The organism is Thomasclavelia sp. (genome assembly GCF_047249845.1).
Classification (GTDB): Bacteria; Bacillota_I; Bacilli_A; order Erysipelotrichales; family Coprobacillaceae; genus Thomasclavelia.
The window spans coordinates 1-50,589 of the sequence record NZ_JBKTWO010000017.1; the positions used below are offsets into that span (position 1 = coordinate 1).

General features: G+C 28.7%; 46 protein-coding genes. 43 read left to right on the forward strand and 3 right to left on the reverse strand.

Annotated elements, in window-relative coordinates:
* The first annotated feature begins 516 nt into the window (after positions 1–516).
* The 11 genes from ACLR9T_RS06160 to ACLR9T_RS06210 all read left to right on the forward strand — a co-directional run bounded on the left by ACLR9T_RS06160 (position 517) and on the right by ACLR9T_RS06210 (position 7,073).
* The gene (locus ACLR9T_RS06160; RefSeq protein WP_413108658.1) at positions 517–897 is read left to right on the forward strand and encodes a hypothetical protein; all 381 of its coding nucleotides are present in this window, start codon (positions 517–519) and stop codon (positions 895–897) included.
* Between the two features lie 330 nt (positions 898–1,227).
* Positions 1,228–1,419 (forward strand): DUF4177 domain-containing protein, encoded by a 192-nt coding sequence (locus tag ACLR9T_RS06165; RefSeq protein ID WP_413108659.1) that lies wholly within the window; start codon positions 1,228–1,230, stop codon positions 1,417–1,419.
* Positions 1,420–1,421: 2 nt separating this feature from the next.
* The gene (locus tag ACLR9T_RS06170; protein ID WP_413108660.1) at positions 1,422–1,766 is read left to right on the forward strand and encodes a transporter; all 345 of its coding nucleotides are present in this window, start codon (positions 1,422–1,424) and stop codon (positions 1,764–1,766) included.
* Positions 1,767–2,283: 517 nt separating this feature from the next.
* Positions 2,284–3,003, forward strand: coding sequence for an ABC transporter ATP-binding protein (locus ACLR9T_RS06175; RefSeq protein WP_413108661.1), 720 nt, complete (start codon positions 2,284–2,286; stop codon positions 3,001–3,003).
* Positions 3,000–3,740: an ABC transporter permease gene (locus ACLR9T_RS06180; protein ID WP_413108662.1), complete on the forward strand. Its 741-nt coding sequence runs from the start codon at positions 3,000–3,002 to the stop codon at positions 3,738–3,740. The genes ACLR9T_RS06175 and ACLR9T_RS06180 overlap by 4 nt, the downstream gene beginning before the upstream one ends.
* Before the next feature lie 9 nt (positions 3,741–3,749).
* Positions 3,750–4,586, forward strand: a complete 837-nt coding sequence (locus ACLR9T_RS06185) for a MerR family transcriptional regulator (RefSeq protein WP_413108663.1) — start codon at positions 3,750–3,752, stop codon at positions 4,584–4,586.
* 234 nt (positions 4,587–4,820) lie between these two features.
* Positions 4,821–5,459, forward strand: a complete 639-nt coding sequence (locus tag ACLR9T_RS06190) for a TetR/AcrR family transcriptional regulator (protein ID WP_413108664.1) — start codon at positions 4,821–4,823, stop codon at positions 5,457–5,459.
* Between the two features lie 170 nt (positions 5,460–5,629).
* The gene (gene rsgA, locus ACLR9T_RS06195) at positions 5,630–5,869 is read left to right on the forward strand and encodes a GTPase RsgA (protein WP_413108665.1); all 240 of its coding nucleotides are present in this window, start codon (positions 5,630–5,632) and stop codon (positions 5,867–5,869) included.
* A 101-nt stretch (positions 5,870–5,970) separates the two neighbouring features.
* The gene (locus tag ACLR9T_RS06200; RefSeq protein WP_413108666.1) at positions 5,971–6,096 is read left to right on the forward strand and encodes a hypothetical protein; all 126 of its coding nucleotides are present in this window, start codon (positions 5,971–5,973) and stop codon (positions 6,094–6,096) included.
* Between the two features lie 173 nt (positions 6,097–6,269).
* The gene (locus tag ACLR9T_RS06205) at positions 6,270–6,413 is read left to right on the forward strand and encodes a hypothetical protein (protein ID WP_413108667.1); all 144 of its coding nucleotides are present in this window, start codon (positions 6,270–6,272) and stop codon (positions 6,411–6,413) included.
* A 15-nt stretch (positions 6,414–6,428) separates the two neighbouring features.
* Positions 6,429–7,073 (forward strand): GNAT family N-acetyltransferase, encoded by a 645-nt coding sequence (locus tag ACLR9T_RS06210; RefSeq protein ID WP_413108668.1) that lies wholly within the window; start codon positions 6,429–6,431, stop codon positions 7,071–7,073.
* 86 nt (positions 7,074–7,159) lie between these two features.
* On the opposite strand, the gene abc-f is transcribed toward ACLR9T_RS06210, so the two are convergent.
* Complete coding sequence (abc-f, locus tag ACLR9T_RS06215; protein WP_413108669.1) at positions 7,160–8,737, reverse strand: ribosomal protection-like ABC-F family protein; 1,578 nt, start codon at positions 8,735–8,737, stop codon at positions 7,160–7,162.
* A 315-nt stretch (positions 8,738–9,052) separates the two neighbouring features.
* Between abc-f and ACLR9T_RS06220 the strand changes: the two genes are divergently transcribed.
* The 6 genes from ACLR9T_RS06220 to ACLR9T_RS06245 all read left to right on the forward strand — a co-directional run bounded on the left by ACLR9T_RS06220 (position 9,053) and on the right by ACLR9T_RS06245 (position 13,621).
* Positions 9,053–9,490, forward strand: coding sequence for a DUF4624 family lipoprotein (locus tag ACLR9T_RS06220; RefSeq protein WP_413108670.1), 438 nt, complete (start codon positions 9,053–9,055; stop codon positions 9,488–9,490).
* 154 nt (positions 9,491–9,644) lie between these two features.
* Complete coding sequence (locus ACLR9T_RS06225) at positions 9,645–10,223, forward strand: YeeE/YedE thiosulfate transporter family protein (protein WP_413108671.1); 579 nt, start codon at positions 9,645–9,647, stop codon at positions 10,221–10,223.
* A gap of 1 nt (position 10,224) precedes the next feature.
* Positions 10,225–10,794: a DUF6691 family protein gene (locus ACLR9T_RS06230; RefSeq protein ID WP_413108672.1), complete on the forward strand. Its 570-nt coding sequence runs from the start codon at positions 10,225–10,227 to the stop codon at positions 10,792–10,794.
* Positions 10,795–11,125: 331 nt separating this feature from the next.
* Positions 11,126–11,833, forward strand: coding sequence for a CPBP family intramembrane glutamic endopeptidase (locus ACLR9T_RS06235; RefSeq protein WP_413108673.1), 708 nt, complete (start codon positions 11,126–11,128; stop codon positions 11,831–11,833).
* Between the two features lie 160 nt (positions 11,834–11,993).
* Positions 11,994–13,154 (forward strand): S8 family peptidase, encoded by a 1,161-nt coding sequence (locus tag ACLR9T_RS06240; RefSeq protein ID WP_413108674.1) that lies wholly within the window; start codon positions 11,994–11,996, stop codon positions 13,152–13,154.
* Between the two features lie 104 nt (positions 13,155–13,258).
* Positions 13,259–13,621, forward strand: a complete 363-nt coding sequence (locus tag ACLR9T_RS06245) for a molecular chaperone Hsp90 (RefSeq protein WP_413108675.1) — start codon at positions 13,259–13,261, stop codon at positions 13,619–13,621.
* 52 nt (positions 13,622–13,673) lie between these two features.
* Here ACLR9T_RS06245 and ytaF read toward each other — a convergent pair whose 3' ends face one another.
* Positions 13,674–14,303, reverse strand: a complete 630-nt coding sequence (gene ytaF, locus ACLR9T_RS06250) for a sporulation membrane protein YtaF (protein WP_413108676.1) — start codon at positions 14,301–14,303, stop codon at positions 13,674–13,676.
* Between the two features lie 132 nt (positions 14,304–14,435).
* Here ytaF and ACLR9T_RS06255 point away from each other — a divergent pair, with 132 nt between their 5' ends.
* From ACLR9T_RS06255 to ACLR9T_RS06350, 20 genes are all read left to right on the forward strand, one after another.
* The gene (locus tag ACLR9T_RS06255; RefSeq protein ID WP_413108677.1) at positions 14,436–16,817 is read left to right on the forward strand and encodes an ABC transporter permease; all 2,382 of its coding nucleotides are present in this window, start codon (positions 14,436–14,438) and stop codon (positions 16,815–16,817) included.
* Positions 16,818–16,827: 10 nt separating this feature from the next.
* The gene (locus ACLR9T_RS06260; RefSeq protein WP_413108678.1) at positions 16,828–17,586 is read left to right on the forward strand and encodes an ABC transporter ATP-binding protein; all 759 of its coding nucleotides are present in this window, start codon (positions 16,828–16,830) and stop codon (positions 17,584–17,586) included.
* A 2-nt stretch (positions 17,587–17,588) separates the two neighbouring features.
* The gene (locus ACLR9T_RS06265) at positions 17,589–18,269 is read left to right on the forward strand and encodes a response regulator transcription factor (RefSeq protein ID WP_413108679.1); all 681 of its coding nucleotides are present in this window, start codon (positions 17,589–17,591) and stop codon (positions 18,267–18,269) included.
* On the forward strand, positions 18,256–19,527 hold the full coding sequence (locus tag ACLR9T_RS06270) for a sensor histidine kinase (protein ID WP_413108680.1): 1,272 nt from the start codon (positions 18,256–18,258) through the stop codon (positions 19,525–19,527). Before ACLR9T_RS06265 ends, ACLR9T_RS06270 begins: the two co-directional genes overlap by 14 nt.
* Before the next feature lie 221 nt (positions 19,528–19,748).
* Positions 19,749–20,105: a hypothetical protein gene (locus ACLR9T_RS06275; RefSeq protein WP_413108681.1), complete on the forward strand. Its 357-nt coding sequence runs from the start codon at positions 19,749–19,751 to the stop codon at positions 20,103–20,105.
* A gap of 259 nt (positions 20,106–20,364) precedes the next feature.
* The gene (locus ACLR9T_RS06280; RefSeq protein ID WP_413108682.1) at positions 20,365–21,003 is read left to right on the forward strand and encodes an acetyltransferase; all 639 of its coding nucleotides are present in this window, start codon (positions 20,365–20,367) and stop codon (positions 21,001–21,003) included.
* Positions 21,004–21,091: 88 nt separating this feature from the next.
* Complete coding sequence (locus ACLR9T_RS06285) at positions 21,092–22,462, forward strand: sodium-dependent transporter (protein WP_413108683.1); 1,371 nt, start codon at positions 21,092–21,094, stop codon at positions 22,460–22,462.
* Between the two features lie 134 nt (positions 22,463–22,596).
* Positions 22,597–31,782 (forward strand): prepilin-type N-terminal cleavage/methylation domain-containing protein, encoded by a 9,186-nt coding sequence (locus tag ACLR9T_RS06290; RefSeq protein ID WP_413108684.1) that lies wholly within the window; start codon positions 22,597–22,599, stop codon positions 31,780–31,782.
* Complete coding sequence (locus tag ACLR9T_RS06295) at positions 31,769–32,344, forward strand: hypothetical protein (RefSeq protein ID WP_413108685.1); 576 nt, start codon at positions 31,769–31,771, stop codon at positions 32,342–32,344. Before ACLR9T_RS06290 ends, ACLR9T_RS06295 begins: the two co-directional genes overlap by 14 nt.
* On the forward strand, positions 32,341–32,649 hold the full coding sequence (locus ACLR9T_RS06300) for a type II secretion system protein J (protein ID WP_413108686.1): 309 nt from the start codon (positions 32,341–32,343) through the stop codon (positions 32,647–32,649). Before ACLR9T_RS06295 ends, ACLR9T_RS06300 begins: the two co-directional genes overlap by 4 nt.
* On the forward strand, positions 32,636–33,745 hold the full coding sequence (locus ACLR9T_RS06305; protein ID WP_413108687.1) for a PilW family protein: 1,110 nt from the start codon (positions 32,636–32,638) through the stop codon (positions 33,743–33,745). The genes ACLR9T_RS06300 and ACLR9T_RS06305 overlap by 14 nt, the downstream gene beginning before the upstream one ends.
* Position 33,746: 1 nt before the next feature.
* Positions 33,747–34,154 carry a hypothetical protein gene (locus tag ACLR9T_RS06310; protein ID WP_413108688.1) on the forward strand — a complete coding sequence of 136 codons (408 nt, stop codon included), beginning with the start codon at positions 33,747–33,749 and terminating at the stop codon, positions 34,152–34,154.
* A 236-nt stretch (positions 34,155–34,390) separates the two neighbouring features.
* On the forward strand, positions 34,391–34,855 hold the full coding sequence (locus tag ACLR9T_RS06315; RefSeq protein ID WP_413108689.1) for a prepilin-type N-terminal cleavage/methylation domain-containing protein: 465 nt from the start codon (positions 34,391–34,393) through the stop codon (positions 34,853–34,855).
* Positions 34,856–34,968: 113 nt separating this feature from the next.
* Positions 34,969–36,171, forward strand: a complete 1,203-nt coding sequence (locus tag ACLR9T_RS06320; RefSeq protein WP_413108690.1) for a type II secretion system F family protein — start codon at positions 34,969–34,971, stop codon at positions 36,169–36,171.
* 15 nt (positions 36,172–36,186) lie between these two features.
* Positions 36,187–37,080, forward strand: a complete 894-nt coding sequence (locus ACLR9T_RS06325) for a hypothetical protein (protein WP_413108691.1) — start codon at positions 36,187–36,189, stop codon at positions 37,078–37,080.
* A 12-nt stretch (positions 37,081–37,092) separates the two neighbouring features.
* On the forward strand, positions 37,093–37,698 hold the full coding sequence (locus tag ACLR9T_RS06330) for a hypothetical protein (RefSeq protein WP_413108692.1): 606 nt from the start codon (positions 37,093–37,095) through the stop codon (positions 37,696–37,698).
* Positions 37,691–38,323 (forward strand): hypothetical protein, encoded by a 633-nt coding sequence (locus tag ACLR9T_RS06335; RefSeq protein WP_413108693.1) that lies wholly within the window; start codon positions 37,691–37,693, stop codon positions 38,321–38,323. Before ACLR9T_RS06330 ends, ACLR9T_RS06335 begins: the two co-directional genes overlap by 8 nt.
* A 5-nt stretch (positions 38,324–38,328) precedes the next feature.
* Positions 38,329–39,990 carry a GspE/PulE family protein gene (locus ACLR9T_RS06340; RefSeq protein ID WP_413108694.1) on the forward strand — a complete coding sequence of 554 codons (1,662 nt, stop codon included), beginning with the start codon at positions 38,329–38,331 and terminating at the stop codon, positions 39,988–39,990.
* Positions 39,991–40,002: 12 nt separating this feature from the next.
* Positions 40,003–41,058 (forward strand): type IV pilus twitching motility protein PilT, encoded by a 1,056-nt coding sequence (locus ACLR9T_RS06345; RefSeq protein ID WP_413108695.1) that lies wholly within the window; start codon positions 40,003–40,005, stop codon positions 41,056–41,058.
* Complete coding sequence (locus ACLR9T_RS06350) at positions 41,058–41,822, forward strand: prepilin peptidase (RefSeq protein ID WP_413108696.1); 765 nt, start codon at positions 41,058–41,060, stop codon at positions 41,820–41,822. The genes ACLR9T_RS06345 and ACLR9T_RS06350 overlap by 1 nt, the downstream gene beginning before the upstream one ends.
* A gap of 70 nt (positions 41,823–41,892) precedes the next feature.
* Here the strand turns inward: ACLR9T_RS06350 and ACLR9T_RS06355 are convergent, their stop codons facing one another.
* The gene (locus tag ACLR9T_RS06355; protein WP_413108697.1) at positions 41,893–42,843 is read right to left on the reverse strand and encodes a magnesium transporter CorA family protein; all 951 of its coding nucleotides are present in this window, start codon (positions 42,841–42,843) and stop codon (positions 41,893–41,895) included.
* A gap of 298 nt (positions 42,844–43,141) precedes the next feature.
* Between ACLR9T_RS06355 and ACLR9T_RS06360 the strand changes: the two genes are divergently transcribed.
* The 6 genes from ACLR9T_RS06360 to ACLR9T_RS06385 form a co-directional block, all read left to right on the forward strand.
* The gene (locus tag ACLR9T_RS06360) at positions 43,142–44,074 is read left to right on the forward strand and encodes an AAA family ATPase (protein ID WP_413108698.1); all 933 of its coding nucleotides are present in this window, start codon (positions 43,142–43,144) and stop codon (positions 44,072–44,074) included.
* A gap of 1 nt (position 44,075) precedes the next feature.
* Positions 44,076–44,984, forward strand: coding sequence for a DUF58 domain-containing protein (locus ACLR9T_RS06365; RefSeq protein ID WP_413108699.1), 909 nt, complete (start codon positions 44,076–44,078; stop codon positions 44,982–44,984).
* Positions 44,981–47,017 carry a transglutaminase domain-containing protein gene (locus ACLR9T_RS06370; protein ID WP_413108700.1) on the forward strand — a complete coding sequence of 679 codons (2,037 nt, stop codon included), beginning with the start codon at positions 44,981–44,983 and terminating at the stop codon, positions 47,015–47,017. The genes ACLR9T_RS06365 and ACLR9T_RS06370 overlap by 4 nt, the downstream gene beginning before the upstream one ends.
* 15 nt (positions 47,018–47,032) lie before the next feature.
* A complete protein-coding gene (locus ACLR9T_RS06375; RefSeq protein ID WP_413108701.1) occupies positions 47,033–47,245 on the forward strand; it encodes a hypothetical protein in 213 nt (70 codons plus the stop codon).
* Positions 47,196–47,699: a pyridoxamine 5'-phosphate oxidase family protein gene (locus ACLR9T_RS06380; protein ID WP_413108702.1), complete on the forward strand. Its 504-nt coding sequence runs from the start codon at positions 47,196–47,198 to the stop codon at positions 47,697–47,699. Before ACLR9T_RS06375 ends, ACLR9T_RS06380 begins: the two co-directional genes overlap by 50 nt.
* A gap of 153 nt (positions 47,700–47,852) precedes the next feature.
* Positions 47,853–50,589: bacterial Ig-like domain-containing protein (locus tag ACLR9T_RS06385; RefSeq protein ID WP_413108703.1), on the forward strand; the 2,737-nt coding region annotated here is incomplete at its 3' end.

Sequence of the window (50,589 nt, forward strand, 5' to 3'; positions counted from 1 at the left end):
AAATAGAGCTAGCGGGCTTCATTTTCATTTTGACGGTATCCTTTTTTCTTTAACCGGTTAAGATATTTCTTAAAAAATTATAATACAGGAGACATCACTATTAGAAGCAAAATATAAAATAAGATGGATGGGAGAAACTTTTACGATGTGACTTATTAAAGGTTGATGCAAATGATATATATGCTTTTGTTTTGAATATAGTGAGGTTAAATTTAGAATTAAATAGGCAGTTATTCAAAATTGTTTAGCGGATGCTTTGTTGGACTTATTAATCAAGTGTGTAGAATTATATTTAACTGATAACAGTTTTAAAATGTTGTTTTATGATATTTTAACAGAATTTAGGGAGAAGGAGATGAATTTGTTGTTGTTTTGTTAAGCGTTAAAGTACAGATTATAAAATGATGATACAGTGTAAGGAGAATAGGATTTATGAAACAAATTATGAAATTATGTACCTTGATGATGGTGTTGATAACAATGTTTATGGTAAGTGCGTGTTCTGTGTCATCGAGCATGTCTTATACTTTTAATGTTGAAACAGGAGATAAGATTAAAGTGGAATTAGATACCTCTAGTGGATTGTCTCTAACACAAAAAGATGGACAATTTGTAGTTAAAAAAGACAATGAGACAATTTTAGAAGGGATGTTTGTACATGAAGATGGTTATAACAGCTATTTAGCAATAAAGGGAAATCAGGGTATGGAAGTACTTGAGGATACTAAAAAGGATGGTAATGTATATTACATGTATGAAATTGAAGGCCAGTCTGGTACTGAGGATAATTTTGTGGTGTGGATAAAGAATTCGAATACTGGAATGATTATGGCGAGTTTAGCAGGTCAGGATAAGGCACGTGAAGCATTTAAAAAGCTAACTATTACGAAAGAATAAGTACAATAATAAAGTATGGTTTGATTTTACAGAAATATATGGGGTTTCATATTTGAGGGAATGAGCGAACCTTTATTGTTAATTGAAAATATGAATGATTATTGAAGTTGGATGCGTAATTTTTAATGATAGTTCTATTACTTATTTTTTGAAATTAGCGATTTGTAGGTGTTGTAATCTTCTTAAAATTGATAGCTCGAGTGAAATGTAATCAGATAGAAATGGATGTATTTTTTGAATTTTGATTTAAATAATTCGAACAAGTATTTTGTTATTAAATATATTTTTGTTAGATAGTTTATTAAATGGATTTTATATAAGGAGGAAATTATGAAGAAATATGAATATGTAAATGTTGATTATAAAATGAAAGATGTGGTAATAGCTGTTATATCTGAACATAGAGAAATTATTGAGAAATATACTTGCCAGGGATATGATTATGTTGGTATGATTCCAACTGAAATTAGCGCTAATGGTTGTATTCGAAAAATTGATTTAATTTTTTCTAAAGAGGATTAGGAATGGAGGTATTCTTAAAAGTCTGTATATATTTGTCAGTGGGGATTATCTCTGGATTATTATTAGGAGGAATTAAAGCTAAATTTATGAAAAAATCCTATTCAGAAAAACAAATTGAATTTAACAAAAAAATAGTTAATAAAATATCTGTTTTACTCAAATATATTACTTTTTCTGTTCTTATAATAGGATTAATTTGGTGTGTCTGTTTTTTGACTTTAAGTATTGTCATGCCATCTCAATCAGATTATGCTAACAACATGGCAGAACTGATAATTTCTGTTTTAACAGTAATTTCTATAATCTTTGCTTTTGTTGAATTTTTAAGAAGAACAGATGATAAATAATAAATTAATATATTTATTATGTAAAAGAGGATTAGATCAACAAATAAAAATGAACAATAAAATTCTATCTAATATCATTTTTTTAATACTTACCTAAAGTTTAAGTGTTGATTATTACATGAGCAATAACCTTTGATAAGGTATTATTGCTATTATAAAGTAAAAAAATGATATAAAGTTACAGGGTTAAGAATAATTTTATTTAAAAGTAATGAAAAAATTGTTTTAGCCAGTCTGTATTTCAAGACTGGCTTTTTTATGCTTAACAAGTTTACAGATAAATTCTATTACTTAGGAAAAAATTATTGTAAAATTAATTTGTAAATGAATATTAGGTTAAGAAGACTTATAAGATTTTCTTATATAATGGAAGGGATGAAGGTGATAACATTCCTTTTTGATTATTTGGAAATATAAAAATTATTACCTTTTTTGTGATATATGAAAATTTATTTAATTTAGTATTGACTCTACCCTAACAGGAGAATGTATGCTCAAACTGTAAGGAGGAGAAACAATGAATTATTGTATTGAAGTCAATCATCTAACAAAGATTTATAATGGTAAAAAAGTTGTAAATGATTTATCTTTAAAAGTTCGAAGTGGTGAAGTATATGGGATATTAGGACATAATGGTGCTGGTAAGACAACCACGATTGAAAGTATATTAGGGCTTAATGTTCCTGAAGAAGGGTATGCAAAAATATGGGGTAAGGAAGCAAAAAAGGATAGAAAAACTTTATTTGAAACGATTGGAGTACAATTACAGGCTTCATTTTATCAAGATAATATTAAAGTTAAAGAAGTATGTCAAGAAACTGCAGCATTATATGCTCAACCTGCTGATTATCATCAATTATTAAAACAATTTCAGTTAGAAGAATTTGAAAATCAGTATGTAGAAAAATTATCTGGTGGCGAAAAACAAAAGTTATCTGTTGTCATTGCATTAATTCCCCAACCAAAAATTTTATTTTTAGATGAATTAACAACAGGGTTAGATGTTTTGGCTAGAAGAGAAGCCTGGGATATTTTAAAGACATTAAAGGATCAAGGAATGACTATTGTTTTAACAACACACTATATGGAAGAGGCAGAATACCTTTGTGACCATATTCTTTTGTTAAAGAGGGGAGAAAAGGTTATAGAGGGAACGGTTGAGGAAGTTATAAATAAAGGTCAATTTAAGAATTTAGAAGAAGCGTATCTTTCATATATGAAGGAGGGAAAAGTATGAAGAGGTTTATGACATTATTAAAAACTGAGGGAAAGTTATCATTAAGATGTCCTGATTCATTGATTTTTGGGGTTGGTATGCCTGTTGGGGTTCTTTTCCTTATTAGTATAATTGCAGGAAATCAAAATATAGCTGGTGAGCATTATACTTTTTTACAAGGTGCTTTTGCTTCATTGGTTACAGTAGGTATTTGTGCAACAGCATTTATGGGACTGCCAATCACATTTGCAAATTATCGTGATAAAAAGATTTTAAAACATTTCTTTGTGACTCCGGTTAGTCCAATGATGATGTTGATAGTACAAATGATTTTAGGAGCAATGATTGCTAGTTTATCTGCAATTATTATTACGATTTGTTCAGTTTTTATATTTAATTACCAGATGAATGGAAGCCTGTTATTATTTATTGGGGGATATTTTTTAGTTATGTTATCTATGTATAGTATTGGTATGATTATTGCTAGTTTGTGTCCAAGTGTTAAGATTGCAAATGTTGTTTGTACTTTTGTTTATTTTCCAATGTTATTTTTATCTGGTGCGACAATTCCTTTTGAAATATTCCCAGTATTTATCCAAAAAATAGCCAATATTTTGCCACTTACTCATGGAATTCAATTACTTAAAAATATATCATTAGGTATATATAATCAGGAAATGATTTTTTCTAGTATTTTCTTGTTTGTATTAGCGATTATAGGTTGTATAATTTCAATAAAAGTATTTAAATGGGAATAGGAGATAAAAATGGAAGAATATAAATGTGAAAAAACACCTCAAAGATTATATAAAATAGGAGTTTTCTCACAAATGAATAAAATAACAATCAAAACCTTAAGACATTATGATGAAATTGGATTATTAAAACCAGCATATATAGACAATAATAATGGATATCGTTATTATACATCACAACAGCTGCCACAGTTACATAGAATTATAGCTTTAAAAGAAATTGGATTCTCACTAGAAGAAATAAAGAAAGTCATTAAAGGATCTTCAGAAGAAAAGTTACTTTTAAAAAAGAAAGTAGAATTAATAAATGAGATAGCTGATTTGAGTAAAAAAGTTGCAAGTATCGAAAGTTACTTAGCTAGAGATACATTAGATAGTGAATATCATGTAATTATGAAACCATTACCCGAAGTTATTATTGCGTTTGAACGTTTACATATGGAAAGTTATGCGGCTCTATTTGAAAAAATGCCAGAAATGGGATTAGAAATGGAAAAAGCCGGTTGTCAATGTGCTGAACCAGAATATTGCTTTACAATTTATTATGATGAAGAATACCGGGAATCTGATATTCATGCAGAAATATGTGAAGCTGTTACAGAATTAAAAGAGAATCAAGGTAATCTAAAATTTCGAGTTCTCCCTAGAGTTGAAATGGCTGCATGTGTTTTACATAAAGGATCCTATGAAAAATTACCTGAAGCTTATAGCGCAATAGTACAATTTATCGAAGAAAGTGGTTATGAAATTATAGGGTATCAAAGAGAGTCATATATAGATGGGGTTTGGAATAAAGAATCGCCTAATGAATGGTTAACAGAGATACAGTTTCCAGTCAGGAAAGTGTAAAAGAGTTATCTAATAAATTTTCTTATATAAGTAAAAATATTTATTGTAAATAAGAGACTAATTTATAGTAACAAACTGAGTTATATAAAGTTTAATTTGATATTATTATAGAACAGTTAATTATAAATGATTAACTGTTTTTTTGCGAACATATATCTTATCTTGACAAGTAAACGATTGTTTACTATAATTTAAGGGTAAGTAAACGAATGTTTACGGTTGGGGATAAAAATAATGAGTACAAATACAAAAGAAAATATTTTAATAGTTGCCCTTCGATTATTTGCAAAGGATGGTTATGAAGCTGTTTCGGTTAGCCGGATTGCTAGTGAATTAGGTATGACAAAAGGGGCATTATATAAACATTATAAAAACAAGCGTGATATTTTTGATAGTATTTTTGAACATGTTTGTCAGTTAGATGTTGAGCGTTATAAAAAAGCAGGATTTTTAGAAATAGAGTTTTCAAAAATGCCACGATCTTTTAATAATATTTCTGTGGAAAATATGAAAAGATATATGGAAGCACAGTTTTATTATTGGACTGAAGATGAGATAGCTTGTAATTTTCGTAGGATGTTAACATTGGAGCAATATCGAGATTCTGAAATGACAGCTTTATATCAAAAGGTTTTAGCAAGCGGACCACTTAAATTTATAGAAGATTTAATGAATGAAATGATGAGACAGGGAATTTGGCTAAAAGGTGACTCTAAGCAAATGGCATTAGAATTTTATGCTCCATTTTATTTATTGTTAAATATTTCAGATGTAGTCAATAATGAGAAAAAGGAGACTGCTCAAATGTTTATGAAGCATATGGATAATTTCATTGAAAAATATGCAGTGAAAAGGACAAATAATAATGAGTAAATATGGTCTAACAAATCATTTTGAACATATTGCTGCAATTAATGATTTCTCGTATTATTGCACAGGAAAAAGGATTATATCGTATTATTACAGAACAAGGAGAAAAATTAGCTGAGATTTCTGGTAAGTTAGATTTAATACACTTTTTTTGCTAGATTGGGGATTTTGTAATGACAGATTGGGATGAAAATGGAGAGAATGCAGTCATTCATCGAGTTTTGCCTCATGTTAGTTACTTTGTTCGTAAGGTGGCTGGTAGTAATATCCAGGAGCAGATTGTAGCAGCTAATATTAATACAATATTTATTTGTATGGCTTTGAATAATGATTTTAATCTGCGACATTTAGAACGTTATCTTTCTATTGCCTGGCAAAGTAGTGTTATTCCTGTAATAGTCTTGACTAATTGATGACAAACTTTCAAAAGTATATTTAGTTGCTAATGGAGTAGATGTTGTTGTTACAACTACATTAGAGCAAGTTGGATTTGAGCAGCTGAGTATATTTATTAGTGGTTGGAAGATCTGCATTAATTAATTGCCTGATTAAAGAGAAGTATTTAGATGTAAATGAACTTCGTAATGATGACAAGAGTCGCCATACTACTACTCGTCGGGAATTAATTATGTTATCTTGATGGAGGAATGGTCATTGATACTCTAGGCATGCGTGAAATTGGTATGTGAGATAATAATGAGGGACTTAATAAAGCATTTGGAGAAATTGAGGAGATAGCTTTAAAATGTCGCTTTAGGGATTGTACACATTCTAAAGAACCTGGGTGTGCAGTTAAAAAATGGTGAATTACAATTGGAAAGATGGAAATCTTATCAAAAACTAAAATTAGAGAGTTCATATCTTGAAGATAAGGGAAATTATATGATGATAAAAGAAAAAAGAGAAAAAGAAATCTCAAAACTTATAAAAAAATTGCCACAAAGAGCAAATAAATAATTGGAGATAATATAAATGAATAAAAATATAATTATTAGAAATGAAACACAAGCAGATTATAAGACAGTTGAAAAAATTACTAGAGAGGCTTTTTATAATCTCTATGTTCCAGGTGGAGCTGAACATTATTTAGTTCATATTATGAGAGCGCATAGTGATTTTATATCAGAATTAGATTTTGTCATTGAACTTGATGGTCAAATAATTGGAAACATCATGTACACTAAAGCCAAGTTAGTTGATGAAAAGGGATTTGAAAAGGATATTATTACTTTTGGTCCAGTTTGTATTGTTCCTAAATACCAAAGGAAAGGTTATGGTAAACTTCTGATTGAACATTCTTTTAAAAAAGCAATTGAATTAGGATATGATGTCATTGTCATTTTTGGAAGTCCTGCTAATTATGTAAGCCTTGGTTTTAAAAGCAGTAAAAAATATAATGTATGTATAGAAAATGGAAAATATCCAGCTGCAATGATGGTTAAAGAACTTGTTTCTGGTACATTAGATGGAAGAAAATGGATATATTATGATAGTCCTGTAATGCAGGTAACTGAAGAAGAAGTACAAAAATATGATGATACACTAGAAAAAATGGAAAAGAAGTATCAAGCGAGTCAAGAAGAATTTTATATCTTGAGTAATTCTTATATCGAATAGCTCAACTACACAAAAAGAAGATATTAATTATATGTAATGTATTAATATCTTCTTTATTTATAAAGTAATATTGTGTTTTGATGTTATCATCTATAAGAACTTGTTATAGTATTGTTTTCTATTGCTAGGATTCGATTTGCTAACTTATCTATAAAATATCGATCATGAGATACAAATAATAAAGTTCCATGATATTCTAATAATGCATCTTCAAGAATTTCTCTAGTCTCGATATCAATATGATTAGTTGGTTCATCTAAAATTAAAAAATTAATTTTTCCTTGCATTAAAATAGCAAATTTTAATAGTACTTTTTCTCCACCGGATAAATTTCCCACTTGTTTATAGACTTGATCTTTATAGAAGCCATACTTAGCTAAAATTCCTCTTGCCTCTTCTTCTAAACAAGGAAACCCACTACGAAATACTTGTAGGATAGAGTCATTATTATTAAAGAATTTAATTTCTTGAGGAATATAGCCAATAGTTGTAGTTTCAGCTATCTTTATTTTACCCACATAAGATTTAAATTCGCCAAGTATAGCTTTAATCAAAGAAGTTTTTCCTGAACCATTATTTCCTAATAATGCAATTTTTTCTTGATAATATAATGTAAGATTTATATTAGAAAATAGTAATAAATCATCAAATGAAATCTCTAAATTTTCTATCTTAAGAGTTTCATTACTGCCTTGCATTCCTAAAAATTGAATTGGGATTTTTTTCTTTTCCAATTGGGGTTTATCCATTACTTCTATTTTATCTAAACGTTTTTCTAATTCCTTTGCTTTCTTAAAAAACTTTTCATTATCACCTTGATTACCCCAATCCCGATAACGTTTAATTGATGCTTTTATTGCATCAATTTTTCTTTGTTGGGTTTTATACTGTTCAAATTCTAATAATAATAGACGTTCTTGCTCTTTTAGACTGTATGAATAATTTCCATGAAATATGTGACTTTCACTAGCGTCTAATAGAATTGTTTTATCTGTCACTTTATCTAAAAAATAACGATCATGAGAAATAATAATAATAGTTCCCTGATATTTATTTAAATAATTTTCTAACCACTCTAACATCATAATATCAAGATGATTAGTTGGTTCATCTAATAATAAAATATCTGGTTCAGTTAATATTAGCTGGGCTAAATTTACTACAGTTTTTTGACCGCCACTTAAAATTGAAAATGGTTTATCAATAATATTCTGGAGTTTAAAACCAGTTATGATCTTATTAAGTTTTTCTTCAATTTCATATCCACCTTGTGATATGTACAAATCTTGGATTTTAGCATATTTATCTAATAGAGTAATATTTTCAGTATCAGACATCATTTTTAGTTCTAAAGTTCTCATTTGTTGTTCTGTATTTTGAATATCAAGAAAAGACATCATTAATTTATCTTTTACAGTAATATCTTCATTTTCAATAGTTGGTATTTGTTCCAAATATCCAATAGTAGCTTGTTTACGAATTGTTATATTACCAGAATCAGGAAATTCTTTTTTCATGATCATTTTAAATAAAGTAGATTTACCACTACCATTCTTTCCAACAATTCCAACATGATTTCCAGTTAAAATTTCAAAACTAACATTTTTTAATACTTGTTTATAACCAAAATTTTTACAAATTTTATTAATTCCTATTTCAATCATCTCTTTGCTCCTTTATTTTATAAATTTTGTAAAATAAACAGAGCCTAAGAAATAGGATTAGGCGATTGTTTCTAATCGCTTCGCACAGCTAGAGCATCAAACTCATATCGCCTAGCCTATTAATTAACAGACTCTGTACGAAGCTTAGCGCCTGCGATTCTACGGCAAATAAAACCTAGAATCATTTCAACCACCTCCTTAATATATTTTCTATTTTATAAATTTTATCATATCTTACATACAAAAACACTGAATAAATATTTTAATTATAAAAAGATACTATGATATAATTATTTTTATGAAAAGAGGAATGTTATGAAAAACTATATTGGGGGATTAATATGTTTAATGTTATTTTTAACTGGTTGTAATTATAATGATAGATTACTTGCGGATAAAAAATTAAATATTGAACTGGAGTTAACAGAAGATTATGATGACCATGAACCTTTTATTGATGAGAGGTTATTTTGTGTTAGTGAGGATATTAAGTCTTTAACTTTAAATGTTTCATTACAATTAGATGGAGAAAATGGTATTTTAGAAATAGCAGATAATCAAACTGGAGAAGTTTTATGGGATAATAGCTGGCAAGATGTTATCAATAATGCTAAATTTGATATATCATTAAATAAATTAAAAAAAGATAAGGAATATGTTATAAGGTTTACTGGAAGTATGATTAAATATGCTAGAATCGTAGTTACTTGTAATAGTGATATAATTAAAGAACGTGAAAGACCTATGAAATAAATTTATATTATATGATTTATGGTGATAAATATTTAAAAATTATTTAGTATAAGAAATTTAAGATAATACTAAAGGTATTTTATATAATAAAAACTATAAGATGAATAAAAATAAATAATAAGAGAATCCTATTTATGTAAATAGGAGGTAGAAAATGGGAGATGACTCATGGATTAAAAAAGCATCTGTATTAGGGATAGTGTTTTTTCTAGGCATTTTATTAGTAAAGCCAATTGGAGTATCAACACAATTTTCTGTATTATCAGGAATCTTTCATAGTGCATTGGATGATTCAGTTATTGTTAAAGATGAAAATCGTGAAACAGGATATCGAAGTACAAATGCATATTATGATAAAGGTGAAGGAAAACTTGCAAAATCTATACAAAATCCCTGGAACTATGATTTTGTATTTGTGTTAGCCATTCCAGCTGGAGGCTATTTTGCTTATATAGTAAATGATAAAAAACGTCGTAGTCAGATGAGTGATGTGGGACAAGAATTACCAGTAACTAAAAGTACTAATATTAAATCATACATACCCTCATTTTTAGGTGGTATGCTTATATTATTTGCTGCACGTATGGCTGATGGTTGTACAAGTGGACATATGATGAGTGGAATCATGCAGGGAAGTATTAGTGGTTATATTTTTGCAATATGTGTATTTATTGTGGCAATTCCAACTGTATTATTGGTAGGTTATAAAACAAGCAATAAGGAGAGAAAATAGTATGGAAGTTGTACTTGCAATAGTAATGGGATTTCTATTTGGCTATGCTCTTTATTGGGTAGGTGCATCTTCTCCTAAAAAATTAATTGCTATGCTACGAATGCAGGATTTGACATTAATGAAGATTATCGTATTTGCTATAGGACTTGCTAGCATATTATTATCAGTGTTTAGTTTGTTAGGGTTATTTAATATAGATCACCTTAGTATCAAATCAACAAATCTTGGGGTTATTATCGGAGGACTACTTTTTGGTATTGGATTTGGTACAGTAGGTACTTGTCCTGGAACTTGTGTCGCTGCTACTGGAAGTGGTGGTGCAAAAAAGGCTTTAAGTGCTGTGTTAGGTGGTTTATTAGGCGCATGGTTATTTTCTGTAACTTATCATTTTTGGATGAATCTTGGAATATTTAATTCTATGGATTTAGGTAAATTGACTTTGTTTCATATATCTGATAAATATCCATCTGTATTTTCGATTGGTTTTATTGGTTTATTATTTGTTGGTATCATTTTTATAGTTATTGCGTTTCTTATTCCAGCAAAAAGTACTGATACAACGACTAATTGAAATAAAAATTCTTAATGTAAAAGGTTGTATTTTAGTATCATTATTATAACTGATTCCATATAATAAACTTATATCCACTAGCTATTATTTTCTATATTATTAAATAATGGCTAGTGGATTTTTATAGTACATAATAATATTTTAACTTTTATAGCTGTTTATATAAGTAATTGGATTTGTTGATGTACAGTTATTGTGATAGAATCTTTATAAAGATAGTTAAAAATGTATTATTATTGTTATAATTTAAGAAATACTTGATGCCAGATATAGGAGTATTCTATTAAAAAAAGTTAATTAAATAAAAATAAATTTTATTGGGGGCAACAAAATGAAAGGATTATTAAAATCAAATAAGGGTTTTGGTAAGAATGTTAATAAGTATCAGCGTATAGATGCTTTATTTGCAATCGGACTTTTTTTTATAATTTGTGTACTATATGCAATAATTGCTGTCTTAGAAAATAAATATCCAGTTATAAAAGAAAGTTCAATATTTGTTGGGTGTGGATTAAATATCTTGATGGTTATTATTACAATTTTGTTTATTAAAATAAGAAAAGATAATTTTTCATCTATAGGGATTTATGGTGGGAAATGGAAACTGAGTTGTTTAATTGGTTTGATTCTGGCAGCAGTGTTTTTCTATACAAATTGTTTATCACATGTTATTGATGGTGCTGATTTTGTTGAATTAGGAAATATTATTAAATTTGTTGTATATTATTTAACGGTTGCATTATGTGAGGAAATTGTTTTTCGAGGATATATTACGACTAGATTATATGGTTTTATAAAAAATCAGTATTTTGTAATTATAGTGAGTGGTATTTTGTTTGTGGTAATGCATTTTCCATATAGAATGATTGTATATGGTATGACAATAAGTGATTTGACAATTTATAATATGGGATGGATTATTGATTTATTTATAACACATATAGTGTTATCGTTTATATATTTAAAAACTAATTCATTATATGGTTCAATTATTTCGCATTGGATGAGTAATTTAGCGTATAATTTAATTTTAAGATAGATTATGGTGTTTTGATTAAATTGAAGTGAAGATAATAGTTGATGACAATATACAAATCGTATGTTGTTTTTTTATTAAAAAAATAAGATAAAGAATCAATTCTTGCTTATAGTAATTAAATGTAAATATAAACATAAAATATAATTAAGGAGGAAATATAATGTATGATGGATATGAAACTGGAAAAGTAATCGTAGTTATAAATAACAATATTTCTTTTGCTGAAGTTGAGTACTATATCAGTCTTGCTTTAGAAGAAATTGAATATGAAAAGATAGAAATTATTTTTAGTTCCAGCATAATAACAGAAAAAAGTGATGCAGATAATATTATTTTAATTCATTTAAAAGATAAAAATAAAGAAACAGTAATTGAAGCTGTTACAAAACTATCAGCAAGTCCGTATATAAATTATGCAGAGCCTGATTATTTAGAAGAAATGCATCTAGTATCTAACGATCCGCTGTATCAGTATTTATGGGGAATTCAAAAAATCAATACGCCTTTAGCGTGGAATTATACGACTGGAAGCAGTGAAGTTGTTGTAGGAGTTATTGATACTGGGATTGATTATAATCATCAAGATATAGCACAGAATATGTGGATTTCACCTAATGGAAAATTATTAAATGGATGGAATTTTGCTGATAATGATGATAATTCTATTGATAATGATGGACATGGTAGTCATGTAGCAGGAACAATTGGAGCGGTTGGTAATAATGGTATAGGAATTACAGGGGTATGTTGGAATGTAAAGGTAGCATCTTTAAAATTTGGTCTTGATATTGCTTCAGCTATTGCAGCAATTGATTTTGCAAATAATTTTAATATTCAGATTCTTAATGCTAGTTGGGGTGGACGTGCTTATTCTTATTCTTTAAAGTATGCTATAGAGAATTATAATGGATTATTTATTGCATCTGCAGGAAATAATGGGACAAATAATGATATTGAACCTATTTATCCTGCTTCATATGATAGTGATAATATTATTTCAGTTGCAGCAACTGATCCATATGACACATTAGCACGTTTTTCAAATTATGGAATTGAAAGTGTTGATATTGCTGCTCCAGGAACAGATATCTTAAGTCTTGATTTAGATGGCGAATATAGTCCGTTAAATGGTACTTCTATGGCAGCACCACATGTAGCTGGTGTGGCAGCTTTATTGAAGTCTTATTTACCTAATATTTCTACTTCAAGTTTAAAAAATATTATTTTATCTAGTGTTAGTAGAAATATTAATCTTGAAGGTAAAATACTAACAGGTGGTCTGCTTGATGTAAATGCGATGTTTGAGTTATTAAATTATTGACAATAAAAATTAAACATTAATTGATATATGGGTATAGTAGTTGTAAAATAAAGGTAAAGAAATTATTTGTTAAATATTAGTAAAAGAAAGAAGGTAGATCATTTATGAAGAAAGAAGCACTGAACTATGTTATTGAAAAAACTAATGAACTGATAAATGCTTTTTCGTGTAGTGAAGAGGCAAAAGTGGCTGCTCAAGCTTGGCTAGATGCTTTAGGAACAGAAAATGAAGTAGAAGAAACGGAGAAATATCTAAATGAGTTAGAAGAAGATATTGTAACGGTTGATAATCTAATAAGTTTTGCAGAATCTAATGCGGGTAAAAAACATTTTGGAGAAGATGTTGCTAATAACATTGCTGAACATGGAAAAGAAATTAAAGCTGCTGGTGCAAAATATTGTGATTGTCCAGCATGTAAAGCTGCATTAGCAATAATTGAAAAAAAGGATATTTTGCTAAAAGGATAAAAAATATATAACAAAAAGTATGTAATTGAGTTATACATACTTTTTTGTTATTCTATAATTTTGAAAAAGCTAAAAAAATTAAGATTAATCCGCTGAGCCATGATAAATCAAATGATGTTTTTTTAGCAATTCTAATACCTATATAACATCCTAAATAGATAGCAATCATATCTGAAAATAATGAAAAAAATATTACTAAGAAATGATTAATACTTGTTAAACCCGCTCCAAAACCTACAGATAGTCCATCTACAGCAAGAGTCAGGGCTAACCAGATAGCTTCTTTATTTGAAAGAGACTTAGAAGTATCAAGATCAGCTTTTTCTGGATTAGTATATATATTCATAAAAAAATCGACTTTTAGCTGTTTAAAAAGACTAATTTGTTTGAGATAATTAAATAGTTTTTTTATTTTTTTATTAAAAAGTTTAATAATTCCTAAAGAAAATAATAGGAAAAAAGAAATAAGTTGAATTAAATTTTCAGATACATACGGTTCAAAAAACTCTCCGAGTAATATAGATACAGCCAAAAAAACACTACAAATTATATTAATAATCATTGCAGATGAAAAAGGAATCTTAATTTTGTTGGTTCCATATGCAAGACTAGAAATAAATGTATCAATTGATAGCGCAGTAACTAATAATAAAGCCTCAATAATAGTATAGACGGTTAACAATGTAATCGACCTCCTACTTATTAAGATATTCATTATTTTAAATTATGCTGCTAATATTAAATAATTATCTTATTTAAGGATTTTTTAATAATTGTTTATTTATAATGAAGTTGAATAAAAGGAGGAATTGAAATGCTATGGCAAATACTTAAAAAAGATATGATGAAGCGAAAAGGTGTCAATATTATTTTGCTTTTATTTATCACATTATCAACTATCTTTTTAGCGAGTAGTTTTAATAATATTATGATTATTGGCTCAGCGGTTGATTATTATATGGAGTATGCTCGTGTACCGGATTTAAATGTAATCATGAATTCGGAAAAGGATAAGGATAAAATTGATCAGTGGTTAAAGCAGCAAAAAGAAAAAGAGGAGATAGTAGATTTTGATTATAATCACTTTTTAGAAATTTCTCAAAAATCTATTAAGATTAATCGTAATGGCAAGAAAAGTGATTTAGAAAATAATGGGACAAACTTATATTTAACAACGATGGATGTTGATTATTGTAAAGTATTTAATAAAAATGGAAATATCCCAAAGTTAAAAGAAGGTGAAGTAGCACTATCTTTAACAATGATGGAATCAGCAAATCTTAATCTTGGTGATAAAGTTACGATAAAAAGCAATGATCTCAATAAAGAATTTATTATCAAAGAAGCAGTTAAAGATGCTGCTTTTGGTAGTGATATGGTAGGAATGAGCCGTTTTATTTTGAATGAAAATGATTTTAATGATTATAAAGCAAATACTTCTAAATTAGGAGTTTATTATATTACAACTACAGACTCAGCACATTTAACAAAAGAACTAAATAATCAGGGATTTAGTGGAGTTATGAATACAATTACGATAGATACTTATAAAATGGTATATTCGTTTGATATGATTGTTGCAGGATTACTTATAGTAATTGGTATATGTTTGATTTTAATTGCTTTATTAGTTCTTAGATTCACTTTAGTTTTTTCTATTGAAGAACAATATCAGGAAATAGGGATTCTTAAAGCAATTGGGTTACGTAATCTAGCGATAAAAAAACTTTATTTAATTAAATATCTTGCAATTGTTTTAATGGGAACTGCTTTAGGAACTATTATTAGTATTCCTGTAAGTCAAATGATGATTAAAAGTGTTAGTATGAATATGATCATGCAAAATGATAAATTAAATATTGGTATAAATATGGTTTGTGCATTATTTGTTATTGTTTTAGTTTTATCATTTTGTTATTTATGTACAAGAAAATTAAATAAGATTTCTGCTATTACGGCAATTAGAGGTGGTTATACAGGGGAAAGATTTCATGGACGATATGGAATAAAATTAACAAATTTTTCAAGAATTCCAATATCAAGTTATTTAGGAATGAATGATATTATGACACATCTTACTCGTTATATTGTGTTAATCATTACTTTTTGCCTTAGTTTTATTTTAATTACAATTCCTTTAAATACCCTTAATACGATGCGTAGTACAGAAATGATGAAAAAGTTTGCAATTGATCCAGATAGTTCAATTTATTTAAAAAAGATAGAAACCGTAAAGGGAATTCAGTATCATAGCGTTTCTGATTTAATTGCAGGTATAAATCAAGTTAAAAAAGAAATGGAAGATAAGGGTTATCAAGTTGAAATGACAGGGGAGCCCATCTATTTCATTAATTATGGTGATCAGTCAACTAAACAGAATAATAATCTTATGACTATACAGCTGGTTGGAAAAGAAAGAGATTTTTTTGATTATGATCAAGGTCAAGATCCTAAATTGGAAAATGAAATAGCTTTTTCTAAAGATGTTATGAAAGAAAATGGCTGGGTGATTGGTGATAGTGTTAATGCAAAAATCAATGGTAAAAATCAGCGTTTAATTATAACCGGTGTATATACAGATTATATGCAATTAGGAAAAAGTGCACGATTGAACTCTAAAATAAATTGTGATTTAGAAACGATGTTTGATTATTGGACTGTTATGGTCGATCTTGATACAAAACAGTCACAAGATGTAATAGTCAAATCTTTACAGAAAGATTTTCCTGATTATGAATGGAAAACGGGCCAAGAGGTTATTGATGATACAGTTGGGGGAATTCAAGATACCCTTGATAGTATGCTGATTCCAATGACAGCGCTGCTTTGTGCGGTAATAATGTTAATTACATTACTAATGGAGAAATTGTTTATTGTCCGTGAAAAAGGTGAAATAGCGATATTAAAAAGTATTGGCTTTAGATATAAAGCAATTCGTAATTGGCAATTGATGAGAATGCTTTTGGTTGTATTAGTATCAATGGTCATTTCAGTTCCTTTATCACTTTTAAGTAATCATTTTATATTAAAACCAATTTTTGCAATTATGGGGGCTGATGTAAAAATACAGGTCGATCCATTGCAGGCTTATTTAATTTATCCAGGAATCTTATTGATTGGTATCGTTATTGCAACCATAGCTGCCACTCAAAATATTAGAAAAATTAATATTCATGAAATGAATAATTTAGAATAGGAGAATGAGGATGGAAACTTTAAAGGTATCTAATTTATGTAAAACATATATTGTTAATAAAAGACAAAATAATGTTTTAAGAAATATAAATCTTGAAATTAAAGCTGGAGAAATGGTTGCTGTCATGGGACCATCAGGATCGGGTAAAACTACATTATTATATACAGTTAGTGGAATGGACGATGCTACAGCTGGAAAAATCAACTTTTTTGGAAAAGAATTAACAACATTAAAATCCAATGAAATTAGTGATTTACGTTTACAAGAAATGGGATTTGTTTTTCAACAGATGTATATGCTGAAAAATCTATCAATCTATGATAATATTATCTTACCAGCATATCAAGCTAATAAAATAAATCATCAGGAAATCAAAGAACATGCAAAAATTTTAATGCAAAAACTAGGTATTAGTGATATTTCTAGTAATGGGATTACTGAGGTTTCGGGGGGACAATTACAGAGAGCTTGTATTTGTCGCAGTCTAATCAATCGACCTAAAATAATTTTTGCTGATGAACCAACAGGGGCACTGAATAAACAAAATTCAATTGAAGTAATGGATGAGTTGATGCGAATTAATTTAGAAGGAACTAGCATTATGCTAGTGACACATGATATGAAAGTGGCTTCAAAGTGTCAACGAGTTCTTTATATTGAAGACGGTGACATCCGTGATGAAATAGTTTTAGGTAAATGTGAGCCTAATAGTGATATACGGGTTCGTGAAAGAGCATTGAATGACTGGTTAATTAAATTAGGGTGGTAATTATGATAGATATATTATTAGTTGAAGATAATGATGAACTTGCAAAGCTTATAGAAGCCTTTCTTAATAAGGAAGGCTTTTCATGCCATCATGAAATTAGTGGTGAAAAAGCACTGAATTGGTTAAAAGAAAATTCTTCTCGGGTTATTCTTTTGGATATTATGTTACCAGGTATGGATGGTTTTGCTTTTTGTCAGGTTGTTCGTCATACTAGTCATACACCAATTTTTATTATGAGTGCTCGTTCATCAAAATCTGATCAGCTAATGGGTTTTGAGTTAGGTGCAGATGATTATATTGAAAAACCGGTGGATCCTGATATTCTTGTGGCTAAGATCAAAGTTTTATTTTTAAGACTTAAAAGTAAACAAAATAAATTAGATGTTTTAGTATCTGGGGATATTAAGATTGATAAGGATGCTCGTAAGGTTTTTTTAAGAAATAAATTATTAGAATTAAATGTAAAAGAATATGAGTTGTTAGTGTTATTGGTAGAAAATGCGGATAAAACATTGCATAAAGATTATTTATTTAATCAAATTTGGGGAATGAATAGTATGAGTGAGAATCAAACTTTAACAGTTCATATAAAAATGTTACGTAGTCAAATTGAAGATGATTCACGTTGTCCAAAACGAATTAAAACGGTTTGGGGAGTAGGTTATCGTTATGAAGAGATATAATCATCTTATTGTTTTATCATTAATAATATATATATTGTTGGCATTTCTTTCAAGAAGTGCTCTTTTGTATATTAAGGATGATAATGATCGAGGTTATATAGTTGAAAGTAATCGAATTATGAATCAAATCAATGATAAAAAACAGGTTAATAACTTTGATTTAAGTGAGTATGAATATATTAAGAATCTTGAATACTTGAGTTATAGTATTACAGATCAAGATATTTTAAATGATTTTTATTTAGAGTCTAATACTAGTAATTTTCAAGTTCTACCATTTTATCAAAATAATCAATTACAAGGTTATATAAAATTAATTTATCAAATACCAGAATTAAAAATAAATAATATTTTAATAATTATTGAAGGAAGTTTATTATTTTTAGAAATCTTTATTTTAATAGTTTTGATTTATTTAAAAAAGAAATTAATTCAACCTTTTCAACGTTTAAATGAATTGCCTATTGAATTAGCAAAAGGTAACTTTAATGCTGAAATCAAAGAAGAAAAAAGTAGATATTTTGGTAAGTTTGTATGGGGAATGAGTCAATTAAAAGATACTCTTGATGTTTCTAAGAGAAGACAATTAGAATTATTGAAAGAAAAAAAGAAAATGTTATTGTCATTATCCCATGATATGAAAACACCACTAAATGTAATTAAATTATATAGTAAAGCTTTAGTCGAAGATATTTATCAAGATCAAAATAGTAAACTTAATGCAATGAAACAAATTAATATCAAAGCTGATGAGATTGAAAAGTATGTAGATGAAATCATTAGTTCAGCACGTGAAGATATCCTAGATTTACAAGTAAATAATAGTGAATTTTATTTAACTGATTTAATAGAGCGTGTTTTGGGTATATATCAAGAACAGTGTGATTTGCGTCAAATTACATTGATTGTTCATAAATATGAAAATAGATTACTTAACGGAGATATTCAGCGTAGTCAAGAGATATTTGAAAATATATTCGAAAATGCATTTAAGTATGGGGATGGCAGAAAGATTGAAATTTCTTTTGCTGAAGAAGATTTTTGTCAATTAATTAATATATTTAGTAGTGGTAAACCAGTAACAGATACTGAGTTTAATCATATTTTTGAAAGTTTTTATCGTGGTGCAAATAGTAAAGGGCAACAAGGTAATGGCTTAGGATTATATATATGTAGAGAATTGATGCAGAAGATGGATGGTGCTATATTTGCTCAAAAAAGTGATGAAGGAATGTCTTTTACGCTAGTTTTTCGTTGATTATTAATATTGATTAATACATATGTTCTAATGAAACTAAAATCATACTATAAATGGAGAGTGAATGATCAAAGATTTAATCTTCATACTCATACAATGCGTTGTGGTCACGCATTAGGACTAGATATACAGTATGTAGAAAGTGCATTGATGCAGGAATTGAATTATTAGGTTTTAGTAATCATATTCCGTTTATTGGAGTTTATAGTCCAGGTGATCGCATGAATTATAAACAAAAAGATGAGTATTTGGATAATATAAGAAAACTGCAAAAAGAATATCGTGATAGAATTGAAATAAAAGTAGGTTATGAATATTTAATGGAAATGAAAAAAGATTGTGATTATATGATCTTAGGTCAACACCTTAAATATATTGGATATGAGTATGATTGTTGTTGCTTAGATGCTGATGTTTTAGAGTATATTAAACAGATTGAAAGAGCAGTGAAAAAGAATTTTATAACTTATATAGCGCATCCTGATCATTATATGTTAGAAGAAGAGAGTTTCCTAATGTATGTAAAGAAGCAGCTCATCGCATTGCTAGAGCAAGTATCGAATATGATGTTCCTTTAAAGGTTAATTTAAATGGGTTTAAATATGGTAAAAAGCTCTATCGATTTGATGGGGGAGTATGGCAGTATCGTTATGCTTATCCTTTTCGTGAGTTTTGGGAAATTGTATCAAGATATGGCTGTAAAGTAGTTTTTGGCTATGATGCTCATTTACCAATAGCATTTTTAGAAAAGGATAGATTAATTAGGGCAAATGAAATATTAAAAGGCATTACACTTAATTTTATTGATAAAATTGTTTTAAAATAGGAGGTTTTGAAGTGAAAAGCTTATTAATTTGGGGTGCTGGAGATCAAGGTCTTGTTACTTTGGGATGCGCTCTAGCAATGCAAAAATATACAAAAATAGATTTTTTGGATTTTAAAGAAAAAGGGCATCGAGAGATAGAAAATTATACTATTTATGAAGAAAGTAAAGTAGATCTTGATACTATTTTTCATTCATATGATGAAGTAATAGTGGCAACAGGCAGTAATGATTTGCGTGAGGAAAAAATGGCAGTATTAAAAACAATGGAAGTTCCCATTGCTACAATAATTCATCCTACAGCTGTTATTAGTCCCTTTGCTCAAGTATCAGCAGGATGTACTGTTTTAGCTAATGCTGTAATTAATATCAATGCTTTTGTTAAAGAGGGATGTATAATAAATACAGCAGCTATTGTTGAACATGATAGTATTGTTGAAGAATTTGTTAATATTTGTCCTAATGTGGCAATGGCAGGACATGCTAAAGTAGGTAGAAAATCATTTATTGGAACTAGTGCTTCTTTAATTGATGAAATTGAGGTTGGAAAAGAAGTAATAATTGGAGCAGGAGCTGTTGTTGTTAAAGATATTCCAGATCATGTAACAGCAGTAGGGGTACCGGCAAGAGTTATCAGAAATAATAAAGTATAAAATAAATTAGTGTAACTTTTTCTTATTAATTGACTGATACATTTATTTCCTTTACAATTAAGACATTGTTTAAATAAGGAGACAATTTATGAGTAGAGAAAAATTATCTTCACGCCTAGGATTTATTTTATTATCGGCAGGATGTGCGATTGGTTTAGGAAATATTTGGCGATTTCCTTATATGGTAGGAAAATATGGTGGTGGTGCATTTGTATTAGTATACCTGTTTTTCTTAATTATTTTAGGGTTACCAATCATTGTTATGGAATATTCTGTAGGGCGGGGCTCTCAAAAGAGTGTTGCACAAAGTTTTCATGTATTAGAAAAAAAGGGACAAAAATGGCATTTATTTTCATATGTGGCAATGGCAGGAAATTATTTGCTAGTGATGTTTTATACTACGATTGCAGGTTGGATGTTAGCTTATTTTGTTAAAATGTTAAATGGAGATTTTATTGGATTAAATCCTAAAGAAGTAAGCGATGTATTTACAACATTACAAACTAATCCTGAAGCGAGCATATTTTGGATGATTTTAATTGTTGTTATTGGCTGTGGTATTTGCGCAGTTGGTTTACAACGAGGGGTTGAAAAAGTTACTAAAATAATGATGGGGTTGTTATTAGCAGTAATGCTTTTACTAGTAGTAAAGTCATTAAGTTTAGATGGTGCGATGAAAGGTGTTGAATTTTATCTTGTACCTGATTTTAATTCTTTAATGGAAAATGGAATATTTAATGCTATTTATGGTGCAATGGGTCAAGCATTTTTTACTTTGAGTATTGGAATGGGTGGAATGGCTATTTTTGGCAGTTATATTGGTAAAGAGCATTCTTTAACTGGAGAAGGTTTTAGAGTTTTAGCTCTAGATACTTTTGTTGCAACAATGGCGGGATTAATTATTTTTCCAGCGTGTATGTCGTTTGGTGTTGATGCTGGTAGTGGACCAGGACTGGTTTTTGTTACCCTACCAAATATTTTTAATGTTATGAAGAATGGTCAAATTTGGGGTACTTTATTTTTCGTTTTTATGAATTTTGCGGCATTATCAACGATTATTGCTGTATTTGAAAATATTGTTTCTTTTTCAATTGATTTATTTCAATGGTCAAGAAGAAAAAGTGTGTTCTTAAATTTTATGATTATTGTGATTGGTAGTATCCCATGTGCAATAGGTTTTAGTGTCTTATCTAATTTCCAGCCTTTAGGTCCTGGAAGTGCAGTATTAGATTTACTAGATTTTCTAGTTTCTAATGTTATTATGCCACTTGGGTCATTAGTATTTTTATTCTTTTGTACCCGTAAAATTGGATGGGGATGGAAAAATTTTATGTCTGAAGCTAATGCTGGTAAAGGTTTGAGTTTTCCTGAAAAAGCAAAGTTCTATGTTAGCTGGATATTACCTTTAATTGTAATTTTTATTTTCTTATTTGGATTATGGGAAAAGTTATTTACATAATTAATATAAAGTTAGTGATAAGTTACTAACTTTATATTTTTTTATTGAAAAAAGGTCATTTTTTGTTTTTTTTAGTTATTATAATGCGGTTTTGTTAAAAAAAATGTATACTTAAGTGGAAAGCTGGTGATTTGATGAAATCTAATAAAAAAGGATTTACATTAGTTGAATTAGTTGTCGTCTTAATGATTTTAGCAATATTATTAGGTGCAGCAACTTTTGGCTTGTATTCATATACGCGTTATGCAAAGTTTAAAAATTATAATGAAGATGCACAAACAATTTATGTAGCAGCCCAAGAAGCATTAACGCATTATAAAGCAAGTGGACAACTCACTGATTACGCTGGCCAAGTAAAAACATACGCATTAAAAACATCTGATGCTAAAAATTATAACAAAATAAATCCTATGATAGATAATGAGTATAATGGGCGTTTATATACTATTTTTTATAATCCTGATTATATTAAAGATGAAAAAGGATATAATGAGCAGTCACATGATTTATTTGAACAGCTAATGGAAAGGTATTTATCAAATCATAATGCTATGGATGGCAATATTGCAATTGAATTTGATCCTAGTGATGGTGTTGTTTATTCAGTGAGCTATTCTTTACAAGCGGATTATCTTTATTATGGTGAAGATAAGACTGATGATAAAAGCGAGACCGTTGTTGATATAACAAATCGAAATATAAAAATTCGTAAACAAAGAATGTTTGGTTATTATGATGTCAATAATCTAACGGCTGCAGCACCTTTAGATGCTGAAAAACCAACTATAACTAATTTAGAATTAGTAAATGGGGAATCTTTATATTTAAAATGGTGCATGGATGATATATATAATGAAGTTGCTGAAAGTTTTGAGTATAATATAGAGATATATAACGGCGCTGAAAATTATACTAATAACAGTCAATCTTTAATGAAGTTTAAAATAAATTCTACTAATAATTTAATTCCTGATAAAGAATCTGATTTATCAGAAGTTAGCTGTGAAATAATAAAAGGAAATCTAACTGAAGAATATAAATTACGTTCTTATAAAACAATAGAAAATAATCGTACATATTTTTATGTTGTTTTAGATGCAATCGACTTATCTAGCTTAATTTATCAAGATTCTATAACAGGTAGTTATAAGACATATGCAATTAATAATGAAAACTTAGTTGATACTTATTCTTTTGAAAGATTTGGATTAAATGCAAAATCAATTTATGCCCGAGTTAGAGCATCTAGTAGTTCGTTTAAATCTAGTGTCTGGAAACAATCAAATATAGAAGATACATTATTTGATTCTCGTGAGACAGAACAAATAACACAAGAGCTTACGCTTAACGATATACAAACAACAACAGCTAATATTAGTAATAATCGTCATCTTTATAATATTCGTTTTATTGAAGATAAAGATATATCTCTAAGAAATCTAAGTGATAAATATATTTATAAACTAACTAATTCAATAAATTATAATAAAGCAGAGATTTATAAAACAGAAAGTATATTAAACATAGATGGTAGTAAAGATCGGCAGGTAGTGAAGTATTTATCAGAAGATTTACCATCATTCCCATCACTTGGTAAATTAAATATGGATAATCAATTTATTAATACAAGTGATTATCAAATATCAAATCTAAAGTTAGGTGATGATGAAAATGAAAATGGTGTAGGACTTTTTAAAGTAAATAATGGTATTATAGATGGTTTAGCTTTAAAAAATGTAAAAGTTAGTGGAAAAGAAGACGTTGGAGCAATTACTGCTTATAATTCTGGAACAATAAAAAACACTATTATTTCTGGAAAAGTTAATGGAATTAAAAATGTAGGAGGAATAGCTGGAACAGTTATTTCATCGACAGAAAGTGGAACTATTTTGATTGAAGATAGTGCTAATAATGCTGATATTGAAGGAAATGAAAATGTTGGTGGAATCATTGGGATAACTGATCAGGCAATTACTATTAATAAATGTAATAATACTGGAAGGATAATTGGAAGAACTGATCAGGGTAGTTCAAATAATCTTGGTGGAATAGCAGGTTATAATAGTTCTAAATGTATGATCAGTGAATCTACAAGTGCATCTAAATGGAAAGATAAAGATGCTTTAACAGCTGTTAGTACAGCCCAATATGTTGGTGGAATAGCGGGAATCAATAATGGTACAATTAAAGACTGTTCAACAGGTGTTTCTAATCAGTCTACTTATGTTGTTGGTGATAAGTTTGTAGGTGGGATTGTAGGAAAACAAGAGGATCAAGGTGTTTTAACAAACACATCGATTAGATCTAATAAGTGTATTGTCGTTGGTAATGAAAACGTTGGTGGTATTATTGGTGAAAATACTAAAGAAATTAGTAATTGGTATAATGAAGGAGTTATTATTTGTAAAGTTAGTAATGGTGGAGGAATAGCTGGGACTAATACTAATTTGATAAATAATTGTAAGGCGTTTGTTCGATATAATGCTCTAACAATCAAATATGAGGATATAAAAAAATATTCAACTGGTAATAACATAGGTGGTCTTGCTGGAATTAATCAAGGAATAATTGATTCTGATGTTGAACAAGAAAATATTGTTGTATCTGTTGGTCATGATAATGTTGGTGGAATTGTTGGAAGTAATCAGGGAATTATGAAAAACCAAAAGGTGACTGGTGGTTATATTTTTGGAAATAATAATGTGGGAGGCTCACTTGGTTATAATGCTTCTGGTGATACTTTAAAAGATCAGACGATTAAAGTAAATGTAAATCAGATTGAAGGAAATAATAATGTAGCTGGGGTTATTGGTTATAATCAAGTTAAGCTGGATAAATCAGTGGAGTTAAATGTTTCATTTAATACTGATAGTTTTGCCGGATATGTTTTGGGTAATGAAAATGTCGGTGGATTTATTGGTTTAAACGATGTTTATTGTAAAAAATTAACTATTGGTAATGATAGTATTTATAGCAATGATATGAACTATATCAAAGGAAATATATATGTTGGAGGTATCATTGGTAAAGATAGTAGTATTGATAGTGAACATAGTAATCATACTATGGTAGTAATAAAAAATATTGATAATAAAACAAGAATCATTTCGACTGGTTATGTTACAAAGTATGATTCTGATTTAAAAGAAAATATTAATTATTCATATACTGCAGGAATTATTGGTTACAACAGTGACTGTATGACAATTGATCATTGTTCTAATCAAAAACAGGTTACTGTCAATGATGCAGTACAATATTTAGGGGGATTAGTTGAGGTTAATGAAGGAGCGGTTGTTAATTGTACAACTTATTCACTTGGAAGTTATACGCGTAGTAATGTAGGTGGTTTAGTTGGGAAAAATGCTAGTAGTGCAAATATGGATAATTGTTCTTTATCTGGAATAATTACTGGTAAAGATAATGTAGGCGGTTTTGTAGTTGATAACTTTGGTACTATCACTAAATGTTATTCAAGTGAAAATGCAGCAGTAAATGCTAGTGGTAAGAATGTAGGTGGTTTAGTAGCCCGTAATTATTATGATATTAATGGAACTAATACATCGATTGCAGTAAATGGAAATGGTGTTAATGCTGGTGGAATCATTGGTTTAAATGCAGGTAGTATCAGTAATGTTAAAATGATATCATCACAAAGTGTTACTGGTAATGCTTTTGTTGGTGGTGTTATTGGAAAACATGTAGGTGGTAACCTAGATAATTTACATAATATTAATAATGTTACAGCTAAAATTGGTGATGCTGGTGGTATTGTGGGAACTATTGATGTGACAAAGAAAATCGAAGTTACTAGTTGTATCAATGATGGTAGTGTAGTTGCTATTATGAATGATGCTGGAGGGATCACTAGTGAGATAACAGATTCAGTAGTAATAAAAAATGCTATCAATAATGGTTCAATTAAAGCAACTTTAGCACATGCAGGGGGAATCGTTGCTAAGAATAATGGTATAATTAAAAACAGTCAGGTTAGTAATGGAGTTGAAATAACAGGACGTGGTTATGTAGGTGGCATTGCAACTGAAAATTATGGTGAAATCAGTGATTGTCGTATTGGTAAAGTGGATTTATCAGTTTATGGTGCAATGATTGTAAATGATGATAGTAATATTTATATTGGCGGTGTTAGTGCAATAAATAAAGAATCAGGTAAGATTATTAATACAACATCAGTTGGTGAACCCTTAATAATTGATGATAGTTATGAAAATTCTTATTTTGGTGGAGTTGCAGGCTTAAATGAAGGAACTATTTTTAGTAATCAAAATGATGTGATTAAGGCTGATATTGGTAATCCTGGTAGCAATTTTGATAGTTATTTTGGTGGTATAGCAGGAGTAAATAATAATAAGATCGAGGGTTATACTTTTACTGGTAAAATTATTGGAAATGGTGGAGCGGATTATGGCTATGGAGGAATAGCTGGAATCAATGATAATGTGATTAGGGACTGTAAGGTCGTAAATGCAAGTATTGAAACAAAAGGTGATGCTGCTAATCATGCTAATACAGGAGGAATAGCTGGTTACAATCAGAATACAGGTGTGATTACTAATTCAACAGTTGGAGCCGATACAATCATTAATGCAGATAGTTTTGGTTATATTGGCGGGATTATTGGTTTAAATGAAGGTAGTGTCAGTGATATTATTCATCAAAATAATGATGGGATTCAGGTTTTAGGTAATGTAATAATTAAGACATATCAAGGCAGTATTGGTGGAATCGTTGGTTATAATCAGAGTAATGGAAGTGTAAATAATTGTAGTACTTCTCAAGAGTGGCAAATTATTTGTACTGCAGCGGCAACTGATATGTCGGCTGGGGGGATAATTGGTTACAGTAGTTCTAGTGCAAACTCATATATTAATTTAGTTAATTATGCTAATGTTAATAAAATGGTTGGAAATTCACTTGCGGGTATTTTAGGGCGGTTAGAAAATAGTGCTTCAATCTGGACTCTTGATAATTGTCATAATTATGGAAATATTTTAGGTTCTTCAACAAATGATGGTGGTCGTATTGGAGGATTAATTGGCCAGATCAAATATCGTGGTGGAAATATAAGTAACTGTACTAATCAGGGTAATATTACCTGTAATGGTGTTGCAAGTATTAGTGGTACAGTTGGTTTTGTTTATGCTCTTGATCCTGGTGAGATATTAAATATTAATAATACAACTAATTTAGGTAAAATATCAGGAGGTACTGCTGCAGGAATTTTTGGTCAAATTCGTGCAAATGGTCTAACAAATGGTGAACTTAATATTTCTAATTGTGTAAATGCAGGAGTTATTGAAGGAGGTAATAAAGCTGGAATTATTGCGTTAACTAGTGAAAGTAATAGTGGTAAATATAATATTTCTAATTGTATAAATTATGATAAAATAGATGATAAAGGTGCGGGAATAGTTTATATATTGAATAATAAAGAACGTTTAAATTTATTATCAAATAATATTGATTCAGGGATTAGTTATTATCCAATTATTAATGAAAATGATAGTAAATTAACTTCAGGAAATTATTATTTTCTTAATGAATCTAAAAGTAGTATTTTATATGGCAATATTGATGTAGGTAAATCTAAAATACATCTTATAAATGGAAATAATGTTAATGGAGCTGAAATTAATACTTTATTTGATGGAGAGATAAAAGATAATGGTGATGAAGAGGATGGAAAATATTTTTCTGTTGATATGAATAGCAATGGTGGAATGAATAAAAATAATTATAAAACACCTTTAATTATCGATGTAGCTTTAAAAGATAAAACTGCTGATTTAAGTTCAGTTAATATTGATTGGTTTGGAGATACACAAACAGATCAAAGACAAGTATTTTATGAAATCAGTCTTTATCAAAGTGAAAGTGCTCGACCTGTTTATACATCAGAAGCTTTAATAAAAGATTATGGTGAAACAACCAGTGAAATCAAATTTGATGATAGTTATACTAATATAGATCATGTAGAAATTAAAATTACAGGAGGAGTTCGTAATACTAATTATCCAACAGGTACAGTTAGTGCTTCTAGATATGTGGCAATATATGAAATCAAATTAAATGGTCAAGCAAACAAAGAAACAATAGGGAGTGAAAATCCAACAGTTATTTCTAATGGAGCTGAAATATTAAAAGTAGAAAATGATGGAATGGCTTATATTGGGACAAACGAAGCAAGAAATATTAAAATTACTAATATGCCAATTAATCCTTTAGTATCTAGTGTTCCTGGTGATAAAGGGAAATTATCATTGGCTAGGTATAAGTATGATAATTTAAATCCTGCTATAACTAGTTATACTAGTGGTGATGAAAATGACTATAGTAAGTATCGCCCAAAAATTATTAAAGATGAAGATATTGGAGGAATCTATAAAGTAACTTGGGAATTTAAAGATAATAGTGGTAATAATGCTAATGCTGCAAGATATTTATTAGAAGTTAAAGACAGTATCGGTGCACTTGTTTATGAAGATACTATTTATGGTAGCATGGACGGCTATATTCCTGTAAATACTGGTTGGGGTAAAGTAAGTGTTACGGTCACAGCTTTGTCTAACCGTGCTAATTCATTGACTTCAAATGCATATAAAAATATTACAATGAAACCACCATTGAAAACACCTGACTTTAATTTTGTGGCAAAAAATAATGGCAATTTTGATGTTATCATTAATAATATTGATGATTATGAAATTGGTGATATTATTACAATAAAAAAAGGTAATAGTATTTTAAAAACAATTACCGTTGAAATTGATAGTTTAAATAATAAAAAAAGTAATTATGGTGAGATAGCAGGTTCTGAAAGTAATTTTGTAGTGTCAATTCAGGCAGAACCAGGAAATGCTAATAAAAATAAGTTTGGTAAATCAGTTACTTTTTCTGCTGAAACAAGAGCAGTGTCAGTTAAAGGGTTTAAACCAGATATCATTAATTTTAAAGGTTTTATGGGTGCTTCTGCTAATAGTCTGCGATATAAAATCAACTTTAAAACGGGAGTAGATATTCAGGCTTATTATCGTCAAGATCTGTTATTGCCAGATAACAATGTTGAAGGATTGCCAGTAGCAGTTTCTTCTTCAATATATCGGGTAAATAGATATGCAACTAGTATGACTACAGAATTAAGTTCAATTCCAGAAAATATTGCTAATCAAGATAAAGTTCGGATACAATCATATGTTTGGTCTTCACAAAATGATGTTTCATTATATTATCAATATATTTATCAAAATATTAGCAGTACAGAGTTAAAGAATTATATGGGGACTTTTACTACTGATGGTAAATTAAATGATGGTTATGTAATTGAAAGAAATGTAGATGGAACATATTCGGTATATTACAGTGAATCATTAAAAATTGGTATTGAAGAAATGAATGCAAGTAGTGATAGTAATAAAAAATACTTAGTAAAAGAAGTTGTTTTACCTAAATTTATGAGTAAACCAGTAGTTAATGATGTCACACCTGAATTAAAAGATAACAAGTATACATTTACATGGAAAGCAGATGGAGATTCTAGTGGTATAGATTATTATAATATTACGCTATATGGAGTTGATAAATCAGGTGGTGAAGTTGAACTAGTAAATGAAAATGTTAATGGCTTATCTTATACAACAGAAGATGCTAGTCAATGGAATTATAAGCAGCTAAGAGTTGTTGTTACTCATTTAGGAGCTGTTGATAGTAGTGGTATGACAGTTAAGTTATCAAGTAGTAGTGAAGCAATATTTAATTATAAGTTAAAGTTATCACAAGTTACTGCTCCGCTAGTATCAATTATTAGTGATAAACATTCATATACTTACAATGTATTATTTAATAAATTGATTGATACTGAAGAAATAGTGGCAGTAGATTATTATGAAGTACATGCACGAACTAAAGTGAATGGTAAAATATATGAGATTACTGAAAATACAATCTTAGATAATTGTAATATTGTTTTAGAGTTTGTCGATAAAGATGGTAATATCATTGAAGTACCAGAAGGTAATGAAATAGAGTTTTATGTTAATGCGATTGCTAAAAAGGATGATCAGGTATTTACTGATTCATTAACTGGTGATATTTCATCAATTACTTTACCGCATCGTATTGCTAAACCAAGTAGTGAAAATATTACGATTGATAAAGGTCCTTTAGGTATTGATGAAATGAATACTAATGGTATTATCATTACAAAGATTTCTAATACAACAGTAGATTTAGATGCCAATTATGAAATCAAATATATATTAGAAGGTTATAATAACCAGTATAGTGAACCTAAAACAATGGATGGTACAATAAGTAAGGGAACGATTAATTTAAAGAATTTAATTAATGGTGATCTAAGTGATTTTGCTGGTAGAAAAATTAAGTTCATGCTTAGGGCTGTTTCATCACAAGCGGTAAGTTCTAAGTGGTCTGATGAAATTACATTGACTTTACCAAAAGGGAAAATTGATTTTGTTGTTGAAGATCTAAATATTTCTGAAAGTAAAGAAGAATTGACTTTATCTGAAAATAACATTCCTTCAAGTATTAAATATGAATTAAATCAAAAGAGTATCATATTACCTGTTAATAAATATAGTAGTGGATATGATCTAGCAATCAATTATCAACAATTAGACACTTTAGAAGATAGATATCGTTTCTATCATAGTTTAAAAGTTGATGACCAAGAAGTTAAGAGAATAACATCTGACCATGTTAGAGTGATGGATAATGGAATAACGACAAATCCTGATGGTACACTCAATTATGACCGTTTTGTAGTAAATTATGATGTTTATGATTTACAAAGAGACGAAAATAATAATTTAGTTCTAGATAATGAAGGAAATTATATTGTTAATACTATCCCAACAAAATTAAATGAATATGAAACAAAGGTAGATGAATTAGGCAATATAACTACATATATCTATTCATTTGATTATATGGCAAAAACATATAAGGGAATAACCCCTAGTGGCAACACACAATCATTAACAGTGATACCAAAGTTATATATTAATCTAGATCTTGAAGGTAATGTATTATCATATCAATTTGTAATGTTAGATACAGTTGGACATAATGATACGATATTAAATATTTCTTCTGATAAAGCAATTACTGCTAATATTCGATTTACTGCTTTAGTTAGTGATAGTGAACACTATATAGAATCTCAGGTTTTAGAATATTATCGTGAGCAGTTTGAAAATACATTTATTGAAGGAACAAGAGTTTATGATCCTTCACAATCAATTAGAAGTTACTTGGAGAAAATGTTAAATGTTCCTAAATAAGATAAAAAAACAAAATATAGCACTAAAAAGTCAAGGTAGTGCGATCATTGCGGTACTTTGCGTACTAGCAATTCTCTTTGCACTTTGTGCTTCATTATTATTAGCTACTAATTTAATTGTCAATAACAATGCCCAATATAAAGATCGAATTCAATGCAAGTTAGCAGCGAATTCTTTCTCGGGCACAATTGAAGATAAATTAGGTGATGCTGCAAGTGATTTTACAAAGTATGTTAATAGTGAACTAAAAGAAGGAATTTGGGAATATTATAATCCTGATGAACCAGGTCATCAGTATCATTCAATTACTGATAAGATTTTTAATGTAGAAGTTGATGGTTTTAAGTATGTGATTACAATATTTCATTCAAGATCAGCAAATGATGATCCAATCAATACAGAATTAATAATTTCAATTAAAGCTATTTATAAAGAACAAAAGTATGTTGTAAATTCAATTTTTAATCGTACAGCTGCTAAAGATGCTACTGATGATACAAATTATTACTGGTATCTAGCATGGAATGAACCAGGAAAAAGTGAAGGAGATGATAATAAATGAAAAATAAGCATAGAGGAATGACGCTTGTTAGTGTTATCGTTGCTTTTGCTTTGTTGTTATTAGGTATTTCATTATTTTATTCTTCGATTCAATTGTCCAATAAGATAGCCTCTACCCAAAAAGAACGCATAGAAGATACTGAAAAGTTAATCAATCAATATTATTTAAAAGAAAATGGGGCTCAAGTTACTGATGAAACTTTACAATTAAAAGACATAAATGGTAATACAGCAGTAGAAATCAAAGTCAAAAAATATAAAATAACTAATGAAGCTGGAGACCTGTACTATTATGGAAATGAATAAAAAGGGGTTTACATTAGTAGAACTAATCGTATCATTTGCAATATTAATGATACTTTTAGGAGGGGTTGTAGCTTTATTACCAGCTTTTTTTAATCAATATAATCATGTTCAAAATACAGCTAGAACCCAAAGTATTGGTACAACATTATTAGAGTTGTTAGAAGGACAATTAGGTTATGCTACTTCAACAATTAATATTGTTACTACTAAAAGTGATGATTATGATATTATTGAATTTGATGATAAAGATGGTAATGAAGTAAAACTATCTGTTTTAACAGATAGTTTTAAAGAATATTTAAATAATAGTGAGAACTATATAATTGATAAAGGTAATAATAAATTAGATAAAGACTTATTCATTTTTCATTATACTGAAACTAAGTCAGTTGAAAATGCGGACAAAACCCTTCGTGATGCGGTTAACTGGGGTTATAATACTGATTTTTATATGAATAATATTGTTAAAGAATTTCATGTTCAACCAGCAGGCAATGAATATCGTAGAAATGTATTACGAGTAAGTTTTACATTAATAAATTCTCGTAATGGAATGGAAAATAAATTTACTAGATTAATCGAATGTTCAAACTTTAAAAATACTTATAATAATGGAATAACTGTTGATAATGATGATATTAATAGTGATAAAAATGGTTGTGGTACAGTTACATTGACTGATAGTAAGGGCAGTAAACATATTTTTACAGCAACTCTTGATTGGGAAGAAGAAAAGAAGAAGATTGAAAATAATCTAGGAAATACTGTACAAGGTGGAATTTTGTGTGATGGCGATGACTTATATTTAATTTATAAGTGGTCAGACTATATTCCTAAAGATGAATTAGATATGACTGTAAAACAATTAGTGGCTAAATATCCTCAGATGTTTTTAAGATTAGAGACAACATCTAAAATTTGGATTGCTGAAGATCGTATTAAAATGTACAGTGATTATATCTGGCCTGTAAAACCTAAAATAGGAGAACTGTGTTATTTTAAAGGCACATATTATGTTGCGGCAAGTCAATATATTGGTCAATACTCAATGCCTCCAGATCAATGGATTGAACTGTATAAAAATGGGGGAAACTAATATGAAAAGTAGACAAATATTAATAAGGATATTAGATTTCTTCATTATTGCTTTAATTACAACAATTATTGTAGCAATTGTTTTACCAGCTTATCGTGAAATCAAAGATAAATATAATGCAAGAACAGTACTAGAAGAGAGTAAGTTGATTAAGTTGTCTTGTTATACTCATAGTTTAGAAAGTTATGCTAATGGAGAAACGATTTTTGATGATGGACAAGAATCTAATATTGATAAAAATGTATATCAAGATATTGTGGAGTTTGTTGATACTGATGCAAAGTTTTATGTATTAAAAGTTAATGGTGATGGTTTTAGTATAGATAAGATGGTATTTGTTTTTGATGATTTTGTGGTAACTTTTAATAAAGATAAGTGGAAAGTAGATAAGATTGAAAATATTTTGTAATTTAATTCATTGAATAAAAGTATCTTAATTAATCACAAATATTTATTAAAATTGATAAAAAATTTGCTTTCAATATAAAAAACATCACAACTTTATCACGTTTTATTCAAAACTTCTATTTTAACTGAAAAAACTTATTTATTTTCATTATAATTGCCGAAATTCGTTTGAAATATTAGAAAAAAGACTTATAATGGGGGTTAGATACTTACTTATGATTAGAGGAGGAGAATATGATGAAAAAGTATTTATTAACAAAGTTACATGAAACACGTAATAAGAAAAAGAAGGGATTTACATTAGTTGAATTAATTGTAGTATTAGTTATCTTAGCTATCTTAGCTGCTTTATTAATTCCTGCATTAACTGGTTATATTGATAACGCTAATGAAAAGAAAGTTACTGCTGAAGCAAGAACTGCTTTAATGGCAGTACAAACAGTTGTAAGCGATACATATGGTACAGAAGGTTCAACTACTGCTTTAGTTGGTGATGATGATATAGCAACTGCTGATATTATGGTTAAAAATGAACAATTTAAAAAATTAGCTGAAGGATATACTGAAATTAAAGAATTGAAGATTGAAGAAAACAAAGTTACTAAAATGATATATAGTAGTGATAGCTATACTGCTACATATACTGTAAAAGATGGTAAGGGTACTTGGGCTGTTGAGTCTGGTGAATGGAAAGCTAATTAAACTATAAAAATTAAATCTTAAATTAAGGAGAGGCAACTCTCCTTAATTGATTATTATGGATGATTTGAGCTAGGCGATAGTTGAAATGATTCATAATGAAAGGGGTATGCAAGATGGATATCTATCGTTATAGAGCCAAGGGGTTTGATGGCAAAGTTGTAAAGGGGACAATGAAGGTCAATGATAGTGATGAATTGTATAAGTTGTTAAAAGAAGATAATTTATTTCTTTTAGATTGTCAGTTACTTGAAAAGAAGATAAATACTAAGAAGTTAAAAACTAAGGCAGTTAGTGCCTTTTGTCGTCAGTTAGGAACATTGTTACAATCTGGAATTACGATTGTTCGAGCTTTTACAATTATGGCTGAGCGTGAAGATATTAAGCCTTTTGAAAAGAAAATATATCTTGATGTAATTGTTTTATTGAAACAGGGTGTTTCTTTATCGGAAGCAATGGAGGAGCAGGGAAGAGCTTTTCCTGAGTTATTGATTAATATGTTTAAGAGTGCGGAAATGAGTGGGACGTTGGATAAAACAGCTAATCGTATGGCTACTCATTATGAAAAAGAAGTTTATTTAAATGGTAAAATAAAAAGTGCAATGATGTACCCAATTGTTTTAGGGTGTGTTGCATTGGTAGGAATGTTATTTATTGTAGGTTATGTTATTCCTCAGTTTGAGGTATTGTTTGCAAGGATGGAGAGTCTGCCATTGTTTACAATGATTATTATGGCAATTAGTAACTTTATTAGTAATTACTGGTATATTTTAATTGCAGGAATAGTGTTGTTGATAGCGATGATTAGATATTTATTAAGTCTTGATAAAATAAGATATAAGTATGATCGTTTTAAGATTAAGTTACCTTATGTTGGTAATTTATTAAAAACTATTTATACAGCACGTTTTGCAAGAACCTTAAGTTCATTGTATACAAGTGGTTTACCAATTGTTTCTTCACTAGATGTTGGTAAAAAGACAATTAGTAATAAATATATTGAAAGTCAATTTGATGATGTTCAAAGATCTTTAAAAGCAGGTGAATCATTATCACAGGCATTAAGAAAAGTTGATGGTTTTCAGGTGAAATTGATTTCATCAATTGAAGTTGGAGAAGAAGCTGGTAATCTAGATACTATGTTAATCTCAATCAGTGATGCTTTGGATTATGAAGCTGAGATGGCAATTACTAAATTAGTTAGTATTTTAGAACCGTTAATGATTGTACTTATGGGGGTAGTTGTTGCTATAATAGTAATTGGAGTTATCTTACCAATTTATAATTCATATGCAACGATTGAACAGGGAGGATATTAGATTAAGGAGGTAAATATGAAAGCATCTATTTATATGTCAAATAGATATGTCTCTATTATAATAGGTGACAGTCTTAAAAAAATTAACTCAATTTATCGAACAGTATTACCTGAAGGATGTATGATTAATGGGGTGATTACTAATAGTGAAAGAGTTGTTCAGTATTTAAAGGAATATTTTACAATTAAAAATATTTCTTTGGATGATGTTTCTTTAGTTATTGATAGTACACAGATAATTACTAAAGTATTAGATTTACCTCTATTAAAGGAAAAAGAATTACTTAATGTAATTAAGAAAGAATTGAATGAATTAACAGATGTTAATTCATTAGTATATGATTATTTGATTTTAAGACAAGATAAAAAACAAGTTAAATATTTAGTTTGTGGTATTGAAGAAAGTATTATAGAAAGTTATATTGAATTATTTAATGGTTTAGATATTGAAATAAATAGATTGAATATTGCTTTGGCATCAGTAATTAAAATGATTGATCAAATTAATTTAATGAAAGAAAAAACGGCGGTAGTGATTGCTATTGATGGAGATAGTATCATGTCGGTTCTTTATGAAAATGGAGACTATATTTTTAGTAGTCATACACGTTTATATTCACAACATGGAAGTGCTGCTTTAGCTGGTGATATTTCAAGAAATATTGCGGGATTACAACAATTTTTAGCTTCAGAAAAATCAGAATATAAAATTAGTGAAGTATATCTAGCGGGGTTTATAAAAGAAGATTTTGATATTTGTAAAGTTTCTATTGATATCCCATCTATTGAATTATATGATTTAGATAATAAGTATTATAGTTTACCATCTTCAATATCTTATGAAGACGAAGTAATGGATAATCTAAATCCTAAATTTGGAGACTTTATTTTTCCATTAGGAAATTATTAAAGAGGTGGATATATGGGCAAATCCAATAAACAACATGAAATTAATTTATTAGCTGGATATAATCGAAAAAAGGGAAAAGAAAAAGATAAATTTGCAATATTAAAAGAATATCGTTTGTTAGTTATTACTCTAACAATAATGATTATTTTAAGTAGTGTTAGTGTAATTTATATGTTTGTACAAAAACATGCTGTTGATTCATTAAATCAACAAATTAATGAACCAGTGTTTGTTAAAAACTATAATGAGGCAGTAAAACTTGAAGCTAAAGCAAATAAATTGTTAAGTCGCTGCAATGAATTAGATAATTTAGTTGCTGTTTTAGCTACATATCCTAAAGCATCATCAAAAGTAAATGATAAATTAGTTGAACTATCAACTAGTGTAATTAGTATTGATATAACTGCTTATAATTCAAGTACAGGAATTTTAAACTTTATAGCAACAAGTAAAGATAATATGCAAATCAATTATTTTATTCAAAGACTAAGTGATTCAAAATTGTTTTCTAATGTAACATATTCGGGATACAGTTTTAAAAATGAAGAGGCTACATACTCTATCCATGTACAATGTTATTTAGCATCTGATGCCGGAAGAGGTGATCAGGATGAATAGATTTAATATAGAATTGAAGATTACAGAACGGGATAAAAAAATTATCAAGTATTTTGGTTTGTTTTTGATTGTAGTGGGATTTGGTTATTTAGTAATTAAACCATGTCTTGATAATGCGGTTGAGTACAGTGATAAAAAAAGTGAACTTGAATTTGAGTTAGCAGAGATGGAAAATATGGTTGATAATAAAGTCGTTTTTCAAACACAGGTTGAAAATTATACTAAATTGTTAGAAACAAAAGCTGCAGACTTCTATGATCGTATGACAAATCAAGAAATTGATAATATGATTACTACTTTATTTCAAGAATATGGTTTAGATGCAAAGGATTTAACTATATCGGTTGATGAGAAAAAAGCAGTTGTGGCAAATTATGTTCAATCAGAAAAAAATAAGGATTCTAAAACCCCAGTTGCTCAAGAGTTTTCTAATATCTATGTTTCTGATATTTCTGTTAAATCTAATGGGAGTAAAGAAAATTTTAGAAGATTACTTGACTATATTTATAATGAAATGCCTGGAGTATTAATTGAAAATTATTCAATTGTCAGTGAGACATCTTCAAAGAATAATACTACTTCTTTAAATTTATCGATTAATATTTTTATGGTCGCAAAGAGGTGAGTAGTGTGAAGAATTTGCGTATAGGAGAGGTATTAAAAGAACAGGGATATATTGATGATGAACAATTAAAACAAGCATTAACATATCAAAAAGAACATCATGAAAAAAGATTAGGGGCTATTTTGATTGAACTTGGTTTTGTTGGTGAAAAAGAAATGTTAAATGCGTTAGCTAGTCGACTTAGTTTACAAGTTGTTGATATGTCAAATTTAGTTATAACTGTAGAGGCAGTAAAAATTATTCCTCAGGCATTGGCTGAAAAATACAATGTTATTGCGGTAAAAGATGAAGGAAATACTTTAACAGTAGTTACTAATGATCCTTTAAATTATTATGCTTTAGAAGATATTAGAAGTTTATCAGGAAAAAATGTTCAGGTTCAAATTTGTGAAGAGAGTCAAATAAAAAAGGCAATCGAGTATTATTATTCTGAAGTAAGTACTCATAAAGCTGTAGAAAATGCTAATGAGCAGCATGAAGAAATTGAAGAAATCGTAATTGATGATGCAGGGGACGATGCGCCAATCATTCAATTATTAAGTAGTTTAATTAAACGTGCTTATAATGCTCGAGCTAGTGATATTCATATTGAACCATTTGAACATAAGGCTTATGTTAGAATGAGAATAGATGGGGTAATGAATGATTTTGTTACCTTGAATAAATCAGTTATTTTGCCTTTAGTTGCTAGAATCAAAATTATTTCTAATCTTGATATTGCTGAAAAAAGAATTCCTCAAGATGGTCATTTTAAAACAAAAATTGAAGATGATACTGTAAATGTCCGGGTTTCTTTAGTACCTACAGTTTTTGGTGAAAAATGTGTAATGCGTATTTTAGCTAACAATGTTAAAATTGATAATTCTAGTAAATATGGAATGCAGGAAGATGATTTTTTAAAAGTTAAAAAAATGACCCAGTCTCCCCATGGAATTATTTATCTGACTGGACCAACGGGTTCTGGGAAAACTACCACTTTATATATGATTCTAGAATCATTAGCTAAAAAAAGTATTAATATTTCTACAATTGAAGATCCTGTTGAAAAAAATTTACCTAGAATCAATCAGATCCAGGTAAATAATGTTGCAGGTTTAACTTTTGAATCAGGATTAAGAGCATTGTTGCGTCAAGATCCAGATATTGTTATGGTAGGAGAAACACGTGATAATGAAACTGCTGCTATATCAGTTCGTGCAGCAATTACTGGCCATTTAGTATTCTCGACTTTACATACCAATAGTGCGGCTGATTCAATTGTTCGTTTAGGTGATATGGGAGTAGAGAAGTACCTTCTAGCTAGTTCTTTAACAGGTATTATATCACAGCGATTAATGCGTAAACTTTGTCCTCATTGTAGTTATGAAGATGTCCCAACAATGGTTGAAAGACAACAGCTGCCAGAACGAATTAAAAAGATTAGAAGGGCTAAGGGATGTAGTCACTGTAATAATATGGGCTATTCTGGTCGAATAGCGATTCATGAGGTATTATATATTGACTCTAAGGTTCGTAAAATGATTACAGATGGGACACCAGTTGAAGAAATTGAACAATATGCAATTAAGTATCAAGGTATGCGTTTAATTAAGGATTCAGCTATTTCTTTGGTTGAACAGGGAATTACATCAGTTGAAGAATTGATGAAAGTTACATTTTATGATTAGGAGGATAATTATTTGAATATAGATGAAATAGTTTTAGAGGCTAGAAGACAAAATGCCTCTGATATTCATATGAGTCAAGGAGAGCCGGTTGTTTTTAGGATTCATGGACATTTAACAATAACTGATTTTATTTTTGATTATAATGAACTTAAAAGTATGTTGTGGACTCTTCTTAGTGAAAAACAAATCCAGGATTTTGAAGCTGGAAACGACTTGGATTTTGCTTTTACAAGTAGTGATGACAATCGTCAAAGAGTTAATATTTTTAAACAGTTAGGAAATGTTTCAGCAACGATACGTTTATTAAATAATCATATTCCTACAATTGAAGAACTTGGACTACCGTCAGTTCTTAACCAATTAACAAAGGAAAAAAGAGGATTGATCTTGGTTACTGGACCAACAGGTAGTGGGAAATCAACTACCCTAGCAGCAATGATCAACGAAATTAATCAAACAAGAGCAGAACATATTCTCACAGTAGAAGATCCAATTGAATATGTTTATCCTAAAAATAAATCGATTATTCATCAACGTGAAGTTGGTCAAGATGTTAAATCATTTGCTAGTGCACTTAGATCATCATTACGTGAAGATCCAGATATTATTTTAGTTGGAGAAATGCGCGATTTTGAAACAATTTCGGCAGCATTAACAGCAGCAGAAACAGGACACTTAGTCTTATCAACCTTACATACAACTGGGGCTGCTCAAACGATTGACCGGATCATTGATGCTTGTCCTGGAGAGTCTCAACAACAAATTAGAACTCAGTTAACTGGAATTTTAAAAGGAGTCATAACCCAATGTTTAGTTCCAACGATCAATCAAAAAAGAATTGTTGCTACTGAAGTCTTAATTGGAACTGATGCAGTATTAAATTTGATTCGTGAAAACAAATGTCATCAAATAACAGCAACTTTGCAGGCAGGAAAGCAGCAAGGAATGCATACATTAAATATGGATCTTACAAGACTAGTTAATCAAGGATATATTACTAAAGAAGTGGCATTGCAGTATTCTAATGATCGTAAAGACTTAATTACATTTATAGGGGGAGTCTACTAATGGATTCTCTTTATCTTTTTATTTATATTTATTTGTTTATTATTGGTAGTTGTGTAGCTAGTTTTGCTAATGTTGCAATTTATCGTATTCCTAAAGGAATATCAATTGCTAAAGGAAGAAGTTATTGTGAGAGTTGTCATAATAATCTTCGGTGGTATGATTTAATGCCAGTAATTAGTTATATTTTATTAAGAGGTAAATGTCGTTATTGTCAAAAGCATATTTCTTTTAAACATTTTTTATTTGAATGTTTTGGGGGATTATTATTTATGTTAAGCTTTTATCGTTTTGGTTTAACAGTTGAAACAGTACTTATATTTTTTATAATTATGGTATTAGTTGTAATTGCGATTATTGATTATCAAACAATGGATATATATTTATCAACTATTTTAACGCTACTTATCCTAGTTATTATATATCAGGTATTTATTCAAATGGATTTAATAACATTATTAATTGGAGGATTATGTATTAGTATACCAATGTTTATTCTTAATATGTTTTTACCTTCTAGTTTCGGCTTTGGTGATATTGAACTTATGTTTGTTTCAGGATTACTTTTAGGTTGGCAAAATAATCTATTAGCAGCATTTATTGGAATTATTATAGGTGGGGTATATGCTGGTTATTTACTGCTAAGTCATAAAGTTGAGGCTAAAGGACATATTGCATTTGGACCATTTTTGATAATTGGGATCATAACGTCTTTGTTTTATGGAACAGAAATAATAACTTGGTATTTATCATTATTTATTTATTAAAAGATGGGGTTAAATACCTCATCTTTTAATAAATTAGAATAAAAAATAAGAATCAAATAGTGATTCTTATTTAGTGAAACATATCTTTTTTTATAAAAATTATCGTCGCAATAATGCAAGCAATAACAGCTACTAGAGTTGGAAACCACCAATGTGCAATTGGTAGACCTGTTACATTCATCCCGTAAAAACTAAATATAATATTAGGGATAGCCATTACGATAGTAATTACTGTTAATACTTTCATAACAATATTTAAATTATTAGAAATAACTGAGGCAAAAGCATCCATTGTTCCTGAAAGAATATTTGAATAAATATTACACATTTCAATAGCCTGATGTATTTCTATTAATACATCTTCTAATAAATCCTGATCTTCATCATACAGTTTTATTACTTTACCACGCATAATTTTATTTAAAGTAATTTCATCGGTTTTTAATGAAGTAGAAAAATAAACTAATGATTTTTCTAAACCTAACATTTGAATCAATTCTTTGTTTTGCATTGATTTATGTAAACTTTGTTCTGTGCGTGATGAAATTCGGTCTATTTGACGTAAGTAAATTAAATAGCGTTGCGAAATTCTAAGAAGTAAAAGTAATAAAAATCTAGTTTTTAGATTAGTATTGATTCCTTTAACTCGACCTTGGGTCATATCATCAATATTTAAATTTTCATATAAAGAAATCGTTACAACATAACCTTTCATAATAATGATCCCTAGTGGTAAAGTAGTATATTGAAGCATATTTTTATCATATCCTTGAGCATTTTCTTCTTCTGCACTAGGATAATCTACAATTACAAGTCTTTGATTATAATCCTCATCATAATCAATGTGTGAACTTTCTTCAGCATCTAAAGATGAATTTACAAATTCTGGTAAGATACCTAATTTTTCAATTAAAAAGTTTTTTTCTTCTTCGTTTGGAGCAACTACATTGATCCAGCTTCCTAATTCTGGTTCATCAATTTTTTTTGTTATTGATCCATAAGTTTTATAAAATTCTAACATTCTAGCCTCCATCCCAGGAGACTAGTTTATTATGTCTCCTGTATTTTTATTATTTAACTGTTTAAGATAAACCTGCTCGGGCTCAGGGGACATAGTAACACCTTCTTTCAACCACAGATTATACCACAGAATAAAGAAGTTTTCTAAAAAATAGTATAATTTTTGGTAAATAATTTAAATATATTAAATTTGATAACTAAAAAAGAAGAATTTTAATATATTTTAAAATTTATTACACAGAATCTCCACTGCTTTGTGATAAAATAAAAATATCAACAGTTAGTAAGGAGAAAAGTTTATGAATGATAAATTAGATTTTCTAATAAATGAAGTAAAAAAAGCAGTGTTGGGGAAGGATGAAGTAATTAAACGAACTGTTATTGCTATTCTTGCTGAAGGTCATATTTTATTTGAAGATATTCCTGGAGTAGGTAAAACAAATTTAGCGGTAGCATTTACAAAAGCATTATCTTTAAATTATCAGCGAGTACAATTAACATCGGATATTTTACCTAGTGATTTATTAGGATATTCGGTATATGATTTTGATAGCAAAAAAATGAGTTTTAAAAAAGGCCCACTTTTTACTAATATTTTTTTAGCTGATGAAATAAACCGTACATCGAGTAAAACGCAGTCAGCATTATTGCAGGTAATGGAAGAAGGGATTATTAGCGTTGATGGAAATACTTATCCTACTAGTAAACCGTTTATAGTAATAGCTACCCAAAATCCATTTGGTAGTGCTGGAACCCAGATGTTACCAGATTCACAATTAGATCGATTTATGATGCGTCTATCATTAGGGTATCCAGATGAAATTAGTGAAATTGAGATCGTAAATCGTAAAAAAAATGGAAACCCTTTAGATAATATTGAGCCTGTTATAACACCAGAAGAATTGATTTTGATGCAAAAAGAAATAAAAAATATTCATGTTGATGATAGTTTAGTTCGTTATATCGTTCAAGTAGTTCAACAAACGCGAACACATGAAAAAATTGAACAAGGAGCATCACCTCGTGCTTCAATCGCATTAATTAAAGCTGCTCAGGCAACTGCTTATTTATATGGGCGTGACTATGTTATCATTGAGGATATAAATGAAAATCTGTATGAAGTACTCAATCACCGAATCTTTTTAATTCCGAGTGTTAAAAAAAATCGCAAAAGTTTTCAAATCATAATGGAAGAAATTATGATGCGAATTACGCCTGTTACATATAAATAGTATGTGGAGATGTCGTTTAGTATATTTATTATTAATTGGGTTTGGTGTGTTTTTTTATATTGCTTTTATTGGTTATTTTTCTTATTATTTTTTATTAGTTGTATTAATTTTACCAATCATTTCATTTATTTATCTGTTATTAACTTGGAAGTTTTTGAAATTAGAATTTGTTGTAGAAGATAAAAAAGTACGACAAAATGAATCAATTAGTATTTTTGTGAAACGAGATAATTTTGGTTTAGGGGCAATAAAGTTTAAAATCGATAATAAAAAGTATCTTTTAAGGGGAAATAAAAATAAATTTGATTTATCGTTTAAACATTGTGGTGGTAAAAATTTAATTATTACAGATTATTATCAATATGATTGTTTAAATCTCTTTTGTTTAAAAAAACGTTGTTATTATCAGATTCCAATAACAATTTATCCTAAACAGATCGATTTTGATTTTAGTATTTATGAATATAAACTTCCTAAAGATGGTCAGGAAGTTTATGCAGTGAATCAAAAAGGTGATGATCCTACAGAAATATATGACATCCATAAATATCAAGAAGGCGATCTATTAAAAAATATTCATTGGAAGTTAAGTGCAAAGTATGACACTATTTTAGTAAAAGATAATGCTTTATCTGTCAGTGAAGTTATAAATATTCACTGTGATTTTGATGAAGAGGAAAATCATAATGATTTAATCTTTAGTTATTTAGAATGTTTTTGTATTAAGTTGTTAGAAAAAAACTTTAAATTTCTATTATCAAATAAAGAAATTGCCAGCATTAAAGAATATGAAGATCAATTTAAACATCTATTATGGAATAAAGATTATCATCCTGATATAACTAAACATAATTATGAATTTGTAATTAGTTATCATGGGATAAAAAGAATTGAAGGAGGTCACCGATGAAGCTGTTAATTTATCTTTTGGGTGTTATTGGTTCAACTGGTTCTTTAATATACTCATTTAATTTTAATAGTAATCCTAATTTGGTCTTCTTTTTTTGTATTATGATTGGATTAGTAATTTATTTAGGATATACTAATATCAAAAATAAACGACAATTTATAATTGGAGGATTAGTAGTAGATGGAATATTACTAATACTTCCTAATACATTAGCATGTTTTTCATATTTGGTTTCAACTGTTGTACATAAGTATAATGATGTTTCGGTTTATAATTTTAATTATCAAAGTATGTTAAATTTTTTTGATAAATCTTTTGTTTGTATTTGTGCTTTTTTATTACTATTTATTCCAATGTACATGTTGGCTTGTATAGCAATAGAAAGAAATAAATATGTTTTAGCAATAGTTGCTTTATTACCTGGAGTAATTATAGAGCTATTGTTTACAATAACGCCACCATGGTATTTTATTGGTAGTTTTGTATTATATTTTTTGATTCTTTTAATTGGAGCAATGCAAAAAGAGACCAAGCTGAAACTTCCAATAATTGTAATTTGTCTAGCATCAATGATTTTTACATATCTTGCTTTTGGCACTGATACATATCGTTTATCTTCAATAAGTTTATTTAATCATGCTAAGTTACCAATGGCTACAGCAGGGAATGTTAAAGAAGATTATGATGTAAATGAACAAGGAGATCGTTACTATCGTAACTCAGTTGATTTTATTATTGATGGTGCTAGTGGATTGACAAACTTTAAGATGCGAGGTATTGGTTATGACAAGTATGATAATGGGAATTGGAGTGTCATTGAAAATGATCAAGCATATATTAGCTGGGTATATCGAAATCTAAATATTATTGCAGATGTGACCAAGGCTAAAATGCAGACTATTAATGTTGAACAGTTAAGTGGTTATAGCTATCGCAACTATGCACCATATTATTTCATTAATACGGATTTAACTTATTATGGTAATTATTTTATGGGTGAAAATCCTCAAAACTATGAAATGATTATACCTAATGATGATTTTAATACTTTACTTACAAGTGTAAAAGCTAACGAGAAAAAAGAAATTTTATTAGAGATTGCAAAACGTAATGGAACTGAAGATAGTTTTAAAGAATTACAAACTTATTCTTATGATCATGATGATATTTTAACTGAAGTATCTGATGAAGACAGTAAAATTATCGATGGATTTTTATCACAAAATAATATTGTTTATAACGGTGATGTCTATGATTTGATTAATCAATGTAAAAATGCTTTAGCTTTGCAAACAAGTTATACTTTAAGACCTGGTGATTTACCAGATGATGAAAATTATTTGAATTATTTTTTAAATGTTAATAAAAAAGGGTACTGTGTTCATTATGCCTCATCACTAGCATTAATGTTAAGAAGAAATGGAATAGCTGCACGTTTTGTATTAGGATATCAGGCTAATGATAGCAAAAATAAAAATGGTCAATTAATTGTCAGAGATCGAAATGAGCATGCCTGGGTTGAAATTTTTGATGATTATTTAGGATGGATTCCAATTGAAGCAATTGGAAACGGTGTAAGAACTGATGATAGTAGTAGACCGATAACCTCTACTAATCCCGATGTTAATAATAATCAGACAACTCCAATTACTCCAGATGTTATTGAAAGAGGTGAAACTGATAATAATAGTTCTAAAATTGAAATTCCATTTTATATATATATTTTATTGATAGTTATGATTATTATAATTGTTTTGATTTTACAAGCTGCAGTTCGTAAAAAAAGAATGTTTGTAAATGCTAAAACAAATAATCAGTTAGTATGTTATTATTATCATTATTTAAATAAACTTAATGGAGATACTTCTAAAATCAAAGCTCTTAGTGATAAAGCGCGGTTTTCAACTCATGATATAACAGACGAAGAACTTAAAATAGTTACTGATTATTACTTTAGTCAAATTAAAATCATTTATCATGAAGCAAATATTATTAAGAAAATCTATTATAAATATATTTTAGCTTATATATGATTGGAGAAGATATCAATGCTAATTAAAGATTCAAATAAGAAAATGAGAAAAGAATATATAGAAAATCTCTTCAAGTGTAAAAATGGTGATTGTGATAATTGTGGTATTTGTCAGATATTTAAGGGGATAAGCCCAGAAGAAGTTTATTATGATTATATTGAAGGGATTTGTGAATTAAATGAAATTTCCAAATGTTGGAATGAAAGAAGATATGATGAGAAGAAATGATCGTGGAGTGGTTGAAAGTCGGATTAAAGAAATTATTTTAGCTTGCTATTGTTGTAGATTAGGATTTAATGATGAGGGTAAAATATATATCGTGCCTTTAAATTTTGGATATCATGAAGAAAATAATAAACGAGTTTTCTATTTTCATGGAGCTAAAGTAGGTCGGAAAATTGATTTGATTAATAAAAATAGTTATGTAGGATTTGAATTAGATACAGCTTATCAGTTAATTACATCAAATCAGGCATGTAATCATTCAGCTCATTATCAAAGTATCATTGGTAGTGGGAGGATAAGTTTTGTCGAAGATGAGGCTGAAAAAATATTAGCTTTAAAGTTGATTATGGAACATAATACCGGTAAAAAAGATTGGCAATTTACAGATTCAATGATTACTTCTGTATGCGTTTTTAAATTAGAGGTTATAGAGATATCTGGAAAAGAAAATTTATAATTAACCAAAAATAAACTAATATTTTTGGTTTTTTTATTGTTTTTATTAATGATTGTAATTAAATGCTTAATAAATATATTAAATTATGATAGAATAAACTTATGAAAACCCTTTCATCAATTGGAGGGGAAAACAATAGAAAGGGAAACGAAGATGAAAAAGGCAGGATTAGAAAAGATATTTATTGGTGTTTTATCAATAAGTATGATGACTAACACAATGGGATTTTTACAACCTGTAAAATCATTAGATTTTACTAATAATTTAGATGTAAGAGAAGTTAATGAAGATACTGTAATATTTGATCAAGAATATGCAAAATTAGGTGAGCCATTAACCGTTACAAGTAACTTGACTGGTGAAATAAACTATAAATGGATGGTTGGTAGTAAAGTAGTTTCTAATGACACTAGTTATAGTCCAACAGTAAATGATTTAGAAAAGTTTATTGGTGTTGAAATTAGTAATGGATCAAAAACTTTATCAACTAAAACATATTTTAGCCGGTTACCAGTTGTATATATTAACACTGAAAATAGTGCAGATGTAACTAGTAAAGATTATTATATAAATGGTGAAATGAAAATTCAGGGTAATGAGCATTACAATCTTGAAACAACAAAATTATATGATGGAAAAATTGAAATAAAAGGACGTGGTAATTCTACCTGGGGTTTACCTAAAAAACCATATAAAATAAAATTAGATTCAAAAACTAATTTGTTTTCAATGGGAAAAAGCAAACATTGGGTTTTATTAGCTAATTATTATGATTCATCAAGTTTACGCAATACATTATCTTATGATCTATCAGGGGCGTTAGATATGCCACAAACAGAAACAGTTCATACAGGTGTTGTTTTTAATGGGAAATATGTTGGTACTTATCAATTCTGTGAACAGATACGTGTAGATGAAAAAAGAGTTGATGTTTTAAATTGGGATGATGAAGCAAAAAATTTATCAGAAATTGTTGCAACTAAAGAAGGTTTAGATGCTGGAGATTTAGAGGAATATCTGGCTGAAAATTTAGGTTGGACAACAAGTGGTAAGTTTAATTATCAAGGTAAGACTTATTTGATTTCTAACTATGATTATACTATTCCTAGTATTAATGGCGGTTATTTATTAGAATTAGATTCTAATTATGATGAGGTTTCTAAGTTTAAAACAAATAGTAATCAGCCACTAATGTTTAAAGCTCCAGAATTTGCTTCTAGTAATCAAGACATGATGAATTATGTTCAAAACTATATTCAAGCATATGAAGATGCTGTAAGGTCTAAAGACTATCATAGTATATATGATGGTAATAAGGTTCATTATAGTGAGTTGTTTGATATGAATTCATTAGTTGATTACTGGTTAGTTACTGAGTTATTTTTTAATGAAGATGGAATGAAGAAAAGTACATACATGTATAAAGATGTAGACGATAAATTTCATATGGGACCTATTTGGGATATGGATTGGAGTAGTGGTGCAAGCCAAAGTGCAGCCATTCCAACTGATCAATGGCAAACATTGTATTTTCCAGCTTATAGTATTCCAGGGGAACCACAGTTACAACAATGGTATCGTTATTTAATAAAGGACCCATACTTTGTTTCATGTGTTAAACAACGTTATGATGAAGTTAGAAATAATCAGATTGCTGATATGATGGCTAGTATTGAAGATTATCGTGTTTATCTAAAAGAGGCAGGGGCTGCTAATTCTTCAATTTGGTATGGAAATACAAATACTGGTGAAAATGAAATTAATAAATTAAAGAGCTGGTTGACTAGTCGTCTTGCATTTATGGATGAACAATTCTCATCACTTTCAAAATTATATGCTTCTTTAGGTGTAGAAGTAAGTGATGAACAATTGATCTTAACAGATCATAATGGAGTCGTTTTGCCATCAAAAAATGATTATGATGGAGTTAGTAGTGCTCATAATTCAATTAAAGTTGAAATGAATATAACTGATCAAAATACTAAAAAAGTAGCTTTATATAGTAATGGTGAATTAGTTGATGAAGCCTCAGTTACTGGGGGAAAGGTAATGTTTGAATATACATTACCTGCTAGTGGAAATTATGTCTTGCAGGCATATAAATTAGACCAGAATAACAACGTTATTGGTAATAAGTCAATTAGTGCTAATTTATTGGTTGAACCTAGTATGATAGGGGAGGTAGAACATGTTGAGATCGTTTCATTACCATATAAACTAAGCTATTATCAAGGTGATAAATTAGATTTAGAAGGATTAGTTATTATTGCTACATATAGTACAGGAATAAAAATGGAATTAGCTCCTAATGATTATACTGTTTCATCATTAACAAATGAACCAGGAAAACAAACGATTACAGTAAGTCATGGTGGTAAAACGGCAAGCTTTGAAGTTGAGGTAAAAGAAGTTGTATTAGAGTCATTAACAATAAAACAATTACCTCATAAAGTCGAATATTATGTAGGAGAAAGACTTGATTTAAACGGTTTGATAGTTGAAGGTACATACAATAATGGAGTGACAGAAGAAATTACTGATTATACAGTTAGTAAGTTAGCTGATAACCCAGGAAAACAAACAGTTACAGTAAGTTATAATGGTAAGACGGTAAGTTTTGAAGTTGAAGTAAAAGAAGTTGTATTAGAGTCATTAACAATAAAACAATTACCTCATAAAGTTGAATATTATGTAGGAGAGAAACTTGATTTAAACGGTTTGATAGTTGAAGGTACATATAATAATGGAGTGACAGAAGAAATTACTGATTACACAGTTAGTAAGTTAGCTGATAACCCAGGAAAACAAACAGTTACAGTAAGTTATGGTGGTAAAACGGTAAGTTTTGAAGTTGAAGTAAAAGAAGTTGTATTAGAGTCATTAACAATAA

Bases quoted from the DNA above. Each gene is read 5' to 3' on its own strand.
- ACLR9T_RS06160 (WP_413108658.1), top strand. From the start codon at position 517: ATGTCTTATACTTTTAATGTTGAAACAGGAGATAAGATTAAAGTGGAA.
- ACLR9T_RS06165 (WP_413108659.1), top strand. From the start codon at position 1,228: ATGAAGAAATATGAATATGTAAATGTTGATTATAAAATGAAAGATGTG.
- ACLR9T_RS06170 (WP_413108660.1), top strand. From the start codon at position 1,422: ATGGAGGTATTCTTAAAAGTCTGTATATATTTGTCAGTGGGGATTATC.
- ACLR9T_RS06175 (WP_413108661.1), top strand. From the start codon at position 2,284: ATGAATTATTGTATTGAAGTCAATCATCTAACAAAGATTTATAATGGT.
- ACLR9T_RS06180 (WP_413108662.1), top strand. From the start codon at position 3,000: ATGAAGAGGTTTATGACATTATTAAAAACTGAGGGAAAGTTATCATTA.
- ACLR9T_RS06185 (WP_413108663.1), top strand. From the start codon at position 3,750: ATGGAAGAATATAAATGTGAAAAAACACCTCAAAGATTATATAAAATA.
- ACLR9T_RS06190 (WP_413108664.1), top strand. From the start codon at position 4,821: ATGAGTACAAATACAAAAGAAAATATTTTAATAGTTGCCCTTCGATTA.
- rsgA (WP_413108665.1), top strand. From the start codon at position 5,630: ATGACAGATTGGGATGAAAATGGAGAGAATGCAGTCATTCATCGAGTT.
- ACLR9T_RS06210 (WP_413108668.1), top strand. From the start codon at position 6,429: ATGAATAAAAATATAATTATTAGAAATGAAACACAAGCAGATTATAAG.
- abc-f (WP_413108669.1), bottom strand. From the start codon at position 8,737: ATGATTGAAATAGGAATTAATAAAATTTGTAAAAATTTTGGTTATAAA.
- ACLR9T_RS06220 (WP_413108670.1), top strand. From the start codon at position 9,053: ATGAAAAACTATATTGGGGGATTAATATGTTTAATGTTATTTTTAACT.
- ACLR9T_RS06225 (WP_413108671.1), top strand. From the start codon at position 9,645: ATGGGAGATGACTCATGGATTAAAAAAGCATCTGTATTAGGGATAGTG.
- ACLR9T_RS06230 (WP_413108672.1), top strand. From the start codon at position 10,225: ATGGAAGTTGTACTTGCAATAGTAATGGGATTTCTATTTGGCTATGCT.
- ACLR9T_RS06235 (WP_413108673.1), top strand. From the start codon at position 11,126: ATGAAAGGATTATTAAAATCAAATAAGGGTTTTGGTAAGAATGTTAAT.
- ACLR9T_RS06240 (WP_413108674.1), top strand. From the start codon at position 11,994: ATGTATGATGGATATGAAACTGGAAAAGTAATCGTAGTTATAAATAAC.
- ACLR9T_RS06245 (WP_413108675.1), top strand. From the start codon at position 13,259: ATGAAGAAAGAAGCACTGAACTATGTTATTGAAAAAACTAATGAACTG.
- ACLR9T_RS06255 (WP_413108677.1), top strand. From the start codon at position 14,436: ATGCTATGGCAAATACTTAAAAAAGATATGATGAAGCGAAAAGGTGTC.
- ACLR9T_RS06260 (WP_413108678.1), top strand. From the start codon at position 16,828: ATGGAAACTTTAAAGGTATCTAATTTATGTAAAACATATATTGTTAAT.
- ACLR9T_RS06265 (WP_413108679.1), top strand. From the start codon at position 17,589: ATGATAGATATATTATTAGTTGAAGATAATGATGAACTTGCAAAGCTT.
- ACLR9T_RS06270 (WP_413108680.1), top strand. From the start codon at position 18,256: ATGAAGAGATATAATCATCTTATTGTTTTATCATTAATAATATATATA.
- ACLR9T_RS06275 (WP_413108681.1), top strand. From the start codon at position 19,749: ATGAATTATAAACAAAAAGATGAGTATTTGGATAATATAAGAAAACTG.
- ACLR9T_RS06285 (WP_413108683.1), top strand. From the start codon at position 21,092: ATGAGTAGAGAAAAATTATCTTCACGCCTAGGATTTATTTTATTATCG.
- ACLR9T_RS06290 (WP_413108684.1), top strand. From the start codon at position 22,597: ATGAAATCTAATAAAAAAGGATTTACATTAGTTGAATTAGTTGTCGTC.
- ACLR9T_RS06295 (WP_413108685.1), top strand. From the start codon at position 31,769: ATGTTCCTAAATAAGATAAAAAAACAAAATATAGCACTAAAAAGTCAA.
- ACLR9T_RS06300 (WP_413108686.1), top strand. From the start codon at position 32,341: ATGAAAAATAAGCATAGAGGAATGACGCTTGTTAGTGTTATCGTTGCT.
- ACLR9T_RS06305 (WP_413108687.1), top strand. From the start codon at position 32,636: ATGGAAATGAATAAAAAGGGGTTTACATTAGTAGAACTAATCGTATCA.
- ACLR9T_RS06310 (WP_413108688.1), top strand. From the start codon at position 33,747: ATGAAAAGTAGACAAATATTAATAAGGATATTAGATTTCTTCATTATT.
- ACLR9T_RS06315 (WP_413108689.1), top strand. From the start codon at position 34,391: ATGAAAAAGTATTTATTAACAAAGTTACATGAAACACGTAATAAGAAA.
- ACLR9T_RS06320 (WP_413108690.1), top strand. From the start codon at position 34,969: ATGGATATCTATCGTTATAGAGCCAAGGGGTTTGATGGCAAAGTTGTA.
- ACLR9T_RS06325 (WP_413108691.1), top strand. From the start codon at position 36,187: ATGAAAGCATCTATTTATATGTCAAATAGATATGTCTCTATTATAATA.
- ACLR9T_RS06330 (WP_413108692.1), top strand. From the start codon at position 37,093: ATGGGCAAATCCAATAAACAACATGAAATTAATTTATTAGCTGGATAT.
- ACLR9T_RS06335 (WP_413108693.1), top strand. From the start codon at position 37,691: ATGAATAGATTTAATATAGAATTGAAGATTACAGAACGGGATAAAAAA.
- ACLR9T_RS06350 (WP_413108696.1), top strand. From the start codon at position 41,058: ATGGATTCTCTTTATCTTTTTATTTATATTTATTTGTTTATTATTGGT.
- ACLR9T_RS06355 (WP_413108697.1), bottom strand. From the start codon at position 42,843: ATGTTAGAATTTTATAAAACTTATGGATCAATAACAAAAAAAATTGAT.
- ACLR9T_RS06360 (WP_413108698.1), top strand. From the start codon at position 43,142: ATGAATGATAAATTAGATTTTCTAATAAATGAAGTAAAAAAAGCAGTG.
- ACLR9T_RS06365 (WP_413108699.1), top strand. From the start codon at position 44,076: ATGTGGAGATGTCGTTTAGTATATTTATTATTAATTGGGTTTGGTGTG.
- ACLR9T_RS06370 (WP_413108700.1), top strand. From the start codon at position 44,981: ATGAAGCTGTTAATTTATCTTTTGGGTGTTATTGGTTCAACTGGTTCT.
- ACLR9T_RS06375 (WP_413108701.1), top strand. From the start codon at position 47,033: ATGCTAATTAAAGATTCAAATAAGAAAATGAGAAAAGAATATATAGAA.
- ACLR9T_RS06380 (WP_413108702.1), top strand. From the start codon at position 47,196: ATGAAATTTCCAAATGTTGGAATGAAAGAAGATATGATGAGAAGAAAT.